Consider the following 57,671-nt stretch of genomic DNA (forward strand, 5'->3'; position numbering starts at 1 on the left):
CGTCATTGTGACAATAGTGACGTTATTAGGTGTTATAGGGTCAAGTGTTGTCACGGCACTATTTGGTTTTGGTTGGTTCTTAGATTGGCTGAATGATGGGCCTGCTGCGCCTAAGTTTGAGCTTGCCAGTTTGATGCTTAAGATTACCTTTCCTTACTTATGGTTCATCACCTTTGTGGCGTTATCTGGGGCTATTCTCAATACCTTAGGTAAGTTTGCTGTTTCTTCTTTTACCCCTGTTTTTCTAAACGTCATGATTATCCTCTGTGCGTGGTTTATTTCTCCAAACCTTGCCCAGCCGGAAATTGGCTTAGCCATTGGCGTATTTTTAGGTGGTTTTGTTCAGTTTGCCTTTCAATTGCCTTTCTTAATAAAAGAGGGCGTATTGGTAAAACCTAAGTGGGGCTGGCGCGATCCTGGCGTAGTGAAAATCAGAACTTTGATGATTCCAGCATTATTTGGTGTGTCGGTTAGCCAGATTAACCTGCTTTTTGACACCTTTATTGCTAGTTTTCTTGCCACGGGGTCGATCAGTTGGCTTTACTATTCCGATAGACTACTTGAGTTCCCTTTGGGCTTGTTTGGAATCGCTATCGCGACGGTTATTCTTCCTGCGCTGTCACGCAAACATGTAGATGCGCATAGTGAAGGGTTCGCTAGCACGATGGATTGGGGAGTTCGAATGGTTATTCTTTTAGGTCTTCCAGCCATGTTAGGACTGATGGTGTTAGCCAAGCCGATGTTGATGGTCCTGTTTATGCGTGGTGAGTTTACTCCTCACGACGTTCATCAAGCATCATTGTCATTGTTAGCTTACGCATCCGGCCTGCTTAACTTTATGTTGATTAAGGTGCTGGCTCCGGGTTACTACTCGCGTCAGGATACCAAAACACCAGTGAAGTATGGCATTGTAGCCATGGTGTCTAATATGATCTTCAATGCTATTTTTGCTTACTTCTATGGTTATGTTGGACTAGCGATGGCAACCGCGTTGTCGGCATTTATCAATATGGCGTTGTTATACCGAGGGCTACACCTACAACGTGTTTACCAGATTAGCCGTCAGACTATCGGCTTTGTGGCACGTTTAGTGGTGGCGGCCGTGGTTATGGTGCTAGTGCTTCGTTGGCAGCTACAAGATATGCAGCAATGGCTGACTTGGGGCTTAACAGAGCGTGTGTATACCTTGATCGGATTGATTTTGATGGGTGCTGTGAGTTATCTAGTTAGCCTATTTGTTCTTGGAGTTCGAGCTCGAGATCTAAAAGCAGCGACAGATTAACAATGATTGGTTATAATCCGTCGGTTTCACACTAGTATTATTTCATTAAGCAGGTGGTTTAGTCGTTTCATGGAACTCATTCGAGGCATACATAACCTAAAAAATCAGCACCATGGCTGTGTGTTAACCATCGGAAACTTCGATGGTGTGCATTTGGGGCACCAACGTGTACTCGAACAGGTGAAGAAGAAAGCATTGCTTTTGGGTTTGCCTGCTGTAGTAATGACTTTTGAACCGCAACCGATGGAATTGTTTGCTAAGGATAAAGCGCCAGCTAGACTGACTCGTCTTCGTGATAAGTTTGAATTGCTTGAAGCAATGCACTTGGATCGTTTGTTGTGCGTTAACTTTAACCGCCGCTTTGCCAGCATGTCACCGGAGTCTTTTATCAAAGACTTGTTGGTGAATAAATTGGGTGTTAAGTTCCTTGTTATCGGCGATGATTTTCGCTTTGGCAAAGGGCGAGAAGGCAACTTCGATATGCTCAAAAAAGCCGGTGAAGAGTTCGGCTTTGAGGTGGTGAATACCGCTAGTTTCTGTGTAGAAGACACACGTGTGAGCAGTACGGCGATTCGCCAAGCACTAGCTAGTGATCATCTTGATGAGAGTGCAGAAATGTTAGGGCGTCATTATACGCTGTCTGGGAGAGTGGCTCACGGTCAAAAATTGGCGCGTGATTTTGGTTTTCCAACTGCTAACATTTCTTTGAAACGCTATGTGTCACCTGTTCGTGGTGTATACGCTGTGCAGGTGTATGGGGTTGATAGTCAACCGTTACCTGGCATTGCTAATGTTGGTAAAAAGCCAACCGTAGCAGGGACTACCCCAGATTTAGAAGTGCATATTTTCGACTTTGAAGGCAACCTTTATGGCAAGCAAATTGAAGTCGCTTTATTGCATAAAATTCGTGATGAGAAAAAGTTCGAGTCACTTGAGCTGCTTAAGCAGCAAATAGAATTGGATGCTGATGTAGCAAGGGTGTGGCTACGTCAGTTTAAGGGTTAGCGGAAGATTCCACCGCTAACATAATGTCTAACTTTCGCCCAATACAACGGAATTAAGAATCGATGAGTGAGTATAAAGATACCCTGAACCTACCTGAAACAGGGTTTCCTATGCGCGGCAATCTGGCAAATCGTGAGCCAGAAATGCTTAAGCGTTGGTATAAAGAAGATCTTTACGGTGAGATCCGTAAAGCTAAGAAAGGCAAAAAATCCTTCGTGCTGCACGATGGACCTCCATACGCGAACGGTGACATTCACATTGGTCACGCACTAAATAAGATTCTTAAAGACATTATTATTAAATCCAAAACACTTTCAGGTTTTGACGCCCCTTATATTCCTGGTTGGGATTGCCACGGTCTACCAATTGAATTAATGGTAGAAAAGAAAGTAGGCAAACCAGGTCAGAAGGTAACGGCTGCTGAATTCCGCGAAAAATGTCGCACTTATGCGGAAGGCCAAGTTGAAGGTCAAAAAGAGAGCTTCAAACGTCTAGGTATTCTTGGTGAGTGGGATAAGCCTTATCGCACAATGGACTTTGATACTGAAGCGAACATTATTCGTGCGCTTGGCAAAATTGCTGATAAAGGTCACCTATTGAAAGGCTTCAAGCCTGTTCACTGGTGTACAGATTGTGGCAGCGCACTAGCAGAAGCAGAAGTAGAATATAAAGATAAAGTTTCTCCTTCTATTGATGTACGTTTTAAAGCGGCTGATGAAAGCGCGCTTATCTCTAAATTCTCATTGAATGAAGGTCATGAAGGTCAAGGTGATATTTCAATCATCATCTGGACAACAACACCTTGGACTCTGCCAGCAAACCGAGCAGTCTGTCTACGTGATGACTTAGAGTACGTATTGATTCAAACAGAAGGCGACAAACCAGAGCGTATTATCGTTGCGTCTGAGTTAGCAAAAGATGTGATGGATCGTGCTGGTATCGAGCACTTCCATAATCTAGGTTTTGCGAAAGGTGCAGATCTTGAGTTATCTCAGTTCAACCACCCATTCTATGACTTTACAGTACCAGCTATTCTTGGTGATCACGTAACTACCGATTCTGGTACTGGTGTGGTGCATACAGCACCTGGCCACGGCCAAGAAGACTTTGCAGTAGGCCAAAAATATGGTCTAGAAGTTGCGAACCCTGTAGGTTCTAACGGTGTCTATCTACCAGACACAGAGCTATTTGCTGGTCAGCATGTATTTAAAGCTAACGATGCCGTTGTAGAAGTACTTAAAGAAAAAGGTGCGCTACTGCATCACCATGCTTACGAGCACAGCTACCCACACTGCTGGCGTCATAAAACGCCAATCATCTTCCGAGCAACACCACAATGGTTCGTATCAATGGACCAAGCTGGCCTTCGTGCTAAAGCACTGGAGTCAATTAAAGGTGTTGAGTGGATGCCTGAGTGGGGCCAAAGCCGTATCGAAGGTATGATTGAAGGTCGCCCTGAGTGGTGTATCTCTCGTCAGCGTACATGGGGTGTGCCAATTGCGTTGTTTGTTCACAAAGAAACAGCTGAACTTCATCCGAACTCACTAGAACTTATCGAAAAAGTAGCTCAACTTGTTGAACAAAAAGGCATTCAAGCTTGGTGGGATGTTGAGCCTGCGGAACTATTAGGTGATGAAGCCGACAACTACGAGAAAGTGCTTGATACACTAGATGTATGGTTCGACTCAGGTGTGACACACTACTCTGTTGTGGATGCACGTGAAGAATATAACGGCAATAGTGCTGACCTATATCTAGAAGGTTCTGACCAACACCGTGGTTGGTTCCAATCGTCGCTAATTACGTCTATTGCGATGAAAGACGAAGCACCATACAAGCAAGTGCTGACTCATGGCTTTGTGGTTGATGGTCACGGCCGTAAGATGTCGAAATCTATCGGTAACGTTGTAGCTCCAAAAGATGTTACCAACAAACTGGGTGCGGATATCCTTCGTCTGTGGGTAGCTTCAACAGACTACACTGGTGAAGTGGCGGTTTCTGATGAAATCCTTAAGCGTTCTGCTGATGCTTATCGTCGTATTCGTAACACAGCCCGTTTCTTCCTAGCGAACCTAAATGGCTTCAACCCAGAAACGGATCTTGTTCCTGCTGATGAAATGGTAGCGCTTGACCGTTGGGCGGTTGGTCGTGCGCTAGCTGCACAAGAAGAGATTGTGAAAGCTTACGGTGAGTACAACACGCACGCCGTAACACAGCGTTTAATGCAGTTCTGCTCTATCGAGATGGGCTCTTTCTATCTTGACGTGATCAAAGACCGTCAATATACAGCGAAACTTGGTGGTCACGCACAGCGTAGCTGTCAAACTGCTCTTTACTACATCGTAGAAGCACTGGTTCGTTGGATGGCGCCAATCATGTCGTTCACAGCAGACGAAATCTGGAATGAAATGCCGGGTCAACGTGACAAGTTTGTGTTTGCAGGTGAGTGGTTTGATGGCCTATTTGGCCTTGCTGAAGGCGAAGAGCTAAGCAACGAATTCTGGACTGAAATCCAGTCAGTTCGTAATGCGGTGAACAAGCAACTTGAATCTGCACGTGCAGAAAAGATCATCGGTGGTGCACTGCAAGCAGAAGTCACTCTATATGCAGACGATACGCTGACGGCAACCATCAACAAGCTTGAAGATGAGCTTCGTTTTGTACTTCTTACTTCAGCAGCAACAGTTAAGCCGCTATCAGAGAAAACTGACGCTGCGAAAGAGACGGAAGTTGAAGGTCTGTTTGTTGAAGTTAAGGCAACGGAAAACGAGAAATGTGACCGTTGTTGGCACCACACTCCAGATGTAGGCACGATCGAAGGTCACGAGAAGATTTGTGGTCGCTGTGTTTCGAACATCGTAGGTGAAGGTGAAGTTCGTAAGTTTGCTTAATTGACAGTAAGTCAACGGAACTTTTAACTAATATGACAGCCCCAGTCTTTACTGGGGCTATTTTTAGCTAGTACTTTTCTTATGCTTGTTTAAGCATGACAATTTAAGGATTGGAATGAGCGAAACAACAATTACCTTTAAGCAATCGGGTGTGCGCTGGCTTTGGTTAGCCATTGTCATTTTTATTGCCGACATTAGCATCAAGCTGGTTGTTATGGACAACATGGGATATGGCTGGGCAAATCGCATTGAAATCCTGCCATTTTTCAATTTACTGTACGTTCACAACTATGGTGCTGCGTTTAGCTTTCTAAGCGAACAAGCGGGATGGCAACGTTGGCTGTTCACTGGTATTGCGTTTATTGTTACGGGGCTATTAACCTATTGGATGAGCAAGCTCCCAGCGAAAGAAAAGTGGAACAATATTGCGTATGCCATGATCATTGGCGGGGCGGTTGGTAATGTTTTTGACCGTGTTGTACATGGTTTTGTTGTTGATTACCTAGACTTTTACTGGGGAACATACCATTGGCCAGCTTTCAATTTAGCTGATATGGCTATCTGTATCGGTGCCAGTATGATTATCATCGATAGCTTTCGCAACAAAGAGGCTAAGTAATAATTGCCAATAACCTTAAGCGCTGTGCGTTGATATGCACGGCGCTTTTTTATATAACAATAGCGATAACGAAACGACAAATAACAAAGAGCAATACTAAGACTCTTTGAGAGCAAAGGAAGCAGTAACGTGAGTAAAATTTCCCAAGATAGTGCGGTCACTCTACATTTTACCATTAAATTGAAGGATGGCTCAGTCGCAGATAGCACCCATAATATGGGCAAGCCCGCTAAATTTATTATTGGTGATGGAAGTTTAAGTGAGAACTTTGAAAGTTGCCTGATCGGTTTATCAGTAAACGAGAACAAAGCTATCGAGTTGAAAGCAGAAGACGCTTTTGGTATGCCGAATCCAGACAATATTCATCATATGGACAGAGCGAAGTTTGTGGGTGACTCTGAGGTGGAAGTCGGTACAATAATGGCCTTCTCTGGTCCTGATGGTATGGAAATTCCAGGTATTATTACCGATATTGCAGGTGATTCTGTAACGGTTGATTTTAATCACCCGTTGGCCGGACAAGACGTGACATTTGAAGTGGAAATTCTCGAAGTAGAATAGTAAGCAGAGTAAGTAGAAGCGGTTGATCAATGAGTAATGAAATGAAAATTAAATTAGCTAACCCACGAGGCTTTTGCGCCGGCGTAGACAGAGCAATCAGTATTGTGGAGCGTGCTTTAGAAATGTATCAGCCGCCAATTTATGTTCGTCATGAAGTGGTTCATAACCGATTTGTGGTAGAAGGTCTAAAACAGCGTGGTGCGATTTTCGTGGAAGAGCTCAGCGAAGTGCCAGACGATAACATTGTTATATTTTCTGCTCATGGCGTCTCCCAAGCGGTTCGTAAAGAAGCTAAGCAACGTGCTCTCACTGTGTTTGATGCGACGTGTCCTCTGGTAACGAAAGTTCATATGGAAGTAGCGCGCGCCAGTCGTAAAAGTATGGAAGTTGTTCTTATTGGTCATGCTGGTCATCCAGAAGTGGAAGGCACAATGGGTCAATACTCTAGTGAGACAGGTGGCATGTACCTTGTTGAGCGACCAGAAGATGTTCTTACACTTAAGGTAAACGATCCAACCAACCTTCATTATGTAAGCCAAACGACCTTATCTGTGGATGAAACGGCCGATGTGATTGAAAAGTTGCGTGAAGTGTTCCCTGAGATTCAAGGGCCTCGCAAAGATGATATTTGCTACGCGACACAAAACCGTCAAGATGCAGTCCGAGAGCTAGCACAAGCCGTGGATGTGATGGTTGTTGTTGGTTCAACAAACTCATCGAACTCCACTCGTCTTAAAGAACTTGCGGAAAAGCTGGGGACACCGGCTTATCTCACTGATACTCCAGACTTGATTGAGGCATCTTGGTTTGAAAGTAAGGGGTTAGTGGGCGTAACGGCGGGCGCTTCAGCTCCTGAAGAGCTCGTGAATCAGATCATTGATAAAATTAAAGACTTGGGTGCAGATGACGTTGAAGAAGTGTTAGGAAGAGAAGAAAACATGTTCTTTGAAGTTCCTAGAGAGCTGCAAATCAAGCAGGTTGATTAACATGAAAACGCCGCATCATGATGCGGCGTTTTTTTATTAAGTATTGATATTACTAAGGCAGCTTTATAAATCATTGCGTAAAGATTACGAAAGGTAAAAAATCGTTTCAACTAAGATAATCACCTTTACTCATTGACGATTTTTGGTATCCTAGCGCCGCTATCGAATCGATAGTTTTTTCGGAGATAACTATGAACAATACCGACCATCCTCCTAGTATCAAGGGAGAAAAGTAACAACTCGTCGGTAATTACGATCTTCGTACCTACCTTCGAGGTAGGGCTCCTTTCCTTTTAATAACTTATCGTTATTTTTCTCCTTTCTGCTATTTCGTTAAGACGTCTGCACATTTGCGTGTAAGGCTATTATTTTGACGTTTGATGGTCGTTACCAACGCTAATCGGGAGATTCGCCATGACGGTAATGAACAATACTTATATTGAGAATGCGCCACTGTTTTCAGAAGAAGAAATCAGTGCGGCAACTCAAGCATTTTTGAAATACGACACAGCACAGCAATTGAACCTATTGACCGTGATGCCAATAGACGAAGCCGTTGGTGTGTTGCAACACTGTGCTTTAGGGCAGGTGCAATATTTAATCGAACAACTCGACTTGCAAGGCCATGATAGACGAGCCAGGCATTTTGCTCACCAATTGGGACTGATTCACTCTGAAGCAGAGACCACTGGTGGTTATCTGACAACAGGTGTTATGGAACACGTAAAGCAACGCATTGGTTGGATCATTACGTTGGCACTGTTAGGGATTGTCTCGGGTCTTATTATAGCTCAGTACGAAGATACGCTTAGCCAGCTAGTACTGCTAGCGGTCTATATGCCTGTAATAGCCGCAGCTGGTGGTAACACTGGTACTCAAGCAGCGACATTGGTGATCCGCGCTCTAGCAACAGGAGAGCTAAGAAAGCGTCAGTGGCTAGAGGTACTTTGGAAAGAAAGCCGAGTCGCAGTCTGTCTTGCTGCGGCGGTTGCTTTAGTTATGGTTGGCCGAATTCTCGTCTTCGGTGATGTGAACTCAGCCGGTGGCTTTGACATTCATTTAATTGCCATGGCCATTGCAGTAGCGTTGTTTATTCAGGTAACGGTATCAACGACTCTAGGTGGTGTGCTGCCTATTATTGCTCGAGTCTTTAAACTAGACCCAGCAGTACTGGTGAGCCCAGTACTGGCTTCGATTGTTGATATTTCAGGGATGTGGATTTACTTCACTGTTGTGAATCACTTCTTAGGTTTATCTTAAACCTGCCTAAAGAGTCACTTAAGTAAAGCGCAGCTAAGGCTGCGCTTTGTTTTTTGAACGTCCCAAAGAGTAGCTATAGTCTACTACTTGACGATAGTAGCTCTGCTCAAACTGCGTTAACGGTGAAATAGTGGGAGTTTTAGTTTTTGGTTTTTGAGGGTGATAGTCGGTGACAAACTGCACAAATAGACTCTCTGGTTTCCCCTTATCATCAAGGCCATATCCCATCATATTGTAAGTTCCGAATAGCGACCCACTTTTGGCGATAAGCGCGCCTTTGATAGGAACCTTTCTCATACTAGAGCGATATTTCAATGTGCCATTGTTACCGGAAACGGGCATAAGCTTGATGAGTTTTAACGTGCTGTCATTATCATAGATGTAGCGCAATACTTGCTGCATCTGGTTGGCTGTAAGGCGATTATTGCGTGAAAGCCCAGAGCCATCTTCAAGCACGGCAGATTGAATGTCGATACCTGCTTTAGTCTTCAAAATCTCTTTAATTGCCGCTGTTCCGTTATTAAATGAGCCCGCTTGCCCATAATAGCGAGCGCCGAGTGTTTTGGTTATATTGTCGGCATAGAGGTTGTTGGAGTCCTGAAGCATCACGGCCAATAACTCAGGAAGAGGTTTTGAGCGTTGGATAAATAGTGGCTGCTCATTCGCTATCTCAGGATTACCCATCTTTATTTCACCTTTAAGATTCATTCCTAAACGCTTGAGCTCTGTTTTGATGACTTCTGAGGTAAATAAATCGGGTGAGGCGACAGCAAATTTAAGTGGTAAGGGCGAGCTCCTATTGACCACACAGCCATCAATTGAGTAATGATTTTGTCCATCAAATTGAAGTTCGAGGTCGCAGTGAGCTTGTTCTTGATCTTGTTTAGAAAGACTAACGGCAGAAGTAGAGACAGTAATAGGCTGATGAGCAGGAACATTTACCCGCGTAGTACCATCTTTATTGGTATAAAGTGCACCTTGGACACAGTTGCCATCTAAGGTGATCGCTGAAGATGGGGCACTATAACAGACACCAAGAATATCCCATGGCCACCCTACAGCTCTTTCGTATCCACTGAACACTGTATCATCAAGCCATATCGTATCGATGTTCTTGCCGACACTTGATTTAGCTTCTTTTAGCATCGTTCTTAGTGCTTCGCGACTAAAAGTTGGATCGCCTGTATAGCGAATAATTAAGGTGTTTTTAGAGTGTGATAACACTGTTTCAAAACGAAAATTATTGGGTAGCGCCAGCTTTGCTGCGAGCGCAGTGACCACTTTAAGCGTGCTAGCGGGAGGAAAGAACTGGTCGGCATCTAGTGAGATGAGCGTTTCTGTTGGTGAATGTAATGGCGCCAAAAGTAATGCATTGCGGCTACCATCTGGTAAGTACTGAGTCGCGTCGACACCAGTAGCGAAAGAGGAAAAAGGTAGCATCATTAATGCAGTGAGCAAGCATTTGGATTTCATAAGTCGGTTCGTTAAGTTGGGCTTATTTTTAATGTAGGCTAACAACCTATTAAGTCGAGATAAAGTGATAAATTATCAAAGAAATCTATGAAGTTTTTATCTCAAGATAGACAGTGAAATACGATATGCATTTGTTGACAATATAAGTCTCAACTTAGTTGAGTTGACCTTGCGTATGCTAAGAGACCTAAGCTATATTGTCTTGCTGACCAGTAAGCTTTCGAACTTAAGGCAGAATAGAGCCAGTGTTCACTTCGAAACACACAGATAGTCGTCGCAATTGTGAATTTTAAGATGACTGATTGTTTCTAGCATCAATGAACGAATGTGTGAATTTCAGTGATTTGTATACGCACTTTGATTACACTAGGCTTAATCCAGTTATTTTTTAAATTGTACTCAGGCTTGCCTGAGTAGGGTTTTATTGTCCAAAGTCTGCTTTGGAAAAGAGGTTGTTAAAATGGAAAAGGTTCCAATGACTGTACGTGGCGAACAAAAGCTACGTGAAGATTTAGATCGTCTACTTAAGCTTCGCCCACAAATTTCTGAAGCTATCGCTGAAGCTCGTGAGCTAGGTGACCTAAAAGAAAATGCTGAGTACCATGCTGCGCGTGAAGAGCAAGGCATTTGTGAAGCTCAAATTCGTGATATTGAATATAAACTCTCTGTAGCTCAAGTTATTGATGTGACGAAGCTAGATAACTCCGGCAAGATCATCTTCGGCTCTACAGTGACTTTGATTGATATCGATACTGACGCTGAACAGACTTACCAAATTGTTGGTGATGACGAGGCTGATATTAAGTCGGGCCGTATTTCAGTGAGTTCCCCAATTGCACGTGGACTGATTGGCAAAATGGAAGGCGATGAAGTGACTATCGTGACTCCAGGCGGTCAAAAAGATTTTGAAATCGATAAAGTTGCTTATATTTAAGCTGATTTCGCAGAGAAAAAGTCGCCAAGGGCGGCTTTTTTTGTAGATGAGATACGAGTTCAGGATGTAAGAAAAATGAAAAGGCCGCTGTTGCGACCTTTTCCACTTTGAAACAAAATGTTTCAATCAAATCAAACGGTGAGCAAATTATTTGCGTGGCAGTTCGATTTTCTTTTGCTCTGACTGACGGTAAAGAACAAGCGTCTTACCGATAACCTGAACTTTTTCAGCTTTAGTTTCGCGCACAATAGCGTCGATAATCAGTAGCTTAGTTTCACGGTCTTCTGATGCCACTTTCACTTTAATCAGTTCGTGGTGGTCAAGAGCGATTTCTACTTCCGCTAGAACAGCCTCTGTTAGTCCATTCGCGCCTAGAAGCACGACAGGTTTAAGTGCGTGTGCTAGGCCTTTTAGGTGCTGCTTTTGTTTGGTGCTTAGGTTCATAACGCGGCCAAATTTATTTACTATTAGGGTTGAAAAGTCGTATTTTAACGCCATCTAATGACGAAGACTATACTTTATTCTGAGGGCGTGCCCTTATTGAGTTGGAATTTGAATGAGTAAGCAAAAACATTCGGCCAGTTCTGGTCGTTGGTTGAAAGAGCATTTTGATGACAAATATGCGAATGAAGCCAGAAGAAAAGGTTACCGCTCTCGTGCTATCTTTAAGATTGAAGAGATTCAAAATAAAGATAAGCTACTGAAACCTGGGATGACAGTGGTTGACTTAGGCGCTGCTCCCGGTGGCTGGTCTCAATACGCCGCAAAGGTTTTAGGTGATGAAGGGCAGGTAATTGCTTGTGATTTATTGCCGATGGATCCAATATCAGGTGTAAGCTTTCTTCAAGGGGACTTTCGAGAAGAAGCAGTTCTAAATGCACTACTCGAAAGAATCCAACCGGATATGGTCGACGTAGTAATGTCTGATATGGCTCCTAACATGGCAGGAAACTTATCTGTCGATCAGCCTAGAGCAATGTATCTTGTTGAACTAGCATTAGATATGTGTCATCAAACTTTAGCGCCTGGCGGCAGTTTCGTAGTGAAAGTGTTCCAAGGTGAAGGATTTGATGAGTACGTCAAACAGGTGCGCGATGCCTTCAAAGTAGTGAAGATTCGTAAACCAGACTCATCTAGAGCTCGCTCTCGTGAGGTGTTTATTGTAGCTAATGGTTTCAAAGGCTGAACATTAGTTTACAAAGACAAAATTAACAATGTAGCTACAGCCGAAAAACTGTAGTACCCTACCTTTAATTACAATTAGTTATCGAGAGGCTGACACCTTGAGTGACATGGCAAAGAATTTAATTTTGTGGTTAGTCATCGCCGTTGTGTTGATGTCTGTATTCCAAAGCTTTGGACCAGGCGAAAGCAACGGTCGAGCGGTAGATTACACCACGTTCGTACAGGAAGTTGGCAATGGCCAGATTCAAGAAGCTCAATTTAAAGACAGCGAGATAACCTTTACTCGCCGTGGCGGTGGCAGTCGCTTTGTGACTTACATGCCAGTTTATGATCAAAAGCTACTTGATGACCTAATTAACCAAAACGTAAAAGTTTCAGGGACACCACCAGAAGAACAAAGCCTGTTGGGCACTATCTTTATCTCATGGTTCCCAATGATTCTTCTTATTGGTGTTTGGATTTTCTTCATGCGTCAAATGCAAGGCGGCGGTGGTAAAGGTGCCATGTCGTTTGGTAAGAGCAAAGCTCGTATGATGAGTGAAGAGCAGATCAAAACCACGTTTGCTGATGTTGCAGGTTGTGATGAAGCAAAAGAAGACGTAAAAGAGCTGGTAGATTACCTACGTGATCCAAGCCGATTCCAGAAATTGGGCGGTAAGATCCCAACTGGTGTTCTAATGGTTGGTCCTCCAGGTACTGGTAAAACGTTGCTTGCTAAAGCTATTGCTGGTGAAGCAAAAGTACCGTTCTTCACTATCTCTGGTTCAGATTTCGTTGAAATGTTCGTTGGTGTGGGTGCATCTCGTGTACGTGACATGTTCGAGCAAGCGAAGAAAGCTGCACCTTGTATTATCTTCATCGATGAGATCGATGCGGTAGGTCGTCAGCGTGGCGCTGGTGTTGGTGGTGGTCACGATGAACGTGAACAAACATTGAACCAAATGCTAGTAGAAATGGATGGCTTTGAAGGTAACGAAGGTATCATCGTTATCGCAGCAACTAACCGTCCAGACGTACTTGACCCAGCACTACTTCGCCCTGGTCGTTTTGACCGTCAAGTTGTGGTTGGTCTACCAGATGTACGTGGTCGTGAGCAGATTCTTAAAGTTCATATGCGCAAAGTACCTCTAGCATCAGACGTAGAGCCATCTTTGATTGCACGTGGTACTCCGGGCTTCTCTGGTGCAGACCTTGCAAACCTAGTTAACGAAGCGGCACTATTTGCGGCGCGCGGTAACAAGCGCAATGTATCTATGGTCGAGTTCGAATTAGCGAAAGATAAGATCATGATGGGTGCAGAGCGCCGCTCTATGGTGCTTTCGGAAGAAACCAAAGAGTCGACGGCATACCACGAAGCGGGTCACGCGATCGTTGGTCGTTTGGTTCCTGAACACGATCCAGTGTATAAGGTTTCCATCATTCCACGTGGTCGAGCACTGGGTGTGACTATGTATCTGCCAGAGCAAGATCGTGTGAGTATGTCTCGCCAACACCTAGAGTCTATGATCTCAAGCCTATACGGCGGTCGTCTTGCTGAAGAGCTTATTTACGGTAAAGACAAGGTATCTACAGGTGCATCAAACGATATTGAACGCGCAACTGATATCGCTCGTAAAATGGTTACTCAATGGGGTTTCTCTGAGAAACTTGGGCCTCTTCTGTATGCAGAAGATGAAGGCGAAGTATTCTTGGGTCGCAGTGTAACTCAGACTAAACATATATCTGGTGAAACAGCGAAACTGATTGATGAAGAAGTTCGTTTGATCATCGACCGCAACTATGACCGTGCGAAGAGAATTCTTGAAGAGAACATGGACATCATGCACTCGATGAAAGATGCGCTTGTTAAGTACGAAACCATCGACGCGGGTCAAATCGATGACCTAATGGAACGTAAAGATGACATTCGTGAGCCAGCGGGTTGGGGTGACCAAGCTAAATCTCAGCAGGAAAGTGCTCCAGAGCCAAAAGCGGAAGCGAAACCGCAACAAGCTGAGCCTAAAGTAGAAGAGTCTGCACCAGCGGTTGACTCCGATGCTAAGGCTGAAAAAGTAGATTCTGAAACTACGAAGAAAGATTCAGAATAAGCAGTAATAAATAAGCCCCGAGTTTTGCTCGGGGCTTTTCTTGTTTATGGCAACTATGATTTTAAAAGCAAACAATAAATCCCTCCCTTTGGATCGCCCACATGTCATGGGTATCGTCAATGTTACCCCTGATTCGTTTTCTGATGGCGGTAAATTCAATTCTATCGATGCAGCTTTGACTCAGGTTGAATCTATGATTCAAGCCGGTGTATCGATCATTGATATCGGTGGCGAGTCAACACGTCCTGGTGCGCCAGATGTGACACTTGAGGAAGAATTATCACGCGTAATTCCGATTATCCAAGCGATTCGTGAACGCTACGATGTCTGGGTCTCAATCGATACCAGTAAAGCTGAAGTGATGCAAAAGGCAATTGAAGCGGGTGCGGATATCATCAATGACGTTCGAGCACTGCAAGAACCCGGAGCGCTTCAAGTTGCAGCTGATGCTGGCGTTCCTATTTGCTTAATGCATATGCAAGGTCAGCCTAGGACAATGCAAACGAATCCAACTTATAACGATTTACTTGGAGACGTCGCTGAGTTTCTAGAACAGCGCATCAAGGCTTGTGAGGAAGTGGGAATCAAAAAAGATCAATTGATTCTTGACCCTGGATTTGGTTTTGGTAAAACGCTAGAGCATAATTATCACCTTCTGGCTCACCTGGAGAAATTTCACCAGTTTGGTCTGCCAATACTGGCGGGCATGTCGAGAAAGTCGATGATCTTTAAATTACTTGATAAACCACCAGCAGACTGTCTTGCAGGGAGCTTAGCTTGCGCGACGCTTGCCGCAGCTAAAGGTGCGCAAATTATTCGTGTGCACGATGCAGAAGAAACCATCGAAGCGATGAAAATCGTCCAGATGATGCAATCAAATATATAAGAATAAAATTAGGGAAATACTATGTCACAACGACGTTATTTTGGTACTGATGGTATTCGTGGAAAGGTCGGTCAATTTCCGATCACTCCAGACTTTGTACTAAAACTCGGTTGGGCTGCCGGCCGAGTACTTGCTAAACAAGGCACTAAAAAGGTTATCATCGGTAAAGATACTCGTATCTCTGGTTACATGTTGGAGTCTGCCTTGGAAGCAGGTCTTTCTGCGGCGGGTCTAAAAGCTATTTTCACAGGCCCATTGCCAACGCCAGCCGTTGCATACCTTACTCAGACGTTTCGTGCCGAAGCTGGTATCGTGATTTCAGCGTCACACAACCCATATTACGACAACGGTATTAAGTTCTTCTCTTCGGAAGGCACGAAATTGCCGGACGCGATTGAACTGGCTATTGAAGAAGAGCTCGACAAAGATATTGAATGTGTTGAATCTGCTGAATTGGGTAAAGCAAGCCGTCTAAATGATGCCGCTGGCCGTTATATTGAGTTTTGTAAAAGTACTTTCCCACATGATCTGAGCCTAGCGGGATTAAAAATCGTTCTAGATTGTGCTCATGGTGCGACGTACAAAATTGCACCGTCTGTGTTTGCCGAATTAGGTGCTGATATCATTACGATGGGTGTTGAGCCAAATGGAACGAACATCAACCACGAAGTAGGTGCAACGGATGTACGTGCCTTACAAGCTCGAGTGGTAGCTGAAAAAGCAGATATTGGCCTAGCGTTTGATGGTGATGGTGACCGTATTATTAAGGTTGATCACCTAGGCAATAAAGTCGATGGCGACCAAATCGCTTATATTATTGCTCGCGATGCACTGCGCCGCGGTGAACTTAAAGGCGGTGTTGTTGGTACATTGATGACCAACTTAGGGATGGAAAACGGTCTTAAGCAGTTAGGAATTCCTTTTGTTCGCGCAGCAGTTGGTGACCGTTACGTAATGGAGCAACTGTTAGAGAAAGGTTGGCGTATTGGTGCTGAAAACTCTGGGCACGTTATTCTACTTGATAAAGTCACCACTGGTGATGCGATTGTTGCAGCACTGCAAGTACTGGCTTCTATCGTTGGTGCGAAAATGTCACTCAATGAACTAGCAAGTGGCATGACGCTTTATCCGCAAGTACTGATTAATGTTCGTTTTAGCGGTGATGCAAATCCATTGGAAGCGGATGCTGTTATTGCTGCGGTGAAGAAAGCAGAAGCAGATCTAGGTGATAAAGGTCGAGTACTTCTGCGTAAATCAGGTACTGAACCTCTGCTGCGAGTTATGGTTGAAGGTGAGGATGAAACTTTGGTTAACGACTCAGCTCAGTACATTGCCGATATTGTAAAAGAAAACTGCTAACCTTCGCAGGCTATCGTATTTAACAAGAACCAAAAATTGCTTTTGGTTCTTGTTTGTTTTCTATATGATTAACCGCTTCTTCTTTACGATAATTGAGCTTTCGCCTTTTTTTTGAGCGGTTAACGGCTCGGCGAAAGATTTTTGTCATTTTTCTCTTGTCAGTCAGTGCGGCATTCGCTAGTATTGCCACCGCCTTCTCTTAGGAGGTCATAGCCAGGTTTTCAATGCATGTAGCAATGAAAGCGGCGCTGGCTCAACAATTTGGAACATAGGTGGACAAATGATTCAAGTTCTACTTGTGATTTACCTGTTGGCTGCGCTTGGTGTTATTGGCCTAGTGTTAATTCAACAAGGTAAAGGCGCAGATATGGGAGCCTCATTCGGTGCTGGCGCGTCAAACACTGTGTTTGGTGCTAGTGGCTCAGGGAATTTCCTAACCCGAATGACTGCAATTTTTGCAATCGTATTTTTTGTTATCAGCTTAGTACTTGGCAACATGTACACTCACAAAGGTGAGTCTCAATGGGTTGACCCTTCTCAAGGTCAAGTTGTTGAACAGCAAGTTGATGCAGCGAGTGATGTTCCTGCTAAAAGCAGTGATGAAATCCCTCAATAAGTTAATTGCTATTTATTAGACGATTAACTTAAATGCCGAGATGGTGAAATTGGTAGACACGCTAGCATGAGGTGCTAGTGCCTTTGGTGTGAGGGTTCGAGTCCCTCTCTCGGCACCATTATTTATAAACTTGTAATACAGTTTGGTGAGCGTATAATGCTCAGCAAGTCGGACGCGGGGTGGAGCAGCTTGGTAGCTCGTCGGGCTCATAACCCGAAGGTCGTCGGTTCAAATCCGGCCCCCGCAACCAATACTTTCTAAGTGTTGATGGATTGCAAGTTTAGCAGTGTGAAAAAATCACTGCACACTAAGAAAACACTGACTACTATGTGTAGAGTGTTACTTTTTCTTAGTGATCAGGGTCCAGCAACAAACAACCCCGACTTTCGGGGTTTTTTGTTATTTGAGCTTTTTGAAACGCTCGAATAAATGCTTGGAATTTAAATTGGGCTATATGCCCTTTTTTTGTTTCTGGAGTGGTTAAATGACTGGTTTAGAAAGACAACTTACAGAATTGCTCGAAGCGCCTGTTGAGGCGCTTGGCTACGAGCTTGTTGGTTTAGAGTTCATCCGTGCTGGTGAGCATTCTACCCTTCGTATCTATATCGACCATGAAGATGGTATTACTGTTGATGCTTGCGCAGAAGTAAGTCATCAAGTAAGTGCAGTAATGGATGTTGAAGACCCAATTACGGTGGCTTATAACCTAGAGGTGTCTTCACCAGGCTTAGAAAGACCACTTTTCAAAGCAGCACACTACGAACAATTTATTGGTCACGAGGTCAGCATCGTTCTGAAAATGGCTGTGGGTAACCGTCGTAAGTGGAAAGGTACAATCCAATCTATTGAAGGCGAGACTGTCACAATCATTGTTGACGGCAACGAAGAAGAAATGGCACTGAGTAACATTTCTAAAGCTAACCTGATCCCTAAATTTTAGGTCCCTAATAATAAAAGCTTAGAGGCTAGATAAATGAGTAAAGAAATTTTAGCGGTAGTAGAAGCAGTTTCTAACGAGAAAGCTGTTCCTCGTGAGCGTATTTTTGAAGCGCTAGAAATTGCGCTAGCAACATCAACGAAAAAGAAACACGAAATCGAAATTGATGTACGCGTAGCTATCGATCGTAAAACGGGCGAATTCGAAACATTCCGTCGTTGGATGGCAGTAGAAGAAGTTGAGTTCCCAACAAAAGAAATCTCAATTGAAGCAGCTCAATTCGATGATGAATCTATTCAGGTTGGTGACTTTGTAGAAGAAGAAATCGATTCTGTAACGTTTGACCGTATTACGACTCAAACTGCTAAACAAGTTATCGTGCAAAAAGTACGTGAAGCTGAGCGAGCACAAATCGTTGAGCAGTTCATTGATAACGAAGGCGATCTAGTGACAGGTGTGGTTAAGAAAGTTAACCGTGACACTATTATCCTAGACCTTGGTAACAACGCTGAAGCGGTTATTTTGCGTGATGATCAATTACCTCGTGAAAACTTCCGTCCGGGGGACCGTGTACGTGGTCTTCTATACAAAGTTGCACCAGAAGCTCGCGGTTTCCAACTATTCATTACTCGTTCTAAGCCTGAAATGCTTGCAGAGCTATTCCGTGTTGAAGTGCCGGAAATTGCAGAAGAGCTAATTGAACTTAAGGGCGCAGCTCGCGATCCTGGTTCTCGCGCTAAGATCGCCGTGAAAACTAACGACCGTCGTATTGACCCTGTGGGTGCGTGTGTTGGTATGCGTGGCGCGCGTGTTCAAGCTGTTTCTGGTGAACTTGGCGGTGAGCGTATCGATATCGTGCTTTGGGACGATAACCCAGCACAGTTTGTTATTAATGCAATGGCTCCAGCGGATGTTGCTTCTATCATCGTTGATGAAGACGCGCACTCTATGGATATCGCTGTTGAAGCAGACAACCTAGCACAAGCTATCGGTCGTAGCGGTCAAAACGTACGTCTAGCGTCTCAACTAACGGGTTGGGAACTGAACGTAATGACGGTTGCAGACCTACAGAAGAAACACCAAGAAGAAGCTATCGCTTCTATCGAAAACTTTATGAAGCACCTCGACATCGAGCAAGACTTTGCAGAAATGCTGGTTGAAGAAGGCTTCTCAACACTAGAAGAAGTGGCATATGTGCCAGTGAATGAGCTTCTAGAAATCGACGGCTTAAACGAAGAGCTTGTAGAAGAACTTCGTAGCCGTGCAAAAGATGCCCTAACTACACTTGCGCTTGCTCAAGAAGAGTCATTTGAAGGTGTTGAACCAGCAGAAGACCTACTAGCACTAGAAGGTCTTGAGCGTGAAATGGCATTTAAACTAGCTGCCAAAGGTGTAGCTACGCTTGAAGATCTTGCAGACCAAGGTGTAGACGAGTTAGAGGGTATTGAAGGGCTAACAGAAGAGCGCGCAGGCGAGCTAATCATGGCTGCACGTAACATCTGTTGGTTCGGCGACGAAGAATAATAATCAGCAAGGAGGTAGTTGCATGACAAAACTTACGGTTAAAGCACTTAGCGAAGAAATTGGTACGCCAGTGGACCGCCTAATTGAACAACTTGCTGATGCTGGTCTTAACAAATCAGAGAGCGATCAGGTGAATGATGAGGAGAAGCAAACGCTTCTTACTCACCTGAAAAAAGAACATGGTGATACATCGGGCGATGCTGAGCCTACACGTCTTACACTACAACGTAAGACTCGTAGCACGTTATCTGTTTCTGCAGGTGGCGGTAAAAGCAAAGATGTACAGGTAGAAGTGCGTAAGAAGCGCACTTATGTAAAACGCAGTGCGATCGACGAGCAAGCAAAACGTGAAGCTGAGGAAGCAGCAAATCGTGAGGCGGAAGAGCGTGCACAACGTGAAGCCGAAGAGCTAGCCAAACGTGAAGCTGCAGAAAAAGCACAGCGCGAAGCTGAAGAGAAAGCGAAGCGAGAAGCCGAAGAAAAACGTTTAGCTGAGGAAAAAGCAAAACGTGAAGCGGATGAGAAACGCAATGCAGAATCAACAGCAGAAAAGCGCGACGAAGCGGAAAAGGCTAAGAAACAAATGAACGCAAAGAATGCTGAAGCGAAGAAAGAAGCGGACGAGCTGAAGCGCCGTCAAGAAGAAGAGGCGCAACGCAAGGCAGAAGCTGAAGCGGCTCGTCTAGCAGAAGAAGCTCGTAAACTAGCTGAAGAAAATGCAGCTCGTTGGTCTGAGGAAGAGAAGAAGTCAAAAGACAGCGAAAAAGCTGACTATCACACAACGACTTCAACTTACGCTCGTGAAGCGGAAGACGCTCAAGACCGCAGCGAAGAGAAAGCACCTCGTCGTCGTAAGAAGAAATCTGCACAAGAGCGTGATGATTCACGTGGTGGTCGCGGTGGTCGTAACCAACGTGGCAAGAAAGGTAAGTTGGCTAAACCAACTTCTATGCAGCACGGCTTCGATAAGACAGCAACCGTTGCTAAGCAAGACGTTGTAATTGGTGAGACAATCGTGGTTTCTGAGCTAGCTCAGAAGATGTCAGTTAAAGGCACTGAAGTCATCAAAGTGATGATGAAGATGGGTGCAATGGCGACAATCAACCAAGTGATTGACCAAGAGACAGCTCAACTTGTTGCTGAAGAAATGGGTCACAAAGTTGTTCTTCGTAAAGAGAACGAACTGGAAGAAGCAGTACTGTCTGATCGTGACGCAACGTCTGAAGCCGTATCTCGTGCTCCAGTTGTTACTATCATGGGTCACGTTGACCACGGTAAGACGTCAACACTGGACTACATTCGTCGTACACACGTTGCTTCTGGCGAAGCGGGTGGTATTACCCAGCACATCGGTGCATACCACGTTGAAACTGAAAACGGTATGATCACTTTCCTTGATACTCCGGGACACGCAGCGTTTACTGCAATGCGTGCTCGTGGTGCTCAAGCGACAGATATCGTTGTTCTTGTTGTTGCAGCGGACGATGGCGTAATGCCACAAACGGTTGAAGCTATCCAGCACGCGAAAGCGGCAGGCGTACCTCTAATCGTTGCTGTGAACAAGATCGATAAAGAAGATGCGAACCCAGATAACGTTAAGAACGAACTGGCACAGTACGATGTTATCCCTGAAGAGTGGGGCGGTGAGAACATGTTCGTTCACATCTCTGCGAAACAAGGTACTAACATTGACGGTCTTCTAGAAGCAATCCTGCTTCAATCTGAAGTACTAGAACTAACTGCTGTTGCTGATGGCATGGCATCGGGTGTGGTTGTTGAATCATTCCTAGATAAAGGCCGTGGTCCAGTTGCTACTGTACTTGTTCAATCAGGTACTCTACGCAAAGGCGATATCGTACTATGTGGTCAAGAATACGGCCGTGTACGTGCAATGCGTGATGAACTAGGTAAAGAAGTCACAGAAGCGGGTCCGTCTATTCCTGTGGAAATCCTAGGTCTGTCTGGCGTACCTTCATCAGGTGACGAAGCGACTGTAGTACGTGATGAACGTAAAGCTCGTGAGGTAGCAAACTACCGTCAAGGTAAATTCCGTGATGTGAAACTTGCTCGCCAGCAAAAAGCGAAACTAGAAAACATGTTCTCGAACATGACTGCTGGTGACGTTGCTGAGCTGAACGTAGTACTAAAAGCTGACGTACAAGGTTCTGTAGAAGCTATCGCTGACTCGCTAGTGAAACTGTCTACTGACGAAGTGAAAGTAAACATCGTAGGTTCTGGTGTTGGTGGTATTACAGAGACTGATGCGGTACTTGCAGCAGCATCTAACGCTATCATCCTAGGCTTCAACGTACGTGCTGACGCATCTGCTCGTCGTGCAGTTGAAACAGAAAACCTAGACCTTCGTTACTACTCAATCATCTACCAATTGATTGATGAAGTGAAACAAGCAATGGGCGGTATGCTTGCTCCTGAGTTCAAGCAAGAAATCATCGGCCTTGCAGAAGTACGTGACGTATTTAAGTCTCCAAAACTTGGCGCAATCGCTGGTTGTATGGTGACAGAAGGTACTATCAAACGTAACAACCCAATCCGCGTACTGCGTGATAACGTTGTAATCTACGAAGGTGAGCTAGAATCTCTACGCCGCTTCAAAGATGACGTTCAAGAAGTTAAGAACGGTTACGAATGTGGTATCGGCGTTAAGAACTACAACGATGTTCGCGTTGGCGACCAAATCGAAGTATTCGAAATCGTTGAAATCAAACGTACTCTAGACTAATTGACAAAATCGTTACTCAGTTTTTAACTTGAGTATTGATGGTTGTTGAATACGCCATGGGGGGCTGGTTAATACCATCCCCCCATTCTTTCTATAGTGAGAAAAGAAATGTCAAAAGAATTTAGCCGCACACAACGTGTTGCGCAGCAACTACAAAAAGAGCTTGCTCTTATTCTTCAACGCGAAGTTCGTGACTCTCGCCTAGGTATGGTGACGATTTCAGACGTAGAAGTCTCTCGTGACCTCGCATACGCGAAAGTATTCGTTACTTTCCTATGTGTTGGTGAACAGACTCCAGAATCGAGCCTAGCAGCCCTTCGTGAACACGAAGCTCACATTCGCATGATGCTAGGTAAGCGCATTCGCCTACGCCTAACACCGGAAGTACGCTTCCACTATGACAACACGCTTGTCGAAGGTATGCGTATGTCTAACCTAGTGAGTGAAGTGGTTAACGAAGATAAGCGTAAGCAAGACGAAGCAGGTCGCAGCGAAGAAAACGGTGCAGAGGGAGAAGAGCAGTAATGGCTAGACGTCGCAAGGGACGTCCAGTCAACGGCGTTATCCTTCTAGATAAACCTACCGGAATCTCATCGAATGATGCTCTACAAAAAGTAAAGCGCATCTACTTCGCTGAGAAAGCAGGGCACACTGGTGCACTTGACCCATTAGCAACTGGCATGTTGCCAATTTGCTTGGGCGAAGCAACTAAGTTTTCTCAATTCTTGTTAGATTCAGACAAGCGCTACCGTGTTATCGCTAAACTTGGTGAGCGTACCAATACCTCTGACTCTGATGGTGAAGTGGTAGAAACTCGCGATATCAATGTAACACCTGAGCTTCTTGATGAGTGCATAGACAAGTTCCGTGGTGAATCTGATCAAGTGCCGTCAATGTTCTCTGCACTGAAATACCAAGGTAAGCCACTATATGAGTACGCTCGTCAAGGTATCGAAGTTCCTCGTGAAGCGCGCAAAATTACCGTGTATGAAATTGTCCTACATCGCTTTGAAGGTGATGAAGTAGAGATGGAAGTACATTGCTCGAAAGGCACTTACATCCGCACTATCGTCGATGACCTCGGTGAAATGTTAGGCTGTGGTGCGCACGTAACTATGCTACGTCGTACTGCTGTTGCTAAGTATCCTTATGAGAACATGGTGACCCTAGAGCAGCTTAACGAGTTATTTGAGCAGGCAAAGCGAGAAGAGCGTCAGCCGCGCGAGTTGCTTGATCCACTGCTAATGCCAATGGACAGCGCAGTACAAGATCTTCAAGAAGTGAATGTATCACCTGAGCTTGGTGACTTGCTTCAGCATGGTCAGCCGGTGCAGGTTTCAGGCTTACCAGTCGATGCACCAGTACGCATGACCATGGGGGAAGAGCGTTTATTCATCGGCGTTGGCGCTATGAATGACGATGCTAAGCTTGCACCCAAGCGACTCGTTGTTTTCCGTGAGGAAGAAAGTGCTCAATAGAGCCACGAATACTCCTTGCTCTAGCTAGAATTATTCCCTATAATTCGCGCTTCGCGTAGCGGCTGAATCAGAGATTGGCTGCTACAACTTTTAAACTTACTCTTATTAGGAGAGAATTATGTCTCTGAATGCAGAAACTAAAGCAGCAATCGTTGCGGAATACGCACAAGGCGAAGGTGACACTGGTTCACCAGAAGTTCAAGTAGCTCTACTTACAGCTTCTATCAACCACCTACAAGGTCACTTCAAAGCACACAAAGGCGATCACCACAGCCGTCGTGGTCTTCTACGTATGGTTTCTCGTCGTCGTAAGCTTCTAGATTACCTAAAAGGTAAAAACCTAGCTCGCTACCAAGACCTAATCAAACGTCTAGGCCTACGTCGCTAATCAGCGTCTGCATAGAAAGTTTGTTAAAAGGGGCTATATGCCCCTTTTTTGTTAGCTAAATTTCTTAGTTAATAGCAAAACTTCCACTAAGTAGTTTATACTACGTCCCGTCTAAACTGAGTTGTGAAGAGCAAGCACGTTTAGTCACAATTTGTTCAGTACATTACAGTCCATTTAGTCGACCTCAGGGTCGCGACTATTCCAAGCACACTTACTTTTTTCAAGTGAAGTTTGTTTGAACTAGTCGCGATTTGTAATGCATTGAGCGCACAATCAATTATCTGGAATGATTCCAGAAAAAAGGAAATACAATGTTCGAAAAACCAGTTGTTAAGTCGTTCCAATACGGCAACCACACTGTGACGCTAGAAACTGGCGTTATCGCACGTCAAGCTACTGCAGCTGTAATGGTAACAATGGACGATACGTCAGTATTCGTTTCTGTTGTTGGTAAGAAAGAAGCAGTAGAAGGTCAAGACTTCTTCCCGCTAACAGTAAACTACCAAGAGCGTACTTACGCTGCAGGTAAAATCCCTGGTGGTTTCTTCAAACGTGAAGGTCGTCCTTCTGAAGGCGAAACACTGACTGCACGTCTAATCGACCGTCCAATTCGTCCTCTTTTCCCAGACGCATTCAAAAACGAAGTTCAGGTAATCGCGACAGTAATGTCTGTAAACCCGAACGTTCAGCCAGACATGGTAACAATGATCGGTACTTCAGCTGCTCTTGCTATCTCTGGTATTCCGTTCAACGGTCCTATCGGTGCAGCACGTGTTGGTCATATTGACGGTCAACTTGTACTGAACCCAAGCAACACTGAGCTAGAAAACTCTAAACTAGACCTAGTAGTTGCTGGTACTGAAGGCGCTGTTCTTATGGTTGAGTCTGAAGCAGACAACCTAACAGAAGAAGAGATGCTATCAGCAGTGGTTTACGGCCACGACCAACAGCAAGTTGTTATCAAAGCAATCAACGAATTTGCAGCTGAAGTTGCTACTCCAGCTTGGGATTGGGTTGCTCCAGAAGAGAATACTGCTCTTAACAACCGCATCGCTGAGCTAGCAGAAGCTAAGCTTGTTGAAGCGTACCAAATCACTGAGAAGATGGCTCGTTACGATCGCATTCACGCGATTGCAGCAGAAGTTAACGAGGTTCTTCTTGCTGAAGATCCAGAAGCGAACACTAAAGAAATCCACACTATCTTCCACGATCTAGAGAAGACAGTAGTACGTCGCAGCATCATCGCGGGTAACCCACGTATTGATGGCCGTGAAAAAGACATGGTTCGTGCACTAGATGTACGCACTGGCGTTCTTCCACGTACTCATGGTTCTTCACTGTTCACTCGTGGTGAAACGCAGGCAATCGTAACTGCGACTCTTGGTACGCAGCGTGATGCTCAAATCATCGATGAGCTAACAGGTGAGCGTAAAGATCACTTCCTACTACACTACAACTTCCCTCCATACTGTGTTGGCGAAACTGGTTTTGTAGGTTCTCCAAAGCGTCGTGAAATCGGTCACGGTAAATTGGCTAAGCGCGGTATCGCAGCAGTAATGCCTTCTGTTGAAGAATTCCCATACACAGTACGTGTTGTATCGGAAATCACTGAATCTAACGGTTCATCTTCAATGGCATCTGTATGTGGTACGTCTCTAGCGCTTATGGATGCTGGTGTTCCAATCAAGTCTTCTGTTGCGGGTATCGCAATGGGTCTTGTTAAAGAAGGCGACGATTTCGTTGTTCTTTCTGACATCCTTGGTGACGAAGACCACCTAGGTGACATGGACTTTAAAGTAGCAGGTACTAACACTGGTATCACTGCACTTCAGATGGACATTAAGATCGAAGGTATCACTAAAGAGATCATGCAAATTGCTCTTAACCAAGCGCAAGGTGCACGTAAGCACATCCTTTCTGTAATGGATGAAGCTATCTCTGGTGCTCGTGAAGAGATCTCTGAGTTCGCTCCACGTATCCACACAATGAAGATCAGCGCAGACAAGATCAAAGACGTTATCGGTAAAGGTGGCGCGGTTATCCGTCAGCTAACTGAAGAAACTGGTACGACTATCGAGATCGAAGATGATGGTACTATCAAGATCGCTGCAACTGACGGTGACCAAGCGAAAGATGCGATCGCTCGTATCGAAGCTATCACTGCAGAAGTTGAAGTGGGTAAGATCTACACGGGTAAAGTTGCTCGTCTAGCAGACTTCGGTGCATTCGTAACGGTTCTTCCTGGCAAAGATGGTCTAGTACACATCTCTCAAATCGCTCATGAGCGTGTTGAGAAAGTGACTGACTACCTGAAAGAAGGTCAAGAAGTTCAAGTTAAAGTACTTGAAATTGACCGCCAAGGTCGTGTACGCCTAAGCATGAAAGAAGCAATGGAAAAGCCTGAAGCGAAAGCTCCAGCAGCGGATGAAAATTCAGCGTCTGACGCAGAATAATTCGCTTTTCTAGACCATTACGTTAAAAAGCGTGCTATAAAGAGGGGGCAATAGCCCCCTTTTTTAATGCGCGAAGGATAATTCCCGCTACTACGCATTACGCTGTGCAACTATAACGATACTTTAAATGTTGCCAATAATAGCGACGTCATAGTGGGTACAAGGAGAATGATATAGTGAAGTTGTTTCGAATCTTAGGATTAAGCTTAGTGGTGGCAGTGACTGGTTGTGCTACCAACTCGTCAACACAAGATGAACAATGGTTGAACCCACCAATGGCTGTGCCATTACAGGCAAATGTTCAATACGAAGTTCAAGTCGCCCGATTGACACAGCTTCTGCAGCGCAGTGACCTTGAGAATGACGTCAGAGCAAAAATGCACTTCGAGCGAGGCTCTTATTACAACAGCCTCGGATTACGTGACTTGGCTCAGTTAGACTTCAATCAGTCATTACAACTTAACCCTGCGCAACCTGTCGTTTTTAACCAAGTCGGACAGTACTTCACCCAAATTGGCGATTTTGACTCTGCGTATGAAGCCTTCGATTCTAGTTTAGAGCTTGACCCTTCAAACTCTTATGCACTAAGAAACCGTTCTATTGCGCTTTACTATGGTGATCGTATCCCATTAGCGATTGAGGGCATGACGCGTTATTACCAAGAGAACCCTGCCGATCCGTATCGTGCACTTTGGCTCTACATCATTTCTCGTGAGGCAGGTCCACTGGATGCCGCTATTGCACTAGAGAAGCGCTACCAAGCACGTAATAATGATTGGGGCTGGATCCTGGTTGCGTTGATGTTGGATAAAGTCTCTGAAGAACAGGCGTTTAAAGCGATTCTTGCTAGCAGCCGAGACAATAACGTGTTAGCGGAAAGACTCACTGAAGTCTACTTCTACTTGGCAAAACGTCATCAAATAGATGGCAATTATCCAGCAGCTGTCTCTCTATATAAACTGGCCATCGCCCAGAATGTCTACGATTATGCCGAGCATAAGTACGCATTTCTTGAGTTAACTAAAATCTTTGAAATTGTGAGAGCACAACAAGCAGAGCAGGCTAAGCAAGAAGCTAAGCAAGCAGCAGAGAGCACCACCGACTCACAGTAATGTGAACTTTTCACAATCATCGCTAAAAAAACACCAGCCTAGCGCTGGTGTTTTTTTATCCGTTGACTCTAGTTCTAATTTAGCTAAACTAGTTAGCTATGCTAATTAATAGTTAATATGAATGGCTATAGAAACTAATTTAGAGAAGATGGAGCGGCTGACGTCGAAAGTATGGCGTAGCTACAGCAAAGAAGACCCACTAGGGCACCTGAGCTTCAATGAATACGATTATTTAAAAGCAATACAATCTTCAGCAGAGCCGATTCGATTAACCGATCTGGCAAAAGAATTAGAGGTGTCCAAACCCTCAGCAACCAATATGGTAAAAAGACTTGAGCGTAAAGGTTTGGTGAAGCGATTATCGTGTACCGAAGACGCGCGTTCAAAGCGAGTGACCTTGACGGAGAAATCACGATTACCGCTAATGTCGGAAGCTGAGATATACAGTGTGGTAGCGGAAAAACTGCGGGCACATTTAGACGAGCAGGAGTTCGCCTTGCTTGACACGTTATTGACCAAAGCACTGAGATAAAAATTTAAGGATTTAGTTAGCCAAGATAACTAACTATTTGGATGATATGACTGAGAAATCAATCTATAAACAATTCTGGCGCTATGCCATTCCGACCGTTGCGGCTATGTTGGTTAATGGTCTTTACCAAGTGGTCGATGGCATCTTTATTGGACAATATATGGGAGGGGATGGCCTAGCCGGCATTAACCTCGCGTGGCCAATTATCGGTACGATTCTTGGTCTAGGTATGATGGTCGGCGTGGGCACTGGTGCGCTGGCCTCGATTAAACAAGGCGAAGGTAAGCTTACAGATGCTAAGAATGCTCTGGCTACTGGATTAATTGCGCTTGTGGCCTTAAGCCCTGTTATCGCTGTGATTTTATGGCAATACTCAGATGTATTTCTAAGCATTCAAGGTGCTAAAGGGCGAGTACATGACTTGGCTATGCAGTACTTGGACATCTTGATTATTGGTGGTGTGTTTACGCTGGGCTCGATAGCAGTGCCATTTTTGCTACGTAATGATGATAGTCCTAACACCGCTACTATGTTGATGGTGCTAGGGGCCATTATTAATATTGCCTTAGACTATTGGTTTATCGCGGTTCTTGATTGGGAGTTGCGTGGTGCCGCGTTAGCGACAGCGATTGCTCAAGCGGTAGTGACACTGCTAGGTTTTGCCTACTTCTTCTCAGGTAGAGCTAAGATGCGCTTATCGTTAGCCGATCTTAAGTTCCAATTTAGTATGCTGCCATCAATCATATCTATTGGTTTGGCGAGTTTCTTTATGTATGCCTATGGCTCGTTTATGGTCGCGCTACACAATGGATTGTTTGCTGATTATGGTTCGGTAACCTTAGTGGGAGCCTATGCAATATTGGGTTATATCGTCGCGTTTTACTATCTTGTGGCTGAGGGACTGGCGAATGCTATGCAGCCATTACTGAGCTATAACTATGGTGCGAGAAGACAAGATAATATGCGCAAGCTATTTAACATTGCGACTTTGAGTGCGGTATTAGGTGGCGCCATTTTTGTCACTGTGTTAAACCTGTTCCCATATCAAACGGTATCAATCTTTAACTCGAGTGAGCCGCTGTTGATTGAGCATACCGTAAATGGGATTCGCCTCCACTTATTCTCAATGTTCTTAGATGGCTTTATCGTGGTGGCTGCTGCGTACTATCAAGCGATCAGTCATAGTCGCAAAGCGTTGTTCGTGACGCTGGGTAATATGTTGGTTCAGTTGCCATTCTTGTACATTATGCCCAAGCTATGGGGAGTGGATGGTATTTGGGTAGCATACCCACTTTCTAACATCGCGATCAGCTTGGTAGTCGGTGTGATGATATGGCGTGACATTAGTAAGCTTGATAGAACGGCTTTAAAGCCGATCACGGCATAAAAAAAGACCTCGCGTATCAGCGAGGTCTTTTCATTTAAAGTCGGGACTAAATCTGCTTGATATCGAGCCCAGCGATTTGATGCCAGTAGCCGTTACATTGTCTATCCAATATTTTGGCCGGTTGTGTGCCATCTTCGTTCGCTTTAAAGCGATCAACTTCAGCGAAGGTGTCCAACCCTAGCGGGCTAAGCCTAACCACATCTACCAAACCTTGCATAGATTTCAGGTCATTGATCAGGTTGTATTGGTAACCAGATTGAGTCTGAATACCATTGAGATTAAAGACTGACTGACCTTCTTGGCTCTCCACTTGAAGACCCGTTGGATACTTAATACAGCAAGTTTCGCAATCGTCTTTTGCTCGGTTCTCTGCACGAGCAGTAAAGCAGCGTGCGGAATAAGCTAGCGGTAGATAACCGTGACTAAAGACCTCTACCTCAAATTGATCGCGGATACCAATATTGTCGGCTTGCTCTAGAGCGTTGCTTAACCACTCACGCGATAACTCAACAGGCATACACCAGCGAATCATGCCTTGTTTGGCAAATAGCTTCAGTGTGTGGGCATTGTAGGTATTAACGGCAGGACCAACAACAAATGGAACTTTGTGTTCACTTGCTAGTTGAATCGCTGAGACATCATTGGCTTCGATCGCAAAGTCACCATTATCGATGTACTTTTTCATGATGTTAACTTCGCTTGGTGCTTCTAGCAGTGCCATTGTTGACAGAACTACCTGCTTGCCTGCTAGATTTAGCTCCTTAGCGATATCTAACCAGTGTGCTGGTTTCATCTCTCTGCGTTTTGAGCACACGGTTTCTCCAAGATACACGATATCTGCGGAGCTCGATTTAGCTTGCTCATAGAAACTTTCAACGTCTTGTTTTGGCCAAAAGTACAGTAATGGGCCTAATGCGTATTTCATAAGTTGCTCCTTACTGCCATTTTCTATGGTAGGCACCCAATGTGGTTTGGGTTCCTTCAGAGACATTTGCCAAGGCTTGATCCCAGGTTGGTTTCACTTGATAGTTCTCAGGGTTACGTTGATACGCATCGATGGCTTCACGCCAAGTTCGAGTGACTTGTTCAACGTAAGCTGGACTGCGCTGACGTCCTTCAATTTTCACTGATGCGACATTAGCGGCGAACAGTTCAGGAAGCATAGACAAAGTGTTCAAACTGGTTGGCTCTTCAAGTGCATGGTAGCGCTTACGCTCTCCTTCTATTTCGGCTTCAAAGCGGCCTTTGCAGAGTGTCGGATAGCCTGCATTTTCGCCCTGAGCGTAACGGTCAATAAGAATGTCATTTAGACGAGACTCTAACCCTTGCTCTGTTTCTTGCCAGCGCACGTATTTCGCTGGAGAACACGCACCAACCGTATTAGGTGACTCACCGGTCAAGTAGGACGACAAATAGCAGCGCCCTTCAGACATAATACAAAGACTGCCGAACGCGAATACTTCAAGCTCGACATCAGAGGTAATGTTTCTAGACAGTTGTTTTACCTGATGAATAGACAGCACTCGAGGTAATACAACGCGCTTTACATTAAAGTTTTTATGGTAGAAGTCTACAGCAGCCACATTGGTTGCTGAGGCTTGTACTGAGAGGTGTAACTCTAGCTCTGGATACTTATTGGCAGCGTAATCCAATACAGCAATATCGGCGACAATCAATGCATCGACACCAAGATCGGCAGCTTGGTCGACTGCATTAGTCCAGCGCTCAAAGCCATTAGGGTGTGCGAAGGTATTCAACGCGATATGTAGCTTTTTATTGCGATCGTGAACATATTGAGCCGCACGCTCCAGTTTCTTTCCCGTAAAGTTCAGACCAGCGAAATGACGCGCGTTGGTATCATCTTTGAAACCGATGTAAACCGCATCTGCACCGCAATCAATTGCAGTTTTTAGAGCAGGTAAATTCCCTGCTGGGCATAAGAGTTCCATATGCTCATTACCATATTTCTGACAGTAGCCCGCATTTTATGAACAATTATGAACAGCGAATTTGATGTAAGGCAGGTTTACCTTAATAAACACGTAATTAACACCAAAGAGGTAACGTTAATATTGTCAATTTCGATGACGACGGCTTTGCGCAAATAGTGCTTCGACTTCGTGCTTAGGCTGTGGTCGGTGGAAGTGGAAGCCTTGAATGGAGTTACAATTAAGATTGGAGAGTAGTGTTGCTTGGTGGCGTGTCTCCACACCTTCGGCGACCACAGAGAGATTGAGTGATTTACCGAGGTTGATGATGTTTTCGATAACGGTGAGCTGTTTTGGTAGTGTATCGATATCCATGATAAAGGCACGGTCGATTTTTAGTTCATCTATTGGAAAGTGCGCTAAGTAGGATAGCGAAGAGTATCCTGTACCGAAGTCGTCAATAGACAACGCAAAGCCGAGTTTCTTAATGGCATCGAGCATTTGCAATGTGTGTTCACTGTTGCTCATTACCGCACTTTCAGTGAGCTCGAACGTGATACAGCTCGGATCCAGTCCTGTGCTGCGTAATAAGCGCTCCATATAATCGATAAGCTTAGGGTTGCCAAATTGTTCTGGAGACAAGTTGATCGCCACGCGACCTGGTAAGATACCTTGTAGTTTCCAGCGTTTGACGGTATTGAACACATCACGCATGACCACGCGGCCAAGGCTTTCGATCAGTCCTGCTTGTTCTGCCACTGGGATGAACGAAGCCGGGCTTATATACCCTTCGACGGGGTGCTTCCATCGAACTAGCGCTTCTGCACCGTTGATACTAAAGTCACGGGCATTGACCTTGGGTTGATACCATACTTCCAAGCCATTTTGCTGTAGCGCTTTTTGCAGTTCTATTTCCAACCAAAGGCGCATCCGCGCTTCTTTGTTCATTTGGTCATTGAACTTAACGAGACGGTTCCTACCTCTGGCTTTGGCTTCATACATGGCCGTATCGGCATTTTGCAGCAGGATACGTGCATCATTTCCATCGTTTGGGTAATGAACACTGCCAATGGAGCAAGCAAGGCGTTTGCTGAAGTGGTGTAAATCGAAAGGTTGGTTGATGAGACCAATGATTTTCTCAGCCAACATTTCTACCGTGCTGTTGCTTTCCGGCTCTGGGAGAATAATCCCAAACTCATCACCGCCTAAATGGGCCAGGACCGATTGTTGAGGAAGATGACGCTTCAGTCTAGAAGATACCTCCTGAATCACTCGGTCGCCAATGTGGTGCCCTAAAGAGTCATTGATGTTCTTAAAGTTATCAATGTCGAGGTACAGCATGACGAGCGGAGTTTTATCTTGAATAAAATGATCCAAGCAACGGGTGAAACCTAGTCGGTTGTACAGCTTCGTCAGAGTATCAATGTTGACGTCTTCATTGCTGTTTTGAGCCACTGGGTTTGGCTTTTCGTCCATATCTTGAATTAGGACTAAGTGAGCGCTATTGCCAAACAGATTAGCGTCATCGACATGCAGTGACAGTCGGCGCTGCGTTCCGCAGTACTCACTGGTCAAAAAGTGCAGTGGTGTGCCGTTAACTATATTGGCTAAATCGAGTTGCACACGATTGTTATTTTTCTCGTTACTTAGTAAGCGATTTAATGACTCACCTAGTAAATCGGTACTTTTTGCGTAACCAAATAGACGTGCAGACGCAGGGTTGGCCGATAAAATACAATCGTCTTCAACCAGAATTAATCCATCTGGGATAAGCTGAGAAAGTTTGAGGAATTTGCTTTCTGATTCTTCGAGAGAGCGGGTTAGGATCTGTTTTTCGGATGTGTCTATGGCATGGAATACGATGTATTCGATGACGCCGTCATTGAGAATTGGCGACACACTGAAATGCAGGCTGGATTCGACATCTGACTCATCGAGTGTCACTTCCGCCTCAATCGACTCGCCTTGTAGCGCTCGATCGTAATAGGGTTTTAACTGGTTATAAAAACGCTCACCTAGTATTTGCAAGTCATTCATGCCAACTAAGTCGCTGTGTGTTAACCCTGCCACATCACAATAACGGTCGTTGACCATACAGTAATGATGTTCGTCATCCAAAATAGCAAAAAAGAAGGGGCTATTGGATGTTAACTTAGCAAAGTATTCCTTTAACATTTTGGATGACATCAATGTACTACCAGTTCTCCGGAGAGCTTATATATCAGTAACCCCAACACTATAACTGTGATTTATCAGTTAGAAAAGGGCAAAGGCGAAAGCAAAAAATTTTTGATGCACAACAGGATTTTTTTTGTACTAATGCCGTATTATTAGCCTTCTGAACTACAAATTAACGGAAAAACCGCGTGTTAGACAAGATTCGAAGTCAACTAGTTAAAAACGCAGCACAAATTTTGCGATCTCCAGTCCACTTTCTGCCAACTAAAATCCAGAATAGAGCTTTGCTTGAAGGACTAAAAACCGTTTTTAAAGAAGCACTTGAGGACGGTGACTTTGAATTTCTCGAAGAAAAATGGTTAAAAGTTCATATTCGTGATCTAAACCTCAGTTGGTATATTTCTTACAGCGATGAACAGCTGGTGGTTTCTGAAACTGTCGAGCAGGAAGATGTCAGTTTTAGCGGTAATTTAAATGACTTAGTGTTGATTGCGGGTCGTAAAGAAGACCCAGATACTTTATTCTTCCAACGCCGCTTGAGTATTGAAGGTGATACCGAGTTAGGCCTAGAAGTGAAGAACTTGATGGATAGCGTTGATCTTGACGCATTACCGAAACCAATGCTTTCAGCATTGACTCATTTAGCGGATTTTGTTCAGAAAGGCATGCAGCCTGCAACAAATCCTAACGAGGTAGCGAATGCTTATTCGAACTGAAGCGCCGGCCGATATACTTGCCATTGACCGATTACTCAAATCGGTATTTGATACGGATGCAGAAGCCAATTTAGTAATGGCACTGAGAGAAAATGGTCGTCTAACGTTATCTTTGGTAGCGTGCTCTGATGAAGGTGAAGTCATTGGGCATCTGTTGTTTACACCTGTCACTATCGATGGCGACGACTTATCATGGCAAGGTTTAGCACCTTTAGCGGTTGCCAAGGAACACCAGGGTCAAGGAGTAGCATCTGCACTCGTTGAAGAGGCATTCACCACTTTACCTGAGTTCGGTTATCCCGCTTGTGTGGTGCTTGGAGACCCAAGCTATTACGGACGATTCCAGTTTTCTGCTGCAGCTGACTATGATCTTCATTGTCAGTGGGAAGTACCAGAAGGTGCATTCCAAGTTCGTTCATTGACGGAAGATTCGGTGGCCGAACAGCTTGCGGGCCGTAAAGGGTTGGTGGATTACTGCCCTGAGTTTAACGGTCTGTAATAGCGTTCAAAGTGAAATATCAAGCCTAGCGCTGTGTCATCACCGCTAGGCTTTGCTTTATCCGCACGTTGATATCTTGGTAATCAAATAGAGCTCTGCTAAACTGCGCGTCATTATGACGGCGAATTACTTGGCGCAAATCAATCATGCAAGACAGCATAAAACTACAGTTAATGGGCGTTCAAACATGGGAACTAACTCACCCTGAGCGTATTCCTGTGCGTAGTAGCCCTTCGTTGTCACTTCGGCCTGACTGTCGACTCTTGTTTGTTTCATCAGTAAAGCCGCAAGGCGATAATGTGCTGTTCTATCAGAAGATCCTTAAAGCGATGAAGTTGGATCTTAGTGAGACGTTACATATTGTTCCAGAACAATTACTTAGTCTTGATGGTCAACATATACCAGAATGGATATGGTTTGCTGGAGAAGAACAGGCAAATGAGCGCTTTGCTCAATTAACGCAACAGTATCAATTCACCTCGTCCCCGAGAAAACTCGTTTCTCCGCAACTGTCTAACATTGATGGTAATGATATGGAAAGACGTGCACTTTGGAATCAAATCCGCAGCTATGGCTAATCTTACCTTTGCAATCATGGATACTGAGCACTTAGATGCCATCTTATCCATAGAAAATATGGCACACTCCCATCCATGGAAAGCCTCTATGATTACCGAATTGAATGGGCGCGGAGCTTTCAATTATGTACTATTGGCTGACGAACGCGTTGTTGGCTACTTTTATGCACAGAACATTGTAGGTGAAGTTTCGTTGCTTAATATTGCGGTCTCACCGAGCGAGCAAGGCAAAGGCTACGGTAGGGCATTGCTGAATCACTTTTTAGAACAGTGTGAATCTCGTGAAGCAGAAAGTGCTTGGCTAGAGGTTCGAGAAAGTAACCAAGCCGCAGTTTCTTTGTATCTTGATGAAGGGTTTAATGAAGTTGACAGACGTCGTGATTATTACCCATCAGACCAAGGTCGAGAAGACGCCGTTATCATGAGTTATTATTTTTTATTCTCAAGTTAATTCTGCTGTCTATTTCTAAATCACGAGGGTAGTGACCTATCCGCATGGACCTCTATAAAGCAAGGTAATCTAGTCGTTCTGTAAATAGGTTACATTACCCGTAGTTACTTCGATAAAAAATCGATTTCCTCATACTTCCTATTAGTTATTGATAACAATAGGAATAGAATATGAAACACTTCTCTGTACTTTCTGCTGCCTTATTGAGTGTTACTAGCGCTCAAGTAATGGCAGATGAGGCACAAGTGAATGATCCTGCCGATGTAACCCGTCCCCAAACTTATCTTAAAGTTGATTCTGGCGCCAAAGGTAAAGATGGTATGACTCGCCTACAGTTAAACATGGCGGGCTCATACAGCGAAGATATTGGCTATTTAGGTCAGTTCGAAACAGACTTTCAAACTAATCTGGATGCGCAGCCAGGCAAATCTAAAGACTTTGGTTTGTCGCGTATTCGAGCTCGTTATTTTCAAGTGCACGCAACGGGCTTAGAGGTACTCCCAGAAATAGGTTTCTCATTGGACTACATCAGCTATGGCTCTAACTGGGTAGCTAAGAACTCAGGCACAGAGCAAACTGCTGCTATAGGTGCCGTGGCTAAAGTGATTACGCCATTTGAAAATTGGGTCTCTTATCCAAATTTGGCTGTAATGAAGAATGAGTACAACAATGGTCGCTCAGAAAATGGCTGGCAAGCGAATTGGTTTAACTCTTTCTATCTAACTGAAAAAGGGTCTTACATCACAGTAAACCCACAGTACGCTAACTATAACAATTCTATCGGTAAGAACGAACAATCTCTTGAATTGAACTTTGAAGGTGGTATTCCACTTACCAATGACGGCAGCATCTGGGGTAACGTGACCTATTCTGAACACTTCTTTAAAGCGGCAGGTGAATCGCGTATGAAACACTTAGACGGTAACCGAGAAGTTCGCATTGGTGCGACTTGGTTCTTCTAATCTCATCGCTTTACTCAGTTTAAGGCACGGAAGCCTTTATTCATCCTCTCTAATTGTTTCTTACTTTTTTCTCCGTGTTACTGGATCGATTCCAGTTAATAACTCAACAGCTGTTATCGGTCGAGATAGAGTGCATTTTGACTTTATACCCACGTTACTCAGCTCGTTTAATCTCAGTGTGAAAAATAGAAGAGAGGCTAATAATGAAAGTGCCATTTCAGCTAACAGATAGAGTTGTTGTCATTATTGGCGGCACTTCTGGTATCGGAGAGGCGATTGCTCATCGTTTTAGCTCTGCGGGTGCAAAGATGGTCATCGCTGGAGTTAATGCATCAGACAAAGAATTGCAGTCACTAGAAGCCCTTTATATTCATGCGGACGTGACGAATGAGCTGTCACTGAGTGAACTGATGGCTATTACCTTCGAGAAGTTTGGCAAAATCGACGTGTTAGTGAATTGCGCGGGTTCGACTAATGGTTACAGCACCATAGTGGAATCGAAAAAAGATGAGTATGAAGCCAATTTTTCCGTCAACGCACTAGGGACAGCATTGTCGATGAAGCATGCGGTGCCCTATATGCCCAAAGGCAGCAGTATCATCAATATTGCTTCGGTGTCAGGAACTCAGGGTGTGCCTTATCTTGGCGCGTTAGCTAGTTCAAAGTGGGCAGTGCTTGGCATTACTCAAACGGCAGCTTTGGAGCTTGGCAGTAAACAGATTCGTGTCAATGCCGTTTGTCCCACCTCTGTCGATACCCCTCGTGCTTATGCCAAAGGAGGCGAACCTCAACTGAGAATGGAGAGACGTTCGATCCCGATGGGAAGAATTGCTCAGCCTGAAGAAGTGGCGGCCGTTGTCCACTTCTTGGCCTCTGAAGACAGCAGCTTTGTTAATGGTCAATCTATCGGGGTGGACGGTGGCTTTAGCGCAGGTATGAGTATCGAAGCCTACAACCAACTTGCGCAGTAATTGAGAGCAAATAATGAAAAAACACATTCAAATCACTTTAGCATTACTATTATCAGCCAGCTTTAACAGCTACGCTTACTACTGTGACCAAACCGCGGAAGGTACCATAGTATGTGCCGTGGATGGGGCAATAACCGGTGCCATCGTTGGTGGTATTGTTGATGGTGGCGAAGGCGCGAAAACTGGTGCAGTTATTGGTGGTGGCGCTGGGGCAGTCGGTGGGGCTATCGATGGCGCTTATTATGAGGGCGCTTGTGAGATGGCAACTGACGCTATTGTTGAAGATGAGATCATCGCTGAAGAGTATATTGCTGAGGAATATATCGAAGAAGAATACATTGCCGAAGAAATCGTGGAAGAAGAGATTATCGAAGAGGAAATGTATGATGATTATTACGATTAGAATCTAAATAAAAAAGAGAGCAAACTGCTCTCTTTTTTATTAGTATCAATGAGGTTAAAGCCTGCCTAAAGCGTCGAGCAGCTTTGATTTTATCTCTGGACTCGCAATATAAGCGCTGAGATAGTGCTCTTCATTATTCTCAAAATCTGGCTGCATTTGCAGCATTTCTTTATAGCTGGCTTGAGCCTGTTTGAACTCACCTTTGTATACTTGAATGATCGCTTTTAGCATCGGAATCCAAAATACACGGCGTAAAGACAGCTTGCTAATGGCTTTATCGGCACCCTCAAAATCATCAAGCATGATCTTGTGAATAATAGAGGCCACAGAGAACCATGGCGGTCTAAATGGGTTCAGAGCTTTTGAGTCTTGGATAAGTTGCAATCCTCGGTCAAATTCCCCTGCCATGCATAATGCCCAACCGGATAAGCCAATCTGATAGGCGGCATTGGGGTTAATCGCAATCACTTTGTCGACGGTCTCGATGACGCTATTGACGTCTCCAGCAACTTGGTGCGCCATTAACATCGCTATTTGAGATTCTTGGTTAGTCGGCTCTAGCTCAACCGCTCGTTTGGCATAGTTAAGAGCTGTTTCGACAGCACTGTCGACCTTATTCATTCCTAACATGTCAGCATCAAAGTAAAGCACAGCTAACATAGCATGCAGCAACGCAACATCAGGTTCATTTTGTACAGCGCTCAACAAGGCTTGAGTGGCCTGCTGGTGGGTATCTTCCGAGAGCGTCATTAAGTAGTGACGATAACGCAGTGTCGCTTCATAGGTAGAGAGATGCTCAATCTTTTTCTGGTTACAGCTTTGATAGATTTCTCTGTGAATAATGCCAAAGCTGGAAGCCAGCTCAGCGACGACTTCCGCAATGATGTCATCTTGAACAGAAAATAGATCGTCGGTTGCTAAATCACAGGTGTACTTCTCAGCCCAAACTTGCTCACCGGAGTCAGTGCGATACAGCTTGGCATAGATTCTCACCTTATTACCTAGTGCCTGCATGGTGCCAGAGGTAATAAACGACACACCTAGCTTTTCACCTAAACCTTTGACATCGGCGGAGGTACGAGGATCAATGCTCGTTTCACCGAGAGCATGCATTGAGACGACTTTGAGCATATCAAAGCGCGCAAGCTCAGTGGCTAATTCTTCGCCGAAACCTTCAGCAAAAAAGCGTTTCTCAGGATCATCTGACAGTGAAAGAAACGGTAATACCGTCAAAGTAGGACTTAAGGATTTCTGAGTTTCACGTGCAAACTGAGCCAAGGATGCTGTTTGTCTTGCAGCTTGAGGTGCTTGCGGCGTAAACAATGGACTATAACGCCCTTTTGGAATTGACAGAACAATGGGGTCATTGACGCCTTCGGTAAGGTAGTAGGTTTCTAGAGTTCGGCGTACTCGCCCTGCTTGAATTCGAACGATAGGATCAGCTTGGTGGTCAAAGTCGGCATCACGATCAAACACTTCAGTTGCGATCGTAAACTGTTTTAGACGATCACCGTTACCAATGAGAGTCTGCTCGACAACAAAAGATAGTAACTCTTTCATCTTCGGACTTTGATCAAATGCTTTACTCGAAAGAATGCGGTTAAGCTGATCTTTGACTCGGGTTTGGTTCTCTTCTATTCGAATATCTAATGGAGCTTGTTCTGACACCGTAGTTAACTCTCTTATCGTAGGATCTGGGTATTTTGCCATTTTAAGACAGCTAAAAATAGTAATGAGTTCACTATTTGCGACTGCTCACCTGTGTTATTTAAGGTTAGCATCAAATGGCTGAGACCTTAGCTAGAAAGCGTTGAAGTGTAGGGTAAGTCCGAGGTTTATTGATAGATCCTGTCAAATAGCTTTTGTGTAGTAGCAAGTTTTTGAAATGATGTATATTTAGTTGGCTAATTGTTAAAACATATAACTAGTAAGCCTTTCATTGTTTTGATGGATCGGTTTGCATAGCGTTCAAGGAAGAAGTATGAAGAAGCTATCGGTATGGTTGTTAGGTGGTATGGCGGCGGCGTCTTCTGTCTCTGCGATGGAACAGTTCCTCGATCCTAAAGATGGCATGTTCGATGCCAGTAAATGGGTACTTGATAATGCGGTTGGCTTTATGCCTGTACCCATAATTATCACCGATCCCGCTGTTGGGGCAGGTGGTGGTGCAGCGTTGCTGTTTTTCCACGAATCAGAAAAACGTAAGCAACTACGTGAAGAGAATCCCGATGAAGTCGTGGGATTGCCGCCGAGTGTGACGGCGGTTGCCGCTGCTGCGACTGAAAATGGCTCGTGGTTAACTGGGGCGTTTCACTTCGGTTCATGGCAGGAAGATACGTGGCGTTATCAAGGTGGTCTGTTCTACGGCTCATTCAACCTAAAATATTACGAAGGTGATATTCCTTTCGATTTCAATATCGATGGCTTGTACTTCATGCAGGATATTGATTATCGCATTGCAGGTAGTGATTGGTTTGTCGGTGCCAAATATTCCATCCTATCTTCTCAAAGTACTTTTGATATTGGCAATATTATTCCGGGTATACCGCCTATCGATTACGACATGAACGATGCGGGGGTTGAATTGAAAGTCACTTATGACAGCAGAGATACTATTTTCACACCGAATGACGGCCTGAAGGCAAAGCTGAGCGTCGATTTTCACAATTCGGCTTTTGGTGGCGATGTGGACTACCAAAAAGGACGCTTTCAAACCAACTATTTTGCACCGTTAGCCAATGATTTTGTCCTAGGGCTACGTGGCGATTATCAAACCGTTTCTAATGATGCACCATACTATGCTCGTCCATTTATTAGCATGCGTGGTATACCTGCAATGCGCTATCAAGGTGATGATATGGCTTTGGTTGAAGTGGAGGCTCGCTATGACCTTACCCCTCGTTGGTCGCTAATTGGTTTTACTGGCACTGGCAAAGCGTTTGATGAAGGTGATAGTTTTTCAGATGCCAAATATCAAAATGTTGTCGGCGGAGGTTTTCGCTATTTGGTGGCGAGGCAGTTAAACATGCGAGCTGGTGTCGATGTGGCAAAAGGCCCTGAAGAGTGGGCGTACTATATTACTGTAGGTCATGCTTGGCAGCTGTAGTAAAAGAGTATTCAGAGTGATTAGAGCCAGCTATACGCTGGCTCTATTGTTAGTGGTTATTTTGCTTTTGATATCAAAGTGGTAATAGCAATGATGATAGCGACAACAATGCTTCCCGCGCAGTAATTGACGACAGCAACAAACCCTTCATTTTCGATCAGTTGACCCGCAATAAACGTACCTACGCCAAATCCTCCTGCCATTGAGAATAATAACAAGCCTTGTGTTAAAGCCGGTGAGCTTGGGCTCAGACTATCGGCAATCGATGGGATGGCCATATCAAACCATGAAATGGCTTGCATCATCAGCATGATCAGCAAGATTGGGATGAAACTTGGGATGTTCGAGCCTACAGCCAGCCACAAACCGAGAGCGGTAATGGCATAGCAGAGTAGGGCGGCCATCCATACCGCATAGGCACCATATTTTTCTGCGAAACGACCTGCGGGTTCAAGTAAGACCATAGTTAACACCGCAGAGGCTGATAATCCAAAGGCAGAGTGTCCCAAGTCGACGTTAAACACCTCCTTGATGATTAATGGTCCTGTTTCCATTAGGTTGCTCGAGGTAAACATCGAAATAAAGACTGTGGTGAGGAACAACACAAAAGCAAGTGTTCGTGGCGTTGATGTTGGTGTGTCATTCGATGAGGTTAACTCGCTGTTATCTGTCTCTGTCGTCATCTCAATCTTAGGCGGTGGTGATACAAACACCGCAAGGATAGAAACCATGACTAATCCCATTAGTAGTATCAACTGCTGCTCACTACTCCAGCCTAATAGGCTTACGATGCCGACCAGCAAACCAGCAACGACGATACCGAAAAACTGCAATTGAAATAGTCGACTCAATCCGCGACTGTGCGCTTCTTTTGGTAGTGCGTTAAGAACGAAGGTTGGGTTAAGAACCAGTTGGGTTACCGTGCCGATACCGATAGACAGCCCGACTAGTACATATAAGTAGGCTTGATTGGTGGCAAAATAGAGCAAAGCTAACGAAAGTAGGTGGGCAAATAGCGCTACCTTTTGCATTTGACGATGAATGGCGTATCGATCGCATATCCAGCCAATTAATGGTGCACAGATTCCAAATAGCCCAATAACAGACATGACAACGCCCATAAGCGCGCCACTTCCGGTGCGCTCTATAATGAGTGGTGTCAGCATCAAGGCGATACCTACCCATTGCACGACACCGATAGACATTTGTGCCAGATACCAAGGACGAAAAATTTTCATAAATGATTTACCTATAGAGAAGTGATAGGTAAACACTGGGTTGCAGAGCTTAGCTATCGCCACTTTAATTCACTCATAGTGTAAAAAGAGGTAGCGACTTGCCGAAGTGTATAACCCGTAATTACTTTGATGGAATAGGTATGTTACCTACTAGAAACCTAGGCACAGAGAAAACTATTGATTGAGAAACCCAGCTAGATCGGTGAAAATAGCGCCCATTATTTTTTCGACGCCTTCGAGTAGTAGTTGAGCCAATACTCTCAAACGCTATTCTACAAACCAAGAAGATCGAGATTCATGTCAAATCCTCAATTTCAGCAACAAGTTTCTAAGCGCAGAACTTTTGCGATCATCTCTCACCCGGATGCGGGTAAAACCACCATTACTGAAAAAGTACTGTTATTCGGAAACGCGATTCAGAAAGCAGGCACAGTAAAAGGCCGTGGCAGTGCGCAGCACGCCAAGTCAGACTGGATGGAAATGGAAAAAGAGCGTGGTATCTCGGTAACAACGTCCGTGATGCAGTTTCCTTATAACGACTGTTTGGTTAACCTACTTGATACTCCTGGACACGAAGACTTCTCGGAAGATACTTATCGTACGCTTACCGCTGTTGACTCATGTTTGATGGTGATTGATGCGGCAAAAGGTGTCGAAGACCGTACCCGTAAATTGATGGAAGTAACTCGTCTTCGTGACACGCCTATCGTGACCTTCATGAACAAATTGGACCGTGATGTACGCGACCCAATGGAAGTGCTAGACGAAGTAGAAAGTGAACTGGGTATGATGTGTGCCCCTATCTCTTGGCCAATTGGTTGTGGTAAAGAGTTTAAGGGTGTTTATCACATTCACCGTGACGAAACGATTCTGTACGAATCTGGCCATGGTCATGAAATCCAAGAAGTTCGTATCATCAAAGGGTTAGATAACCCAGACCTTGATGACGCGGTAGGTGCTGATCTAGCAGAAAGCGTTCGTGAAGAGTTAGAGCTAGTAATGGGCGCATGTCCTGAGTTTGATCTTGATTCTTTCCTTAAAGGTGAGCTAACTCCAGTATACTTTGGTACTGCACTTGGTAACTTTGGTGTTGACCATATGCTAGACGGCCTAACTAAGTGGGCACCAGCACCGCAAACGCGTCAAGCGAATGAGCGTGATGTTGAAGCAACGGAAGAGAAGTTTTCTGGCTTTGTCTTTAAGATTCAGGCAAACATGGATCCAAAGCACCGCGACCGTATCGCCTTTATGCGTATTGTATCTGGTACCTATTCTCAAGGTATGAAGATGAACCACGTTCGCACCGGCAAAACAGTCAGCATTTCTGATGCGGTTACGTTTATGGCGGGTGACCGTTCTCGCGCCGAAAAAGCGTATGCTGGTGATATCATTGGTCTTCATAACCACGGTACTATTCAAATTGGTGACACCTTTACTCAAGGTGAAGCGCTCAAGTTCTCTGGCATTCCAAACTTTGCACCGGAGCTATTCCGTCGCATTCGTCTAAAAGATCCATTGAAGCAGAAGCAGCTACTAAAAGGTTTGGTTCAGCTTTCTGAAGAGGGTGCTGTTCAGGTATTCCGTCCGCTACAAAACAACGACCTTATTGTTGGTGCGGTTGGTGTGCTTCAGTTTGACGTGGTTGTTGCTCGTCTAAAATCTGAGTACAACGTTCAAGCGATTTATGAAAGTGTTAACGTTGCTACAGCTCGTTGGGTTGAGTGTGATGATGACAAGAAGCTTGAAGACTTCAAACGTAAGAACCAGCAAAACCTTGCGCTTGATGGTGGTGACAACTTGAGCTACGTAGCACCAACTATGGTTAACTTGAACCTAGCGCAAGAGCGTTTCCCGGATATTAAATTCCGCGCAACACGTGAGCACTAATCTATAGTTGCTAATACTAGGCAATAAAAAACCGCTCATTTGAGCGGTTTTTTTCGGTCTGCATATCGCATCCGGTTATTCGCGTTCTTTAGTGTAAGGCACGCCGATAGCTTTTGGTGCTACCGCCTTACCAATAAAGCCTGCGAGTAGGAATACGGTTAACACGTAAGGTACGGCTTCAATCGCTTGTACCGGAATAGGGAAGTCACCAATGGTCACGCCTTGCATACGAATAGCTAGTGCATCCAAGAAACCAAAGAGCAAACATGCACCCATTGCGGTAAACGGACGCCACTTACCAAAAATAAGCGCAGCCAACGCCATATAACCTTTACCTGCACTCATGTTTGGAATGAACTGAGCCGTTTGCGCTACCGATAAGTAGACGCCACCAATACCCACTAATACCCCGCAGATTGCAACGGCAGCGTAACGCATACGCACTACAGAGATACCTGCAGTATCCACTGCTGATGGTGACTCACCTACAGCACGTAAGCGCAAGCCAAAACGAGTTCGGAACAGTAGGTACCAACAAGCAGGAACGATAAACACCACAAGGTATACCAAAATGGAGTGTCCACTAATCAGCTCAGAGTAGATATCGCCCAAAATAGGCACGTCCGCAACGGCATCAGCACCAGGGAAGGTAATCGGTGCGAAACGAGCGTCACCAGATAGCGCTGGAGTTTGACCACCTTGTTGGAACCAGTGGCGACCTAACGTAATGGTTAAGCCTGCGGCAAGAATATTGATTGCCATACCACTGACGACTTGGTCACCTCTGTGGGTGATACAAGCGAAGCCGTGAAGCAAGGCGAGAAGCACCGAGATACCTACACCAGCAAACAAACCTAGCCACGCTGAACCGGTGACATGGGCTGTAGCAGCACCAGCAAATGCAGCGGCCAATAGCTTACCTTCTAGTGCAATGTTCACTATCCCTGAACGTTCACAGAACATACCGGCTAACGAGGCAAGTATCAGTGGCGTTGCCACACGTAAGGTGGCATCAAGCATGAGAATAATCGTTTCAAACATAATCAAGCGACTCCTTTCTCTGCTTGTTGCTCATTGTTTTTGCTACCAAAAAGTTTGAGGTAAGTACGTTCTAGTGAAGGACGGAACATGTGCTCTAGTGCTCCTGAGAAGAGAATCACCAGACCTTGCAATACCACAACGATATTTCGGTCAACGCCGTACTCAAAACTTAGCTCAGCACCACCTTGATATAGGAAGCCGAACAACAAACTTGCTAATAGAACACCGATAGGGTGGTTACGCCCCATTAAAGCAACCGCAATACCAGTAAAGCCAAAACCTTCAACGAAGTTGAGTTTGATTTGATGCAGTTCGCCTTGTAATACATTCAAACCAAAGAAGCCCGCTAACATGCCTGAGATAAGCATGGTAAGGACAATGATTTTTACATATTTAATACCTGCATAGCTTGCAGCTGATGGATTTGAGCCGACAGAGCGGATTTCGTAACCCCAACGTGAGTGCCACATAAATAGCCAGACAAACACACAACACAAGAGCGCAAAAATGAAGCTCAAGTTCATTGGGCTTGGTGCCATTTCAATACCGACCACAGCGAGCATTTCATGCATCTTTGGTAACCAGCTTGAGACTGCGAACACACGGCTTTCTGTTGCCATCGTGTTTTCAGGCTTCAAGATATCAACTAGTAGATACGCCATTAACGAAGAGGCGATGAAGTTGAACATGATAGTCGTGATTACGATATGGGAACCGCGTTTTGCTTGAAGGTAAGCTGGAATAAACGCCCACGCAGCACCAAATAAACCGCCAGCAATGATGGCAACTGGGAAGACGATATACCACGGTGCGTATTCACCTAGAGTCAAACAGACCAAGCCAACGCCTAAACCACCGATATACGCTTGCCCTTCCCCCCCGATATTGAATAAGCCAGCATGGAAGGCGACGGCCACAGCAAGACCGGTAAAGATAAAGCCTGTCGCGTAGTACATAGTGTACCCAAAGCCTTCTGCGTAGCCAAAGGCTCCCGTCCACATGACTTTTGCCGCGTCAATTGGGTTAATATCAATATAAATAAACAGCAGAGCCGACACCAAAAACGCAACTAATACGTTGATGGCTGGCAGCAGTGCCACGGTTACCCAAGCGGGTACTTTAGCTTGGCTCATGCGCTTTCTCCTTGTGGCTCTGCGTGTTCCTTGGATGCTTTAAGATGCTCAGGCATGATATTGGCCATCATTAATCCCAGCGTTTTCTCATCGGCATCTTCAATGGATACTTCACCCACGATAGAGCCATCGAAGACCACTAAAATGCGATCAGATAGGCTTAGGATTTCATCTAGCTCAACCGAGACCAGCAAAACAGCTTTGTCTTCGTCACGTGCAGCAATGATTTGCTGGTGGATGTATTCGATAGCACCGATATCTACCCCACGAGTTGGTTGGCCGACCAAAAGCACATCTGGGTTCTGTTCCATTTCGCGCGCGATGACTAGCTTCTGTTGGTTACCACCGGAAAAGTTTGCGGTTTTTAATGTGGTGTCGTTAGGACGAACATCCCACTTATCCATGCTCTTCTGGCAACACTCTTTAATGGCTTGCTTATCTTGCAGTAAGCCTTTGTTGTATTGCGGTAAGTGGTGGTAGCCCAGGATATACGCTTCTTGAGCTTCAAATTTGTTGATAAGACCCTGCTTATGACGGTCTTCAGGAATATGACCTACACCAATAGCACGTACCTGTTGAGGATCGAGAGGGTGATGTTTGTCGATATGGCTACCGTTAATGTCAATGCTGCCGGAATAAGGCTTAATAATCCCAGATAGCAGGCCAAGTATTTCTGATTGACCATTACCAGAAACACCAGCAATACCAACGACTTCACCCTGTCTGACACCAAAGCTGATACTTTTGACACGCTCAACACCTGCGTCATCAAAAAACTGTAACTGATCAACTTTGATAAGCTCTTTCTTCGGATTCGCTTCAGATTTATCCACTTTTAGGCGAACCTTGCGTCCCACCATTAGTTCTGCCAGTTGTTCTTTGTTCGTTTTCGCCGTCACCACGTGCTCGACCATTGTGCCTTGGCGCATTACCGAAATATTGTCGGTAATCGCTAGGACTTCACGCAGCTTATGCGTGATGATCATGATAGTAGTACCTTGAGCGCGAAGTTTATCTAAGATGCGGAAAAGGTGATCGGCTTCTTGTGGAGTGAGTACACCTGTTGGCTCATCAAGAATCAGGATTTTTGCGCCACGATACAGCGCTTTTAAGATTTCGACACGTTGCTGAAGACCAACAGGTAGCTCGCCTACAACGGCATCAAGGGGAACTTCGAGCCCGTAATCCTGTGCTAGCGCTTTCAGCTTTTTGCGCGCTTTACCTAAACTTTCATTTAGCTGCCATCCATCTTCGGCACCGAGAACAATGTTCTCTAATACGGTAAATGTTTCCACTAACATAAAGTGTTGGTGGACCATGCCAATTCCTGCTTTGATTGCTTCCTGAGAGTTAGCGGGCTTGTAAGGAGCGCCGTTCACTGTCATTTCACCAGCATCAGCATGATAAAATCCGTAAATAATACTCATAAGAGTGGACTTGCCAGCACCATTTTCACCAATGATGCCGTGAATCGTGCCCTGAGGAACTCTAAGATCGATAGCTCGGTTAGCGTGAACGGCTCCAAAGCGTTTATCTATCCGCTTAAGTTCAATGGCAATAGATTGTCCGTTTGTCACTAGATACTGCCTTATAATTATACGCCGCTGTTTTTAGGCAGCGGCGTTGTTATGTTTACTCAGCTTATTGATAATAAACTAAAATAATCTGAGTCTTTCATTCTGAGCTAGGACGCTTAGAAGTTACATGTGTTGTCAGACATGTAGTCGTGAACTTCGATCTTGCCAGCGATGATGTCCGCTTGAAGCGTATCTAGGTATGACTTCATTTCAGGTGTGATTAGGTCTTTGTTGTACTCGTCGTAAGCCCACTCAACAGCGCCTTCTTTTAGGCCAAGTACTTTGATGCCTGCTTCCCAAGTACCGTTTTCAGCGTCGTCCCAAGTGTTGTATGCAGCAACACCGACTTTCTTAACCATAGACGTCAACATAGTGCCTGGTTGAAGGTGGTTTTGGTTTGAGTCAACACCGATTGCGTACTTACCAGCATCTTTAGCTGCTTGGTATACACCCATGCCAGTACCGCCAGCTGCTGCGTAGATAACGTCAACGCCTTTAGAGAATTGAGATTTAGCAAGCTCTGAACCTTTCGCAGGGTCAGCGAAGGCTGCAGGAGTAGAACCTGTCATGTTTTGGAATGTTTCGATTTCTGGGTTCGCGTATTGTGCACCTTGACGGTAGCCACATTCGAACTTACGAATCAATGGGATATCCATGCCACCAACAAAGCCTACTTTGCCAGTTTTAGAAGCTTTTGCTGCCAACGCACCTACAAGGAAAGAACCTTCGTGCTCTTTAAAGACGATAGATTGAACGTTTGGCTTATCAACGACCATATCGATGATGGTAAATTGAATATCAGGGAATTCAGTGGCAACTTTTTCTACAGCTGATGCCATGTTGAAGCCAACAGCAACAATAGGAGTGAAGCCACGGCTTGCCAGGCGACGAAGGCCTTGCTCACGTTGCGCTTCGTTTTGAGGTTCAAATTCACGAACTTTAATGCCTTTGTCCGCATTAAATACTTTTACACCGTTCTGGAAAACAGCTTCGTTGAATGATTTGTCAAATTTACCGGCTGTATCGTATACCACTGCTGGTTTCGCTGCGAATGCACCAAATGAAGCTACTGCTACTGCGAGCGCAGACATTTTTAGAATAGTTTTTTTCACGATCAATTCCCTTGTAGTGTCGAATGATAGAGCATCATTGACGATTCGATAGGCTAGGCTCATTCCAGTTTTAGGTGCCTAGAAAATGGTCGCATGTAAACGACACAGAAATGACGATAGAGACAATTTGTGTGGTTTACAAACAATAGGCAACATTTTATCGTTTGCGTATATGAAAAAAAACCGCTTCTATCACAGCATTGAGGGGTAAGTCACAACTTAGTGATAAAACTCTAACTATTGCGCTATCCTTTGTAACATAAGGATTTGAGATAATATCGATTGCAATCGATTACATTTATTTAGGTAAATTTACCATGGTTGAATTGCTCAAAAAGTGGCTTAAAAAATACGATGATTGGTGTGCCTCATTAGGACTCACACCAGAGAATAAACGTAGTTGCGTGCCTTACCGAAAAGAGCCAAAAGATGGTGATTGATAGCCATTGCCACCTCGATCTATTGGCAAAGAAAAAAGACATAAACCAAGTACTATTAGAGGCAGCAAAGGCTCAAGTTGCCGCTATCGTTGTACCTGGTATTAATGAGCAAAATTGGCTGGCCATAAATAAGTTAGCCAGTGAGCATGCAATGGTGTATTTCGCTTTAGGGTTTCATCCTTTGTTTCTTGAGGAAGTGGATGATGGCTCTATTGCTCGCCTAGAGCAACGTGTTGCTGAGTTGAAAAACAACCAAAAGTTTGTCGCATTAGGAGAGTGTGGTCTCGACTTCTATCAAGGTAGAGAAAACGAGCTTCTACAAAAATCACTTCTTAGTGAGCAAATTCGTATTGCCAACCAGTACCAACTACCCATTATTCTTCATTGCAGGAAAGCACACCAAGATCTTATTGCCTTATTGAAACAGAACCCTCCTCTATATAGTGGCGTTATTCATGGATTCAGTGGCAGCTACCAACAAGCGATGGATTACGTCAATCTCGGTTTAAAAATAGGTGTCGGTGGTGTCATTACCTACGAAAGAGCGCAAAAAACACGCTCAACTATCATTAATCTTCCACTAGAAAGTTTGTTACTAGAGACGGATGCGCCTGATATGCCTCTTTATGGATATCAAGGTCAGCCTAATGAGCCCAAAATGGTAAACATGGTTCTATCATCGTTAAACATGCTGAGAAGTGAAAATGAGCAAACGGTTACGTCACAGCTACTAAAAAATAGCAAATTGACGTTTAATTTTTGTGACTAAATGTGCTGTTAATTGTGAATTCGAAAACGTTTGCAGAGATGAATTGTGATCATGATCGCAAAATGACGTGTATCTTTTATGTGTTCAAGACGAAAGTGTGAGGGTGGTACTACTTTCTTTTCTGTGGGTTTGTATAATCGCCCCCGCTTTTGAGCTTCAAATTTTGTTACACGCCAAATTATTAAATATAAGGAAGTCATAAACTATGAGCCTGTTTATGAGCCTGGTTGGTATGGTTGTACTGATTCTTATCGCAGTACTTCTATCGGATAACCGCAAAGCTATTAATATCAGAACTGTGGCTGGCGCTTTTGCTATCCAATTTGCACTTGGTGCGTTTGTTCTTTATGTACCTTGGGGTCAAGAGATCCTACGTAGCTTCTCTGACGCTGTATCTAGCGTGATTAACTACGGTAACGACGGTACGTCATTCCTATTCGGTGGTCTTGTTTCTGACAAGATGTTCGAAGTATTCGGCGGCGGCGGTTTCATCTTCGCATTCCGTGTACTACCGACACTGATCTTCTTCTCTGCGCTTATCTCGGTACTTTACTACCTAGGTGTAATGCAGTGGGTTATCAAGATTCTTGGTGGCGGCCTGCAAAAAGCACTAGGTACATCTCGTGCGGAATCTATGTCTGCTGCGGCAAACATCTTCGTAGGTCAAACTGAGGCTCCACTTGTTGTACGTCCTTTCGTGCCTAAGATGACTCAATCTGAGCTATTCGCCGTAATGTGTGGTGGTCTAGCTTCTATCGCTGGTGGTGTACTAGCGGGCTACGCATCAATGGGCGTGCCAATTGAATACCTAGTAGCGGCATCATTCATGGCAGCTCCAGGTGGTCTTCTATTCGCTAAGATCATCAAGCCTGAAACTGATGAGCCTGTTGAGCAGCTTCACAGCATGCAAGCTGAAGGTGAAGACAAGCCAGCTAACGTTATCGACGCAGCAGCGGGCGGTGCATCAGCAGGTCTTCAACTAGCTCTTAACGTAGGTGCAATGCTAATCGCATTCATCGGCCTTATCGCCCTAGTTAACGGTATGCTTGGCGGCATCGGTGGCTGGATCGGTATGCCAGAACTACGTCTAGAAATGATTCTAGGTTGGATCTTCTCACCACTAGCATTTCTACTAGGTGTGCCATGGTCTGAAGCGACAATCGCTGGTGAGTTCATCGGTATGAAGACTGTTGCGAACGAATTCGTAGCATACGCGAACTTCGCACCATACCTAGGTGACGCAGCACCAGTTGTTCTTTCTGAGAAAACTAAGGCAATCATCTCATTCGCTCTATGTGGTTTTGCGAACCTTTCTTCTATCGCAATCCTTCTAGGTGGTCTGGGTAGCCTTGCGCCTAAGCGTCGTGGTGATATCGCACGCATGGGTGTGAAAGCAGTAATCGCAGGTACGCTATCTAACTTGATGGCAGCAACGATTGCAGGTTTCTGTCTAAGCCTAGCTGGCATGTAATTGCTCGCGTAAAGGTTATTAGTATATAGACGCCGTATTAAATCGCCCCGTAGCAAGAAATTGCTGCGGGGCTTTTTTGGTTTTAGGAGCCAGATAATTCCTAATGAATCGTTACTGGATAAGCGATTCAACGACTGAATGGAAGTTTTTTGAGAAGCAAACCGTTTGCGTTTTAATCAGCTCTACCGTTTTGAACGAGAGTCCTATACTGTATAGGCTACTAAGTAATTCTTTCGTGTTTTCGCGAAGCTTTATGTAGCCAGAGCCAGTTCTCACCAAGATAGGAATCAGGTGATTTTAACGAGCAGGTACTGTGCGGTGACAAGGATAGCAATTGGTATTCAGCTTTAACCTAATAGCTGAACCGAGTCTTCAAGGAACCAAGTCCGTTCATTTATTGCTGACGAGTTTGTCAGGTAATTAATTGAATATATTGACCGGAGATAGAAATGAGCGATTTAAAAGCAGCAGCTCTACGTGCACTAAAACTTATGGATCTAACCACGCTAAATGATGACGACACTAATGAAAAAGTGATCGCACTATGTCATGACGCAAAATCGCCAGTGGGTAACACGGCGGCGATCTGTATTTATCCTCGCTTTATTCCTATTGCAAAGAAAACGCTACGCGAACAAGGTACACCAGAAGTACGTATCGCAACTGTGACTAACTTCCCTCACGGTAACGATGACATTGAAATTGCGGTAGCTGAGACTAAAGCAGCTGTTGCATACGGTGCAGACGAAGTGGACGTTGTATTCCCATACCGCGCACTGATGGCAGGCAACGAAGAAGTAGGCTTCGAACTTGTTAAGCAATGTAAAGAAGCGTGTGGTGATATCCTTCTAAAAGTGATCATCGAAACTGGTGAGCTTAAAGAAGAAGCGCTTATCAAGAAAGCTTCAGAAATCTGTATCAAAGCAGGCGCGGATTTTATCAAAACATCAACAGGTAAAGTGCCAGTTAACGCTACTCCTGAGTACGCGCGCATGATGTTAGAAGTGATTCGCGATATGGGCGTTGCAGAGAAAGTTGGCTTCAAGCCAGCAGGTGGCGTTCGTACAGCGGAAGATGCTGCTGCTTATCTAGCAATGGCTGATGACATTCTAGGTGCAGATTGGGCAGACAACATGCACTACCGCTTTGGTGCCTCTAGCCTTCTAACTAATCTCCTGAATACATTAGAAGTAACAGACGAAACTGCAGATCCATCTGCATATTAATCTGAATCTTTTTGTTGGTGGCTGATTTCCAGCCACCACTATTCCCTCTATCCCTACAACCCAAGCTTAGACTGGGGAGGTACTAATGTATTTACCACAAGAAATTATTCGTAAAAAACGTGATGGCCAAGAGCTAACTGCTGAAGAAATTAACTTCTTTATCCAAGGTGTTGCCAAGGACACCGTATCTGAAGGCCAGATTGCTGCCTTTGCAATGACCATCTTTTTTAATGAAATGACTATGCCAGAGCGTATTGCTCTCACGTGCGCAATGCGTGATTCTGGCATGGTTATCGATTGGGGCCACATGAACTTTGGTGGTCCGATTGTTGATAAACACTCAACAGGTGGTGTTGGTGATGTAACATCACTGATGCTTGGTCCTATGATTGCTGCATGTGGTGGCTTTGTACCGATGATTTCTGGTCGCGGTCTGGGCCATACGGGTGGCACGCTGGACAAGCTAGAATCTATTCCCGGCTATGACATTACACCAACCAATGACGTGTTTGGTGAAGTAACCAAAGACGCTGGTGTAGCGATTATCGGTCAAACTGGCGATCTTGCGCCGGCTGATAAGCGTGTTTATGCGACTCGTGATATCACTGCAACGGTTGACAATATCTCTCTGATTACTGCGTCTATCTTATCGAAGAAACTGGCGGCAGGTCTTGAATCACTAGTGATGGATGTAAAAGTCGGTTCTGGTGCTTTCATGCCAACTTATGAAGCATCAGAAGAGTTAGCCAACTCTATCGTTGCCGTAGCTAACGGTGCTGGCACTAAGACTACGGCTATCCTTACCGATATGAATCAAGTGCTTGCTTCTTCTGCAGGTAATGCAGTTGAGGTTCGTGAGGCTGTACAATTCTTGACGGGTGAATACCGAAATCCACGTTTGTATGAAGTGACGATGGCACTTTGTAGCGAAATGTTGGTGTTAGCGAAGTTAGCTGAAGACACTGAGCAAGCAGAAGCTAAGCTGAATGAAGTACTTGATAACGGTAAGGCTGCTGAGTGCTTTGGTAAAATGGTCAAAGGTTTAGGCGGCCCTGCAGACTTCGTTGAAAACTACGATAATTATTTAGAGAAAGCAGAAATTATCAAGCCAGTATACGCTGACAATGAAGGTATTGTTTCAGCGATGGATACTCGAGCGATTGGTATGGCTGTAGTTGGCATGGGCGGTGGTCGCCGCGTGGCAACAGATACCATCGACTACGCGGTAGGCTTTGATCAATTTATTCGATTAGGCGAGACGGCAAGTGCAGACAAGCCACTAGCTGTTATCCATGCGCGTAATGAAGCGCAATGGCAAGAAGCAGCAAATGCATTGAAAGCCGCAATGACAATCGGTGAGCAAGCTTACGTAGAAACGCCTTGTGTGTACCGCCAAATTCGAGCGGAAGATCTCGCATAAGCGTGAGGAGAAATTATGAAACGCGCATTTATTTTAGTATTAGATTCATTTGGTATTGGCGCAGCAGCCGATGCTGAGCAATTTGGTGATGTAGGCTCAGATACACTGGGTCATATTGCAGAGCAGTGTGCAAAAGGTTTGGCTGATAACGATCAGCGCAGCGGTGAGCTAAAGCTACCGAATTTGAGCAAGCTCGGCCTAGCCATGGCGCATAAAGAGTCTACAGGTGCTTTGGCACAGGGCCTTCGTGATGACGTCGAAATTGTCGGTGCTTATGGTCACGCAGCAGAGTTATCGTCAGGTAAAGATACTCCGTCTGGTCACTGGGAAATTGCTGGTGTTCCTGTTTTGTTTGATTGGGGCTACTTCACGGATAAGCAAAATAGTTTCCCGAAAGAGCTGACCGACCGTATTCTAGATCGTGCAGGTTTAGATGGCTTTTTAGGTAACTGTCACGCATCAGGGACTCAAGTACTTGATGACCTGGGCGAAGAGCATATGAAGACGGGCAAACCTATCTTCTATACGTCAGCGGATTCAGTTTTCCAGATTGCATGTCATGAAGAAACTTATGGTTTAGATCGTCTGCTTGAGCTTTGCCAAATCGCTCGTGAAGAGCTTGAGGATTACAATATTGGTCGTGTTATCGCACGTCCATTTATTGGTCCAGGTAAAGGGCAATTTGAGCGCACGGGTAACCGTCGTGACCTTTCTGTTGAACCGCCAGCGCCAACCGTGTTGTCGAAGCTTGTTGAAGAGAAGCAGGGACAAGTGGTATCTATCGGTAAGATTGCTGATATTTACGCGAACTGCGGTATCACTAAGAAAGTGAAAGCCACAGGCATTCCAGCGCTATTTGAAGCAACCAAAGAGCAAATCAAAGAAGCGGGTGACAACACGATCGTTTTCACTAACTTTGTTGATTTTGATTCGGCGTACGGTCACCGTCGTGATGTGGCGGGTTATGCAGCCGCGCTTGAGTACTTCGATTCTCGTATTCACGAAGTAATCGAACTGATGGAAGAAGACGATGTTCTTATTCTGACGGCTGACCATGGTTGTGACCCAACTTGGCCAGGTACTGACCATACACGTGAACACATTCCTGTTATCGTTTATGGTCACAAGGTTCCAGCAGGTTCTTTAGGTCTTCGTGATAGCTTTGCTGATATTGGTCAAAGCCTTGCAAGTTACTTTGGTACATCCTCAATGGATTACGGAAAGAACTTCCTATAATCATTAACGAACAACGCTCAAGTCTCACTTGAGCGTTGTACATTTAACATATCTCTAGGCACTAAGTCCTAGGAACAAGCACTGAGAATAAAGGGAAACAGTCATGGCTACTCCTCACATTAATGCGGAAATGGGTGATTTTGCAGACGTAGTATTGATGCCGGGCGATCCACTTCGCGCAAAATACATTGCTGATACGTTTTTGGATGATGCGGTACAAGTGTGTGATGTACGTAATATGTATGGCTACACAGGCACTTACAAAGGTCGTCGTATCTCTGTAATGGGTCACGGTATGGGTATTCCATCATGCTCTATTTACGTTACTGAACTGATCAAAGATTTTGGTGTTAAGAAGATTATCCGTGTAGGTAGTTGCGGTGCGGTTAACGAAGACATCAAAGTGCGCGACGTTGTTATTGGTATGGGCGCATGTACTGATTCTAAAGTGAACCGTATTCGCTTTAAGAACCATGACTTTGCGGCGATTGCTGACTACAACATGGTGAAGAACGCTGAAGAAGCGGCAAAAGCTCGCGGTATTAACGTAAAAGTGGGTAACCTATTCTCTGCTGAGCTGTTCTACACTCCTGATCCTGAAATGTTCGATGTAATGGACAAATATGGCATTGTTGGTGTTGAGATGGAAGCGGCAGGCATCTACGGTGTTGCAGCAGAATACGGAGCAAAAGCACTGGCTATCTGCACCGTATCTGACCATATCAAGACTGGTGAGCAAACGACCTCTGATGAGCGTGCAACCACATTTAATGAAATGATGGAGATTGCTCTAGATTCTGTTTTGCTAGGTGACGCAGAATAAGCAAGACGCTAATAACGTATGTAAAAAAGCCTCGCTTGTGCGAGGCTTTTTTGTATCTGGGAATGGCTTATGTTTTCAAAAGGTACACGAGCATTCTATTGCTTGAGCAGTAAATTCTCGCCTTTGGTTTTCGGTTGTTTTCTAACGATGACCATCAGTAGCACACCAGAGATAAAACTCATCAAGATCATCATATACATAAAGCGATCACTTTTGCGGTAGTGATGATCGGAAATTGCGGTTACCTTACCAGTTTCAAAGGTGATTCGAACAAAACCTATGATGGTATGATCGTTGATGATCGGCTCGACTAGTTGTTGGCGGCCAATGCTGGCAGTTGAGAGTGGAGTATCGAGCCCTAGGACTTCGCGCGCCGTTTTGGCGTCTGTACTGGCGGCAATTTTGACCCCTTCAGAATCATAAACGGTCGCATCTAACACCAGACGTTCTTGTGCTAACTGGTTGGTCAGAGCACCTAAACGCTCTTGGTCTTGATCAATCAGCATCTGTCTGGCAGAGAGTGAGGCCTGAGAAATCAGAACTTTAGAAAGCACTTCTAACTGATTCGCTTGAATGCGCTCGTTACCTTTACTGATAACAAAGCTATTTGTTGTGATGAAGAACACCATAGCAGCGATTAAGCAAAGCGCTACTAACCTCAAAAAGTTGCGAAACGAAAACAGCGAACCGTCCATATAAGTTTAAAAGTACTATGAAATTACTGATTGGTTCATATTGATGCTTGCACAACCAAATTGCAATAGGTTAACGTTTTAGGAGCTTTTTAAAGGAAGGATTAGCCATGGACGCT

General features: G+C 44.8%; 52 protein-coding genes and 2 tRNA genes (2 of these 54 running past the window's edge). 42 read left to right on the forward strand and 12 right to left on the reverse strand.

From position 1 onward, the window contains the following. The 7 genes from murJ to MMA19_RS14385 form a co-directional block, all read left to right on the forward strand. A protein-coding gene (gene murJ / locus MMA19_RS14355; RefSeq protein WP_006075373.1) for a murein biosynthesis integral membrane protein MurJ crosses the window boundary here: on the forward strand, positions 1 to 1,282 show its 3' portion. The gene continues 281 nt to the left of window position 1, outside the view; the window shows 1,282 of its 1,563 coding nt (coding positions 282-1,563); the start codon falls outside the window, past its left edge; its stop codon occupies positions 1,280 to 1,282. A 69-nt stretch (positions 1,283 to 1,351) separates the two neighbouring features. Further along, the gene (gene ribF / locus MMA19_RS14360; RefSeq protein WP_006075372.1) at positions 1,352 to 2,287 is read left to right on the forward strand and encodes a bifunctional riboflavin kinase/FAD synthetase; all 936 of its coding nucleotides are present in this window, start codon (positions 1,352 to 1,354) and stop codon (positions 2,285 to 2,287) included. A gap of 62 nt (positions 2,288 to 2,349) precedes the next feature. Beyond that, on the forward strand, positions 2,350 to 5,178 hold the full coding sequence (gene ileS / locus MMA19_RS14365; protein WP_240206512.1) for an isoleucine--tRNA ligase: 2,829 nt from the start codon (positions 2,350 to 2,352) through the stop codon (positions 5,176 to 5,178). 115 nt (positions 5,179 to 5,293) lie between these two features. Then, on the forward strand, positions 5,294 to 5,797 hold the full coding sequence (lspA, locus tag MMA19_RS14370; RefSeq protein WP_240206513.1) for a signal peptidase II: 504 nt from the start codon (positions 5,294 to 5,296) through the stop codon (positions 5,795 to 5,797). A gap of 129 nt (positions 5,798 to 5,926) precedes the next feature. Continuing rightward, complete coding sequence (fkpB, locus tag MMA19_RS14375; protein ID WP_038225509.1) at positions 5,927 to 6,358, forward strand: FKBP-type peptidyl-prolyl cis-trans isomerase; 432 nt, start codon at positions 5,927 to 5,929, stop codon at positions 6,356 to 6,358. A 29-nt stretch (positions 6,359 to 6,387) separates the two neighbouring features. Further along, positions 6,388 to 7,344, forward strand: a complete 957-nt coding sequence (gene ispH / locus MMA19_RS14380; RefSeq protein ID WP_081836341.1) for a 4-hydroxy-3-methylbut-2-enyl diphosphate reductase — start codon at positions 6,388 to 6,390, stop codon at positions 7,342 to 7,344. Positions 7,345 to 7,758: 414 nt separating this feature from the next. Beyond that, positions 7,759 to 8,604, forward strand: a complete 846-nt coding sequence (locus tag MMA19_RS14385; protein ID WP_240206514.1) for a magnesium transporter — start codon at positions 7,759 to 7,761, stop codon at positions 8,602 to 8,604. 33 nt (positions 8,605 to 8,637) lie between these two features. Here the strand turns inward: MMA19_RS14385 and dacB are convergent, their stop codons facing one another. Continuing rightward, positions 8,638 to 10,077, reverse strand: coding sequence for a serine-type D-Ala-D-Ala carboxypeptidase (gene dacB / locus MMA19_RS14390; protein ID WP_240206515.1), 1,440 nt, complete (start codon positions 10,075 to 10,077; stop codon positions 8,638 to 8,640). Between the two features lie 460 nt (positions 10,078 to 10,537). On the opposite strand from dacB, the gene greA reads away from it, so the two are divergent. Continuing rightward, positions 10,538 to 11,011: a transcription elongation factor GreA gene (greA, locus tag MMA19_RS14395; protein WP_006075365.1), complete on the forward strand. Its 474-nt coding sequence runs from the start codon at positions 10,538 to 10,540 to the stop codon at positions 11,009 to 11,011. A gap of 147 nt (positions 11,012 to 11,158) precedes the next feature. On the opposite strand, the gene yhbY is transcribed toward greA, so the two are convergent. After that, positions 11,159 to 11,455, reverse strand: coding sequence for a ribosome assembly RNA-binding protein YhbY (gene yhbY / locus MMA19_RS14400; RefSeq protein ID WP_038225582.1), 297 nt, complete (start codon positions 11,453 to 11,455; stop codon positions 11,159 to 11,161). A 112-nt stretch (positions 11,456 to 11,567) separates the two neighbouring features. On the opposite strand from yhbY, the gene rlmE reads away from it, so the two are divergent. From rlmE to MMA19_RS14485, 17 genes are all read left to right on the forward strand, one after another. After that, positions 11,568 to 12,197, forward strand: coding sequence for a 23S rRNA (uridine(2552)-2'-O)-methyltransferase RlmE (gene rlmE / locus MMA19_RS14405; RefSeq protein ID WP_038225504.1), 630 nt, complete (start codon positions 11,568 to 11,570; stop codon positions 12,195 to 12,197). Between the two features lie 106 nt (positions 12,198 to 12,303). Next, positions 12,304 to 14,283 (forward strand): ATP-dependent zinc metalloprotease FtsH, encoded by a 1,980-nt coding sequence (gene ftsH / locus MMA19_RS14410; protein WP_124940659.1) that lies wholly within the window; start codon positions 12,304 to 12,306, stop codon positions 14,281 to 14,283. Positions 14,284 to 14,338: 55 nt separating this feature from the next. Then, on the forward strand, positions 14,339 to 15,169 hold the full coding sequence (gene folP / locus MMA19_RS14415) for a dihydropteroate synthase (RefSeq protein ID WP_240206581.1): 831 nt from the start codon (positions 14,339 to 14,341) through the stop codon (positions 15,167 to 15,169). A 21-nt stretch (positions 15,170 to 15,190) separates the two neighbouring features. Beyond that, the gene (gene glmM, locus MMA19_RS14420; RefSeq protein WP_240206516.1) at positions 15,191 to 16,528 is read left to right on the forward strand and encodes a phosphoglucosamine mutase; all 1,338 of its coding nucleotides are present in this window, start codon (positions 15,191 to 15,193) and stop codon (positions 16,526 to 16,528) included. 280 nt (positions 16,529 to 16,808) lie between these two features. Next, positions 16,809 to 17,144 carry a preprotein translocase subunit SecG gene (gene secG, locus MMA19_RS14425; protein ID WP_006075643.1) on the forward strand — a complete coding sequence of 112 codons (336 nt, stop codon included), beginning with the start codon at positions 16,809 to 16,811 and terminating at the stop codon, positions 17,142 to 17,144. Between the two features lie 34 nt (positions 17,145 to 17,178). After that, a tRNA-Leu gene (locus tag MMA19_RS14430) sits at positions 17,179 to 17,262 on the forward strand. A 55-nt stretch (positions 17,263 to 17,317) separates the two neighbouring features. Then, positions 17,318 to 17,394: transfer RNA gene (locus MMA19_RS14435), tRNA-Met, on the forward strand. A 234-nt stretch (positions 17,395 to 17,628) separates the two neighbouring features. Further along, the gene (gene rimP / locus MMA19_RS14440; protein WP_006072042.1) at positions 17,629 to 18,084 is read left to right on the forward strand and encodes a ribosome maturation factor RimP; all 456 of its coding nucleotides are present in this window, start codon (positions 17,629 to 17,631) and stop codon (positions 18,082 to 18,084) included. Between the two features lie 33 nt (positions 18,085 to 18,117). After that, positions 18,118 to 19,605, forward strand: coding sequence for a transcription termination factor NusA (gene nusA, locus MMA19_RS14445; protein ID WP_006072040.1), 1,488 nt, complete (start codon positions 18,118 to 18,120; stop codon positions 19,603 to 19,605). A gap of 22 nt (positions 19,606 to 19,627) precedes the next feature. After that, positions 19,628 to 22,345, forward strand: a complete 2,718-nt coding sequence (infB, locus tag MMA19_RS14450; RefSeq protein WP_240206517.1) for a translation initiation factor IF-2 — start codon at positions 19,628 to 19,630, stop codon at positions 22,343 to 22,345. Positions 22,346 to 22,453: 108 nt separating this feature from the next. Continuing rightward, the gene (rbfA, locus tag MMA19_RS14455; RefSeq protein ID WP_006072035.1) at positions 22,454 to 22,870 is read left to right on the forward strand and encodes a 30S ribosome-binding factor RbfA; all 417 of its coding nucleotides are present in this window, start codon (positions 22,454 to 22,456) and stop codon (positions 22,868 to 22,870) included. Beyond that, positions 22,870 to 23,823, forward strand: a complete 954-nt coding sequence (gene truB, locus MMA19_RS14460) for a tRNA pseudouridine(55) synthase TruB (RefSeq protein WP_038225493.1) — start codon at positions 22,870 to 22,872, stop codon at positions 23,821 to 23,823. Before rbfA ends, truB begins: the two co-directional genes overlap by 1 nt. A gap of 118 nt (positions 23,824 to 23,941) precedes the next feature. After that, positions 23,942 to 24,211 (forward strand): 30S ribosomal protein S15, encoded by a 270-nt coding sequence (gene rpsO, locus MMA19_RS14465; RefSeq protein ID WP_005380094.1) that lies wholly within the window; start codon positions 23,942 to 23,944, stop codon positions 24,209 to 24,211. A 311-nt stretch (positions 24,212 to 24,522) separates the two neighbouring features. Next, positions 24,523 to 26,664: a polyribonucleotide nucleotidyltransferase gene (pnp, locus tag MMA19_RS14470; protein ID WP_006072022.1), complete on the forward strand. Its 2,142-nt coding sequence runs from the start codon at positions 24,523 to 24,525 to the stop codon at positions 26,662 to 26,664. 176 nt (positions 26,665 to 26,840) lie between these two features. Beyond that, entirely contained in the window at positions 26,841 to 27,776 is a 936-nt protein-coding gene (nlpI, locus tag MMA19_RS14475) for a lipoprotein NlpI (protein WP_031494135.1), read from the forward strand. Positions 27,777 to 27,897: 121 nt separating this feature from the next. Next, entirely contained in the window at positions 27,898 to 28,308 is a 411-nt protein-coding gene (locus MMA19_RS14480; protein WP_240206518.1) for a MarR family transcriptional regulator, read from the forward strand. Between the two features lie 46 nt (positions 28,309 to 28,354). After that, positions 28,355 to 29,695 (forward strand): MATE family efflux transporter, encoded by a 1,341-nt coding sequence (locus MMA19_RS14485; protein ID WP_006072018.1) that lies wholly within the window; start codon positions 28,355 to 28,357, stop codon positions 29,693 to 29,695. Positions 29,696 to 29,741: 46 nt separating this feature from the next. Here MMA19_RS14485 and MMA19_RS14490 read toward each other — a convergent pair whose 3' ends face one another. The 3 genes from MMA19_RS14490 to MMA19_RS14500 form a co-directional block, all read right to left on the reverse strand. Continuing rightward, positions 29,742 to 30,620 carry a U32 family peptidase gene (locus tag MMA19_RS14490; RefSeq protein ID WP_031494832.1) on the reverse strand — a complete coding sequence of 293 codons (879 nt, stop codon included), beginning with the start codon at positions 30,618 to 30,620 and terminating at the stop codon, positions 29,742 to 29,744. 10 nt (positions 30,621 to 30,630) lie between these two features. Continuing rightward, complete coding sequence (locus MMA19_RS14495; protein ID WP_038225488.1) at positions 30,631 to 31,644, reverse strand: peptidase U32 family protein; 1,014 nt, start codon at positions 31,642 to 31,644, stop codon at positions 30,631 to 30,633. 126 nt (positions 31,645 to 31,770) lie between these two features. Next, a complete protein-coding gene (locus tag MMA19_RS14500; protein ID WP_240206519.1) occupies positions 31,771 to 33,810 on the reverse strand; it encodes an EAL domain-containing protein in 2,040 nt (679 codons plus the stop codon). A gap of 179 nt (positions 33,811 to 33,989) precedes the next feature. Here MMA19_RS14500 and MMA19_RS14505 point away from each other — a divergent pair, with 179 nt between their 5' ends. From MMA19_RS14505 to MMA19_RS14535, 7 genes are all read left to right on the forward strand, one after another. Next, positions 33,990 to 34,517, forward strand: a complete 528-nt coding sequence (locus MMA19_RS14505; RefSeq protein WP_006072010.1) for an SCP2 domain-containing protein — start codon at positions 33,990 to 33,992, stop codon at positions 34,515 to 34,517. Next, positions 34,501 to 35,016 carry an N-acetyltransferase gene (locus MMA19_RS14510; RefSeq protein WP_006072009.1) on the forward strand — a complete coding sequence of 172 codons (516 nt, stop codon included), beginning with the start codon at positions 34,501 to 34,503 and terminating at the stop codon, positions 35,014 to 35,016. Before MMA19_RS14505 ends, MMA19_RS14510 begins: the two co-directional genes overlap by 17 nt. Before the next feature lie 146 nt (positions 35,017 to 35,162). Next, complete coding sequence (locus MMA19_RS14515) at positions 35,163 to 35,594, forward strand: DNA polymerase III subunit psi (RefSeq protein ID WP_006072007.1); 432 nt, start codon at positions 35,163 to 35,165, stop codon at positions 35,592 to 35,594. Between the two features lie 16 nt (positions 35,595 to 35,610). Then, on the forward strand, positions 35,611 to 36,045 hold the full coding sequence (rimI, locus tag MMA19_RS14520; RefSeq protein WP_110165292.1) for a ribosomal protein S18-alanine N-acetyltransferase: 435 nt from the start codon (positions 35,611 to 35,613) through the stop codon (positions 36,043 to 36,045). Between the two features lie 170 nt (positions 36,046 to 36,215). Then, positions 36,216 to 37,007 carry a hypothetical protein gene (locus MMA19_RS14525; RefSeq protein WP_240206520.1) on the forward strand — a complete coding sequence of 264 codons (792 nt, stop codon included), beginning with the start codon at positions 36,216 to 36,218 and terminating at the stop codon, positions 37,005 to 37,007. A 203-nt stretch (positions 37,008 to 37,210) separates the two neighbouring features. After that, positions 37,211 to 37,978, forward strand: a complete 768-nt coding sequence (locus tag MMA19_RS14530) for an SDR family oxidoreductase (protein WP_240206521.1) — start codon at positions 37,211 to 37,213, stop codon at positions 37,976 to 37,978. A gap of 13 nt (positions 37,979 to 37,991) precedes the next feature. Next, positions 37,992 to 38,381: a hypothetical protein gene (locus MMA19_RS14535; protein WP_240206522.1), complete on the forward strand. Its 390-nt coding sequence runs from the start codon at positions 37,992 to 37,994 to the stop codon at positions 38,379 to 38,381. A 54-nt stretch (positions 38,382 to 38,435) separates the two neighbouring features. On the opposite strand, the gene MMA19_RS14540 is transcribed toward MMA19_RS14535, so the two are convergent. Beyond that, a complete protein-coding gene (locus tag MMA19_RS14540) occupies positions 38,436 to 40,091 on the reverse strand; it encodes a transmembrane adenylate cyclase (protein ID WP_240206523.1) in 1,656 nt (551 codons plus the stop codon). Positions 40,092 to 40,362: 271 nt separating this feature from the next. On the opposite strand from MMA19_RS14540, the gene MMA19_RS14545 reads away from it, so the two are divergent. Then, positions 40,363 to 41,487, forward strand: a complete 1,125-nt coding sequence (locus tag MMA19_RS14545) for a BamA/TamA family outer membrane protein (protein ID WP_051867823.1) — start codon at positions 40,363 to 40,365, stop codon at positions 41,485 to 41,487. Between the two features lie 56 nt (positions 41,488 to 41,543). Here the strand turns inward: MMA19_RS14545 and MMA19_RS14550 are convergent, their stop codons facing one another. Beyond that, a complete protein-coding gene (locus MMA19_RS14550; protein ID WP_038225479.1) occupies positions 41,544 to 42,725 on the reverse strand; it encodes an MFS transporter in 1,182 nt (393 codons plus the stop codon). Positions 42,726 to 43,022: 297 nt separating this feature from the next. Between MMA19_RS14550 and prfC the strand changes: the two genes are divergently transcribed. Further along, positions 43,023 to 44,612, forward strand: a complete 1,590-nt coding sequence (gene prfC, locus MMA19_RS14555; protein WP_240206524.1) for a peptide chain release factor 3 — start codon at positions 43,023 to 43,025, stop codon at positions 44,610 to 44,612. A gap of 75 nt (positions 44,613 to 44,687) precedes the next feature. On the opposite strand, the gene MMA19_RS14560 is transcribed toward prfC, so the two are convergent. From MMA19_RS14560 to MMA19_RS14575, 4 genes are all read right to left on the reverse strand, one after another. Continuing rightward, positions 44,688 to 45,653, reverse strand: a complete 966-nt coding sequence (locus MMA19_RS14560) for an ABC transporter permease (RefSeq protein WP_124940667.1) — start codon at positions 45,651 to 45,653, stop codon at positions 44,688 to 44,690. Positions 45,654 to 45,655: 2 nt separating this feature from the next. Beyond that, a complete protein-coding gene (locus MMA19_RS14565) occupies positions 45,656 to 46,786 on the reverse strand; it encodes an ABC transporter permease (protein WP_006071990.1) in 1,131 nt (376 codons plus the stop codon). Beyond that, positions 46,783 to 48,363 carry an ABC transporter ATP-binding protein gene (locus tag MMA19_RS14570; protein WP_240206525.1) on the reverse strand — a complete coding sequence of 527 codons (1,581 nt, stop codon included), beginning with the start codon at positions 48,361 to 48,363 and terminating at the stop codon, positions 46,783 to 46,785. Before MMA19_RS14570 ends, MMA19_RS14565 begins: the two co-directional genes overlap by 4 nt. Positions 48,364 to 48,479: 116 nt before the next feature. Beyond that, positions 48,480 to 49,475, reverse strand: a complete 996-nt coding sequence (locus MMA19_RS14575; RefSeq protein ID WP_006071987.1) for a BMP family ABC transporter substrate-binding protein — start codon at positions 49,473 to 49,475, stop codon at positions 48,480 to 48,482. A gap of 317 nt (positions 49,476 to 49,792) precedes the next feature. On the opposite strand from MMA19_RS14575, the gene MMA19_RS14580 reads away from it, so the two are divergent. From MMA19_RS14580 to deoD, 7 genes are all read left to right on the forward strand, one after another. After that, positions 49,793 to 49,915, forward strand: a complete 123-nt coding sequence (locus tag MMA19_RS14580) for a DUF5363 family protein (protein ID WP_006071986.1) — start codon at positions 49,793 to 49,795, stop codon at positions 49,913 to 49,915. Next, positions 49,905 to 50,684: a TatD family hydrolase gene (locus MMA19_RS14585; protein WP_006071984.1), complete on the forward strand. Its 780-nt coding sequence runs from the start codon at positions 49,905 to 49,907 to the stop codon at positions 50,682 to 50,684. Before MMA19_RS14580 ends, MMA19_RS14585 begins: the two co-directional genes overlap by 11 nt. Before the next feature lie 205 nt (positions 50,685 to 50,889). Further along, positions 50,890 to 52,155, forward strand: a complete 1,266-nt coding sequence (locus MMA19_RS14590; RefSeq protein WP_006071982.1) for a NupC/NupG family nucleoside CNT transporter — start codon at positions 50,890 to 50,892, stop codon at positions 52,153 to 52,155. A gap of 449 nt (positions 52,156 to 52,604) precedes the next feature. Further along, positions 52,605 to 53,381, forward strand: coding sequence for a deoxyribose-phosphate aldolase (gene deoC / locus MMA19_RS14595; protein ID WP_006071980.1), 777 nt, complete (start codon positions 52,605 to 52,607; stop codon positions 53,379 to 53,381). A gap of 85 nt (positions 53,382 to 53,466) precedes the next feature. Next, the gene (deoA, locus tag MMA19_RS14600) at positions 53,467 to 54,801 is read left to right on the forward strand and encodes a thymidine phosphorylase (RefSeq protein WP_006071978.1); all 1,335 of its coding nucleotides are present in this window, start codon (positions 53,467 to 53,469) and stop codon (positions 54,799 to 54,801) included. 15 nt (positions 54,802 to 54,816) lie between these two features. Continuing rightward, entirely contained in the window at positions 54,817 to 56,037 is a 1,221-nt protein-coding gene (locus MMA19_RS14605) for a phosphopentomutase (RefSeq protein WP_006071976.1), read from the forward strand. 103 nt (positions 56,038 to 56,140) lie between these two features. Then, positions 56,141 to 56,860 carry a purine-nucleoside phosphorylase gene (gene deoD / locus MMA19_RS14610; RefSeq protein ID WP_006071974.1) on the forward strand — a complete coding sequence of 240 codons (720 nt, stop codon included), beginning with the start codon at positions 56,141 to 56,143 and terminating at the stop codon, positions 56,858 to 56,860. Positions 56,861 to 56,955: 95 nt separating this feature from the next. Here the strand turns inward: deoD and MMA19_RS14615 are convergent, their stop codons facing one another. Next, on the reverse strand, positions 56,956 to 57,555 hold the full coding sequence (locus tag MMA19_RS14615) for a YtjB family periplasmic protein (protein WP_031494062.1): 600 nt from the start codon (positions 57,553 to 57,555) through the stop codon (positions 56,956 to 56,958). A 107-nt stretch (positions 57,556 to 57,662) separates the two neighbouring features. On the opposite strand from MMA19_RS14615, the gene serB reads away from it, so the two are divergent. Further along, positions 57,663 to 57,671, forward strand: partial view of a phosphoserine phosphatase gene (serB, locus tag MMA19_RS14620; RefSeq protein ID WP_240206526.1) — the start only. Its footprint extends 960 nt past the window's final position; 9 of the gene's 969 nt are visible here — the first part of the coding sequence; the start codon lies at positions 57,663 to 57,665; its stop codon lies beyond the right edge, outside the window.

The organism is Vibrio sp. CyArs1 (assembly GCF_022432925.1).
GTDB classification, from domain to species: Bacteria; Pseudomonadota; Gammaproteobacteria; order Enterobacterales; family Vibrionaceae; genus Vibrio; species Vibrio mediterranei.

What these genes read in the sequence shown, in the direction of transcription:
- MMA19_RS14385 (WP_240206514.1), top strand. Translation starts at nt 7,759, where the DNA reads ATGACGGTAATGAACAATACTTATATTGAGAATGCGCCACTGTTTTCA.
- MMA19_RS14485 (WP_006072018.1), top strand. Translation starts at nt 28,355, where the DNA reads ATGACTGAGAAATCAATCTATAAACAATTCTGGCGCTATGCCATTCCG.
- MMA19_RS14615 (WP_031494062.1), bottom strand. Translation starts at nt 57,555, where the DNA reads ATGGACGGTTCGCTGTTTTCGTTTCGCAACTTTTTGAGGTTAGTAGCG.
- MMA19_RS14590 (WP_006071982.1), top strand. Translation starts at nt 50,890, where the DNA reads ATGAGCCTGTTTATGAGCCTGGTTGGTATGGTTGTACTGATTCTTATC.
- MMA19_RS14490 (WP_031494832.1), bottom strand. Translation starts at nt 30,620, where the DNA reads ATGAAATACGCATTAGGCCCATTACTGTACTTTTGGCCAAAACAAGAC.
- rimP (WP_006072042.1), top strand. Translation starts at nt 17,629, where the DNA reads ATGACTGGTTTAGAAAGACAACTTACAGAATTGCTCGAAGCGCCTGTT.
- MMA19_RS14495 (WP_038225488.1), bottom strand. Translation starts at nt 31,644, where the DNA reads ATGGAACTCTTATGCCCAGCAGGGAATTTACCTGCTCTAAAAACTGCA.
- MMA19_RS14535 (WP_240206522.1), top strand. Translation starts at nt 37,992, where the DNA reads ATGAAAAAACACATTCAAATCACTTTAGCATTACTATTATCAGCCAGC.
- prfC (WP_240206524.1), top strand. Translation starts at nt 43,023, where the DNA reads ATGTCAAATCCTCAATTTCAGCAACAAGTTTCTAAGCGCAGAACTTTT.
- MMA19_RS14500 (WP_240206519.1), bottom strand. Translation starts at nt 33,810, where the DNA reads ATGTCATCCAAAATGTTAAAGGAATACTTTGCTAAGTTAACATCCAAT.
- ftsH (WP_124940659.1), top strand. Translation starts at nt 12,304, where the DNA reads ATGGCAAAGAATTTAATTTTGTGGTTAGTCATCGCCGTTGTGTTGATG.
- glmM (WP_240206516.1), top strand. Translation starts at nt 15,191, where the DNA reads ATGTCACAACGACGTTATTTTGGTACTGATGGTATTCGTGGAAAGGTC.
- MMA19_RS14560 (WP_124940667.1), bottom strand. Translation starts at nt 45,653, where the DNA reads ATGTTTGAAACGATTATTCTCATGCTTGATGCCACCTTACGTGTGGCA.
- MMA19_RS14480 (WP_240206518.1), top strand. Translation starts at nt 27,898, where the DNA reads ATGGCTATAGAAACTAATTTAGAGAAGATGGAGCGGCTGACGTCGAAA.
- deoC (WP_006071980.1), top strand. Translation starts at nt 52,605, where the DNA reads ATGAGCGATTTAAAAGCAGCAGCTCTACGTGCACTAAAACTTATGGAT.
- MMA19_RS14530 (WP_240206521.1), top strand. Translation starts at nt 37,211, where the DNA reads ATGAAAGTGCCATTTCAGCTAACAGATAGAGTTGTTGTCATTATTGGC.
- deoD (WP_006071974.1), top strand. Translation starts at nt 56,141, where the DNA reads ATGGCTACTCCTCACATTAATGCGGAAATGGGTGATTTTGCAGACGTA.
- nusA (WP_006072040.1), top strand. Translation starts at nt 18,118, where the DNA reads ATGAGTAAAGAAATTTTAGCGGTAGTAGAAGCAGTTTCTAACGAGAAA.
- ispH (WP_081836341.1), top strand. Translation starts at nt 6,388, where the DNA reads ATGAGTAATGAAATGAAAATTAAATTAGCTAACCCACGAGGCTTTTGC.
- rlmE (WP_038225504.1), top strand. Translation starts at nt 11,568, where the DNA reads ATGAGTAAGCAAAAACATTCGGCCAGTTCTGGTCGTTGGTTGAAAGAG.
- secG (WP_006075643.1), top strand. Translation starts at nt 16,809, where the DNA reads ATGATTCAAGTTCTACTTGTGATTTACCTGTTGGCTGCGCTTGGTGTT.
- infB (WP_240206517.1), top strand. Translation starts at nt 19,628, where the DNA reads ATGACAAAACTTACGGTTAAAGCACTTAGCGAAGAAATTGGTACGCCA.
- lspA (WP_240206513.1), top strand. Translation starts at nt 5,294, where the DNA reads ATGAGCGAAACAACAATTACCTTTAAGCAATCGGGTGTGCGCTGGCTT.
- MMA19_RS14580 (WP_006071986.1), top strand. Translation starts at nt 49,793, where the DNA reads ATGGTTGAATTGCTCAAAAAGTGGCTTAAAAAATACGATGATTGGTGT.
- MMA19_RS14525 (WP_240206520.1), top strand. Translation starts at nt 36,216, where the DNA reads ATGAAACACTTCTCTGTACTTTCTGCTGCCTTATTGAGTGTTACTAGC.
- MMA19_RS14585 (WP_006071984.1), top strand. Translation starts at nt 49,905, where the DNA reads ATGGTGATTGATAGCCATTGCCACCTCGATCTATTGGCAAAGAAAAAA.
- dacB (WP_240206515.1), bottom strand. Translation starts at nt 10,077, where the DNA reads ATGAAATCCAAATGCTTGCTCACTGCATTAATGATGCTACCTTTTTCC.
- MMA19_RS14550 (WP_038225479.1), bottom strand. Translation starts at nt 42,725, where the DNA reads ATGAAAATTTTTCGTCCTTGGTATCTGGCACAAATGTCTATCGGTGTC.
- MMA19_RS14515 (WP_006072007.1), top strand. Translation starts at nt 35,163, where the DNA reads ATGCAAGACAGCATAAAACTACAGTTAATGGGCGTTCAAACATGGGAA.
- greA (WP_006075365.1), top strand. Translation starts at nt 10,538, where the DNA reads ATGGAAAAGGTTCCAATGACTGTACGTGGCGAACAAAAGCTACGTGAA.
- pnp (WP_006072022.1), top strand. Translation starts at nt 24,523, where the DNA reads ATGTTCGAAAAACCAGTTGTTAAGTCGTTCCAATACGGCAACCACACT.
- truB (WP_038225493.1), top strand. Translation starts at nt 22,870, where the DNA reads ATGGCTAGACGTCGCAAGGGACGTCCAGTCAACGGCGTTATCCTTCTA.
- ileS (WP_240206512.1), top strand. Translation starts at nt 2,350, where the DNA reads ATGAGTGAGTATAAAGATACCCTGAACCTACCTGAAACAGGGTTTCCT.
- MMA19_RS14605 (WP_006071976.1), top strand. Translation starts at nt 54,817, where the DNA reads ATGAAACGCGCATTTATTTTAGTATTAGATTCATTTGGTATTGGCGCA.
- rpsO (WP_005380094.1), top strand. Translation starts at nt 23,942, where the DNA reads ATGTCTCTGAATGCAGAAACTAAAGCAGCAATCGTTGCGGAATACGCA.
- rbfA (WP_006072035.1), top strand. Translation starts at nt 22,454, where the DNA reads ATGTCAAAAGAATTTAGCCGCACACAACGTGTTGCGCAGCAACTACAA.
- deoA (WP_006071978.1), top strand. Translation starts at nt 53,467, where the DNA reads ATGTATTTACCACAAGAAATTATTCGTAAAAAACGTGATGGCCAAGAG.
- MMA19_RS14545 (WP_051867823.1), top strand. Translation starts at nt 40,363, where the DNA reads ATGAAGAAGCTATCGGTATGGTTGTTAGGTGGTATGGCGGCGGCGTCT.
- MMA19_RS14510 (WP_006072009.1), top strand. Translation starts at nt 34,501, where the DNA reads ATGCTTATTCGAACTGAAGCGCCGGCCGATATACTTGCCATTGACCGA.
- MMA19_RS14565 (WP_006071990.1), bottom strand. Translation starts at nt 46,786, where the DNA reads ATGAGCCAAGCTAAAGTACCCGCTTGGGTAACCGTGGCACTGCTGCCA.
- yhbY (WP_038225582.1), bottom strand. Translation starts at nt 11,455, where the DNA reads ATGAACCTAAGCACCAAACAAAAGCAGCACCTAAAAGGCCTAGCACAC.
- folP (WP_240206581.1), top strand. Translation starts at nt 14,339, where the DNA reads ATGATTTTAAAAGCAAACAATAAATCCCTCCCTTTGGATCGCCCACAT.
- MMA19_RS14540 (WP_240206523.1), bottom strand. Translation starts at nt 40,091, where the DNA reads ATGGCAAAATACCCAGATCCTACGATAAGAGAGTTAACTACGGTGTCA.
- rimI (WP_110165292.1), top strand. Translation starts at nt 35,611, where the DNA reads ATGGATACTGAGCACTTAGATGCCATCTTATCCATAGAAAATATGGCA.
- ribF (WP_006075372.1), top strand. Translation starts at nt 1,352, where the DNA reads ATGGAACTCATTCGAGGCATACATAACCTAAAAAATCAGCACCATGGC.